Annotated in this window: 51 protein-coding genes (1 of these 51 running past the window's edge); 31 read left to right on the top strand and 20 right to left on the bottom strand. The window is 68.4% G+C overall.

From position 1 onward, the window contains the following. Positions 1-975 carry the start of a mechanosensitive ion channel family protein gene (locus DN412_RS16405; RefSeq protein WP_115212650.1) on the bottom strand. Its footprint begins 1,365 nt before the window's first position, so only the first 975 of its 2,340 coding nucleotides appear in the window; it begins with the start codon at positions 973-975; the stop codon falls past the left edge of the window. A 277-nt stretch (positions 976-1,252) separates the two neighbouring features. On the opposite strand from DN412_RS16405, the gene DN412_RS16400 reads away from it, so the two are divergent. Together DN412_RS16400 and DN412_RS16395 are read left to right on the top strand one after the other, a co-directional pair. After that, positions 1,253-2,035, top strand: coding sequence for an SDR family NAD(P)-dependent oxidoreductase (locus DN412_RS16400; protein ID WP_018311842.1), 783 nt, complete (start codon positions 1,253-1,255; stop codon positions 2,033-2,035). A 75-nt stretch (positions 2,036-2,110) separates the two neighbouring features. Continuing rightward, positions 2,111-3,694 (top strand): fatty acid--CoA ligase, encoded by a 1,584-nt coding sequence (locus DN412_RS16395; protein WP_115212593.1) that lies wholly within the window; start codon positions 2,111-2,113, stop codon positions 3,692-3,694. A 73-nt stretch (positions 3,695-3,767) separates the two neighbouring features. Here the strand turns inward: DN412_RS16395 and DN412_RS16390 are convergent, their stop codons facing one another. Both DN412_RS16390 and DN412_RS16385 read right to left on the bottom strand, forming a co-directional pair. Then, positions 3,768-4,760, bottom strand: a complete 993-nt coding sequence (locus DN412_RS16390; RefSeq protein ID WP_115212592.1) for a Bug family tripartite tricarboxylate transporter substrate binding protein — start codon at positions 4,758-4,760, stop codon at positions 3,768-3,770. 112 nt (positions 4,761-4,872) lie between these two features. Beyond that, positions 4,873-5,967: a porin gene (locus DN412_RS16385; protein ID WP_115212591.1), complete on the bottom strand. Its 1,095-nt coding sequence runs from the start codon at positions 5,965-5,967 to the stop codon at positions 4,873-4,875. Positions 5,968-6,280: 313 nt separating this feature from the next. Between DN412_RS16385 and DN412_RS16380 the strand changes: the two genes are divergently transcribed. From DN412_RS16380 to DN412_RS16320, 13 genes are all read left to right on the top strand, one after another. Further along, a complete protein-coding gene (locus tag DN412_RS16380) occupies positions 6,281-7,165 on the top strand; it encodes an alpha/beta fold hydrolase (protein WP_115212590.1) in 885 nt (294 codons plus the stop codon). Between the two features lie 250 nt (positions 7,166-7,415). After that, positions 7,416-7,721: a recombinase-like helix-turn-helix domain-containing protein gene (locus tag DN412_RS16375; RefSeq protein WP_425267423.1), complete on the top strand. Its 306-nt coding sequence runs from the start codon at positions 7,416-7,418 to the stop codon at positions 7,719-7,721. A gap of 40 nt (positions 7,722-7,761) precedes the next feature. Next, the gene (locus DN412_RS16370) at positions 7,762-8,823 is read left to right on the top strand and encodes an aromatic ring-hydroxylating dioxygenase subunit alpha (protein WP_115212588.1); all 1,062 of its coding nucleotides are present in this window, start codon (positions 7,762-7,764) and stop codon (positions 8,821-8,823) included. Beyond that, positions 8,816-9,589, top strand: a complete 774-nt coding sequence (locus DN412_RS16365; RefSeq protein WP_115212587.1) for an SDR family oxidoreductase — start codon at positions 8,816-8,818, stop codon at positions 9,587-9,589. The genes DN412_RS16370 and DN412_RS16365 overlap by 8 nt, the downstream gene beginning before the upstream one ends. A gap of 34 nt (positions 9,590-9,623) precedes the next feature. After that, positions 9,624-10,160 (top strand): cupin domain-containing protein, encoded by a 537-nt coding sequence (locus DN412_RS16360; protein WP_115212586.1) that lies wholly within the window; start codon positions 9,624-9,626, stop codon positions 10,158-10,160. Between the two features lie 38 nt (positions 10,161-10,198). After that, entirely contained in the window at positions 10,199-11,053 is an 855-nt protein-coding gene (locus DN412_RS16355; RefSeq protein ID WP_115212649.1) for an IclR family transcriptional regulator, read from the top strand. 5 nt (positions 11,054-11,058) lie between these two features. After that, on the top strand, positions 11,059-11,862 hold the full coding sequence (locus DN412_RS16350) for an SDR family oxidoreductase (RefSeq protein ID WP_115212585.1): 804 nt from the start codon (positions 11,059-11,061) through the stop codon (positions 11,860-11,862). After that, on the top strand, positions 11,855-13,570 hold the full coding sequence (locus DN412_RS16345) for a thiamine pyrophosphate-binding protein (RefSeq protein WP_115212584.1): 1,716 nt from the start codon (positions 11,855-11,857) through the stop codon (positions 13,568-13,570). The genes DN412_RS16350 and DN412_RS16345 overlap by 8 nt, the downstream gene beginning before the upstream one ends. 12 nt (positions 13,571-13,582) lie before the next feature. Continuing rightward, positions 13,583-14,383, top strand: coding sequence for an aspartate dehydrogenase (locus DN412_RS16340; protein ID WP_115212583.1), 801 nt, complete (start codon positions 13,583-13,585; stop codon positions 14,381-14,383). A gap of 40 nt (positions 14,384-14,423) precedes the next feature. Further along, positions 14,424-15,902, top strand: a complete 1,479-nt coding sequence (locus DN412_RS16335; RefSeq protein ID WP_115212582.1) for an aldehyde dehydrogenase — start codon at positions 14,424-14,426, stop codon at positions 15,900-15,902. A gap of 23 nt (positions 15,903-15,925) precedes the next feature. Next, positions 15,926-16,900, top strand: coding sequence for a VOC family protein (locus DN412_RS16330; RefSeq protein ID WP_115212581.1), 975 nt, complete (start codon positions 15,926-15,928; stop codon positions 16,898-16,900). A 33-nt stretch (positions 16,901-16,933) separates the two neighbouring features. Next, on the top strand, positions 16,934-17,890 hold the full coding sequence (locus DN412_RS16325; RefSeq protein ID WP_115212580.1) for a PDR/VanB family oxidoreductase: 957 nt from the start codon (positions 16,934-16,936) through the stop codon (positions 17,888-17,890). A gap of 123 nt (positions 17,891-18,013) precedes the next feature. Then, positions 18,014-19,429 (top strand): MFS transporter, encoded by a 1,416-nt coding sequence (locus DN412_RS16320; protein ID WP_244222676.1) that lies wholly within the window; start codon positions 18,014-18,016, stop codon positions 19,427-19,429. Positions 19,430-19,505: 76 nt separating this feature from the next. Here DN412_RS16320 and DN412_RS16315 read toward each other — a convergent pair whose 3' ends face one another. From DN412_RS16315 to DN412_RS16295, 5 genes are all read right to left on the bottom strand, one after another. Continuing rightward, on the bottom strand, positions 19,506-20,459 hold the full coding sequence (locus DN412_RS16315) for a tripartite tricarboxylate transporter substrate binding protein (protein ID WP_115212579.1): 954 nt from the start codon (positions 20,457-20,459) through the stop codon (positions 19,506-19,508). A 70-nt stretch (positions 20,460-20,529) separates the two neighbouring features. Next, positions 20,530-21,435: an amidohydrolase family protein gene (locus DN412_RS16310; RefSeq protein WP_115212578.1), complete on the bottom strand. Its 906-nt coding sequence runs from the start codon at positions 21,433-21,435 to the stop codon at positions 20,530-20,532. An 8-nt stretch (positions 21,436-21,443) separates the two neighbouring features. Beyond that, entirely contained in the window at positions 21,444-22,412 is a 969-nt protein-coding gene (locus DN412_RS16305) for a Bug family tripartite tricarboxylate transporter substrate binding protein (protein ID WP_115212577.1), read from the bottom strand. A gap of 62 nt (positions 22,413-22,474) precedes the next feature. Continuing rightward, entirely contained in the window at positions 22,475-23,362 is an 888-nt protein-coding gene (locus tag DN412_RS16300) for an isocitrate lyase/PEP mutase family protein (RefSeq protein ID WP_115212576.1), read from the bottom strand. Then, the gene (locus tag DN412_RS16295; protein ID WP_115212575.1) at positions 23,359-24,540 is read right to left on the bottom strand and encodes a TauD/TfdA family dioxygenase; all 1,182 of its coding nucleotides are present in this window, start codon (positions 24,538-24,540) and stop codon (positions 23,359-23,361) included. The genes DN412_RS16300 and DN412_RS16295 overlap by 4 nt, the downstream gene beginning before the upstream one ends. A 108-nt stretch (positions 24,541-24,648) precedes the next feature. Between DN412_RS16295 and DN412_RS16290 the strand changes: the two genes are divergently transcribed. Next, entirely contained in the window at positions 24,649-25,548 is a 900-nt protein-coding gene (locus tag DN412_RS16290) for a LysR family transcriptional regulator (protein WP_115212574.1), read from the top strand. A 56-nt stretch (positions 25,549-25,604) separates the two neighbouring features. Here the strand turns inward: DN412_RS16290 and DN412_RS16285 are convergent, their stop codons facing one another. Beyond that, entirely contained in the window at positions 25,605-26,120 is a 516-nt protein-coding gene (locus tag DN412_RS16285; protein WP_115212573.1) for a MarR family winged helix-turn-helix transcriptional regulator, read from the bottom strand. 320 nt (positions 26,121-26,440) lie between these two features. Here DN412_RS16285 and DN412_RS16280 point away from each other — a divergent pair, with 320 nt between their 5' ends. The 7 genes from DN412_RS16280 to DN412_RS16250 all read left to right on the top strand — a co-directional run bounded on the left by DN412_RS16280 (position 26,441) and on the right by DN412_RS16250 (position 33,880). After that, complete coding sequence (locus tag DN412_RS16280) at positions 26,441-27,433, top strand: Bug family tripartite tricarboxylate transporter substrate binding protein (protein WP_425267422.1); 993 nt, start codon at positions 26,441-26,443, stop codon at positions 27,431-27,433. A gap of 49 nt (positions 27,434-27,482) precedes the next feature. Further along, complete coding sequence (locus DN412_RS16275; protein WP_115212647.1) at positions 27,483-29,774, top strand: xanthine dehydrogenase family protein molybdopterin-binding subunit; 2,292 nt, start codon at positions 27,483-27,485, stop codon at positions 29,772-29,774. Continuing rightward, positions 29,767-30,633, top strand: a complete 867-nt coding sequence (locus tag DN412_RS16270) for an FAD binding domain-containing protein (RefSeq protein ID WP_115212571.1) — start codon at positions 29,767-29,769, stop codon at positions 30,631-30,633. The genes DN412_RS16275 and DN412_RS16270 overlap by 8 nt, the downstream gene beginning before the upstream one ends. A gap of 9 nt (positions 30,634-30,642) precedes the next feature. Next, positions 30,643-31,119 carry a (2Fe-2S)-binding protein gene (locus DN412_RS16265; RefSeq protein ID WP_115212570.1) on the top strand — a complete coding sequence of 159 codons (477 nt, stop codon included), beginning with the start codon at positions 30,643-30,645 and terminating at the stop codon, positions 31,117-31,119. Then, entirely contained in the window at positions 31,109-31,858 is a 750-nt protein-coding gene (locus DN412_RS16260; RefSeq protein ID WP_115212569.1) for an SRPBCC family protein, read from the top strand. The genes DN412_RS16265 and DN412_RS16260 overlap by 11 nt, the downstream gene beginning before the upstream one ends. 103 nt (positions 31,859-31,961) lie before the next feature. Beyond that, positions 31,962-32,825 (top strand): IclR family transcriptional regulator, encoded by an 864-nt coding sequence (locus DN412_RS16255; protein ID WP_115212568.1) that lies wholly within the window; start codon positions 31,962-31,964, stop codon positions 32,823-32,825. 38 nt (positions 32,826-32,863) lie between these two features. Then, positions 32,864-33,880, top strand: a complete 1,017-nt coding sequence (locus tag DN412_RS16250) for a tripartite tricarboxylate transporter substrate binding protein (RefSeq protein WP_115212567.1) — start codon at positions 32,864-32,866, stop codon at positions 33,878-33,880. On the opposite strand, the gene DN412_RS16245 is transcribed toward DN412_RS16250, so the two are convergent. From DN412_RS16245 to DN412_RS16230, 4 genes are all read right to left on the bottom strand, one after another. Further along, positions 33,867-34,712 (bottom strand): IclR family transcriptional regulator, encoded by an 846-nt coding sequence (locus DN412_RS16245; RefSeq protein ID WP_115212566.1) that lies wholly within the window; start codon positions 34,710-34,712, stop codon positions 33,867-33,869. The genes DN412_RS16250 and DN412_RS16245 overlap by 14 nt on opposite strands. 69 nt (positions 34,713-34,781) lie before the next feature. Further along, positions 34,782-35,918, bottom strand: coding sequence for an FAD-dependent monooxygenase (locus DN412_RS16240; protein WP_115212565.1), 1,137 nt, complete (start codon positions 35,916-35,918; stop codon positions 34,782-34,784). Positions 35,919-37,037: 1,119 nt separating this feature from the next. Beyond that, positions 37,038-38,273 carry an acyl-CoA dehydrogenase family protein gene (locus tag DN412_RS16235; protein WP_115212564.1) on the bottom strand — a complete coding sequence of 412 codons (1,236 nt, stop codon included), beginning with the start codon at positions 38,271-38,273 and terminating at the stop codon, positions 37,038-37,040. A gap of 45 nt (positions 38,274-38,318) precedes the next feature. Beyond that, positions 38,319-39,470 (bottom strand): acyl-CoA dehydrogenase family protein, encoded by a 1,152-nt coding sequence (locus tag DN412_RS16230; protein WP_115212563.1) that lies wholly within the window; start codon positions 39,468-39,470, stop codon positions 38,319-38,321. A 244-nt stretch (positions 39,471-39,714) separates the two neighbouring features. Between DN412_RS16230 and DN412_RS16225 the strand changes: the two genes are divergently transcribed. Continuing rightward, positions 39,715-41,262: an AMP-binding protein gene (locus DN412_RS16225; RefSeq protein ID WP_115212562.1), complete on the top strand. Its 1,548-nt coding sequence runs from the start codon at positions 39,715-39,717 to the stop codon at positions 41,260-41,262. 170 nt (positions 41,263-41,432) lie between these two features. Then, positions 41,433-44,192, top strand: coding sequence for a winged helix-turn-helix domain-containing protein (locus tag DN412_RS16220; protein WP_115212561.1), 2,760 nt, complete (start codon positions 41,433-41,435; stop codon positions 44,190-44,192). An 11-nt stretch (positions 44,193-44,203) separates the two neighbouring features. On the opposite strand, the gene DN412_RS16215 is transcribed toward DN412_RS16220, so the two are convergent. Together DN412_RS16215 and DN412_RS16210 are read right to left on the bottom strand one after the other, a co-directional pair. Continuing rightward, a complete protein-coding gene (locus tag DN412_RS16215) occupies positions 44,204-44,875 on the bottom strand; it encodes a nitroreductase (RefSeq protein WP_115212560.1) in 672 nt (223 codons plus the stop codon). Between the two features lie 35 nt (positions 44,876-44,910). Then, positions 44,911-45,786 (bottom strand): crotonase/enoyl-CoA hydratase family protein, encoded by an 876-nt coding sequence (locus DN412_RS16210; RefSeq protein ID WP_115212559.1) that lies wholly within the window; start codon positions 45,784-45,786, stop codon positions 44,911-44,913. Positions 45,787-45,997: 211 nt separating this feature from the next. Between DN412_RS16210 and DN412_RS16205 the strand changes: the two genes are divergently transcribed. The 3 genes from DN412_RS16205 (at position 45,998) to DN412_RS16195 (ending at position 48,768) form a co-directional block, all read left to right on the top strand. Then, positions 45,998-46,975, top strand: a complete 978-nt coding sequence (locus DN412_RS16205; RefSeq protein ID WP_279635201.1) for an NAD(P)H-dependent flavin oxidoreductase — start codon at positions 45,998-46,000, stop codon at positions 46,973-46,975. Positions 46,976-46,979: 4 nt separating this feature from the next. Then, positions 46,980-47,450, top strand: a complete 471-nt coding sequence (locus DN412_RS16200) for a PaaI family thioesterase (RefSeq protein ID WP_115212557.1) — start codon at positions 46,980-46,982, stop codon at positions 47,448-47,450. 142 nt (positions 47,451-47,592) lie between these two features. Further along, positions 47,593-48,768 (top strand): acetyl-CoA C-acetyltransferase, encoded by a 1,176-nt coding sequence (locus tag DN412_RS16195; RefSeq protein ID WP_115212556.1) that lies wholly within the window; start codon positions 47,593-47,595, stop codon positions 48,766-48,768. Positions 48,769-48,952: 184 nt separating this feature from the next. Here the strand turns inward: DN412_RS16195 and DN412_RS16190 are convergent, their stop codons facing one another. From DN412_RS16190 to DN412_RS16180, 3 genes are all read right to left on the bottom strand, one after another. Next, complete coding sequence (locus tag DN412_RS16190; protein ID WP_115212555.1) at positions 48,953-49,624, bottom strand: histidine phosphatase family protein; 672 nt, start codon at positions 49,622-49,624, stop codon at positions 48,953-48,955. A gap of 166 nt (positions 49,625-49,790) precedes the next feature. Further along, positions 49,791-50,477 (bottom strand): TetR/AcrR family transcriptional regulator, encoded by a 687-nt coding sequence (locus tag DN412_RS16185; RefSeq protein ID WP_115212554.1) that lies wholly within the window; start codon positions 50,475-50,477, stop codon positions 49,791-49,793. Between the two features lie 165 nt (positions 50,478-50,642). After that, positions 50,643-51,545 carry a LysR family transcriptional regulator gene (locus tag DN412_RS16180; RefSeq protein ID WP_115212553.1) on the bottom strand — a complete coding sequence of 301 codons (903 nt, stop codon included), beginning with the start codon at positions 51,543-51,545 and terminating at the stop codon, positions 50,643-50,645. 98 nt (positions 51,546-51,643) lie between these two features. Between DN412_RS16180 and DN412_RS16175 the strand changes: the two genes are divergently transcribed. From DN412_RS16175 to DN412_RS16165, 3 genes are all read left to right on the top strand, one after another. Continuing rightward, positions 51,644-52,285 (top strand): glutathione S-transferase family protein, encoded by a 642-nt coding sequence (locus tag DN412_RS16175; RefSeq protein WP_115212552.1) that lies wholly within the window; start codon positions 51,644-51,646, stop codon positions 52,283-52,285. A 56-nt stretch (positions 52,286-52,341) separates the two neighbouring features. Next, the gene (locus tag DN412_RS16170) at positions 52,342-53,316 is read left to right on the top strand and encodes a pyridoxamine 5'-phosphate oxidase family protein (RefSeq protein WP_115212551.1); all 975 of its coding nucleotides are present in this window, start codon (positions 52,342-52,344) and stop codon (positions 53,314-53,316) included. Positions 53,317-53,454: 138 nt separating this feature from the next. Further along, on the top strand, positions 53,455-54,462 hold the full coding sequence (locus DN412_RS16165) for a Bug family tripartite tricarboxylate transporter substrate binding protein (protein ID WP_115212550.1): 1,008 nt from the start codon (positions 53,455-53,457) through the stop codon (positions 54,460-54,462). Between the two features lie 24 nt (positions 54,463-54,486). Here DN412_RS16165 and DN412_RS16160 read toward each other — a convergent pair whose 3' ends face one another. Beyond that, positions 54,487-54,915, bottom strand: coding sequence for a hypothetical protein (locus tag DN412_RS16160; RefSeq protein ID WP_115212549.1), 429 nt, complete (start codon positions 54,913-54,915; stop codon positions 54,487-54,489). Positions 54,916-55,041: 126 nt separating this feature from the next. Beyond that, a complete protein-coding gene (locus DN412_RS16155) occupies positions 55,042-56,637 on the bottom strand; it encodes a 3'-5' exonuclease family protein (protein WP_115212548.1) in 1,596 nt (531 codons plus the stop codon). Positions 56,638-56,840: the final 203 nt, after the last annotated feature.

The raw sequence follows: 56,840 nt of genomic DNA, 5'->3' as shown, positions 1-56,840 counted from the left end.
CACGGCGATCACACGGGCGTCGGTGGCGCCGTCGCCCAGCGCCGCCAGCGCGCCGGTGCAGAACAGCAGCCACGGCGAGTGCTCCAGCAGTTGCCGTACTGCCAACTGCCGGTGCGCGGTGCGGAACAGCGCGAAGATGACCTGGCAGACCGCGGCAGCGATCGCCCCGGCCACGATCGCGTAGGCCACCAGCACGGCGGCGACGCTGGCCGGCGACTGCGCGAACAGGTGATGGGCCAGCAGCAGCGTCAGCCCGAACGCCACCACCCACGGCCCGATATGGCGCAGCATGAAGATGCCGACGTCGACCCACGAGGGCAGCTCGGGCAGCTTGCCGCGCTCGGCGCGCGGGGCCCTGGATGCGCGCCGGCGCCGGATGCGGTGGCCGATCTCCCACAGCACCCAGCCGCACACCGCCCAGGCCGCCAGCACCAGCGCGAATTCGCGCAGCGAGTCCAGTCTTGTGCGCGTGCCGCCATGTGTCAGCGCGGTGCGCCATTCCTCGCCGGCGAAACGCGTGCGCCAGCGCCAGTACTGCCATGGGCCGTGGTCTTCGCGCAGGTGCGAGTCGACCTCGTCCAGCACTTCGGCCATGGCGCCGATCAGGCCCGGCGCGGAAGCGCCGGCCGGGGCCGCCGCCCCGGAGGCAGCGGGCCCGGAGGCATCCAGTCCCCGCCGCAGGGTCTGCAACTGGCCCACCAGGGCGCGCCGCTCGCGATCGTCCTGCAGCGTGGCGATGACCTGGTCCAGCGACTGCGCCAGCGGCACGCTGGCGGCGGGTGCACTGGCCGGGGCGGCGGGCTTTTCGACCCGGGCCATCAGCGACGCTAGCGAGCCGGCCGGGGCGGCGCGCGCCGGGGTGGCATACAGCAGCATCAGCAGGGCTGCCAGCGTGGCCAGCGCCGCCAGTGCCGTCTCAAGGGCAGCATGCCGGCGGGATGCGGAGGTGGGGGCGTGGTATTCGGGTTTGCACATATGGCTGGTAATCGTCTGCCGGCGCCGGGCGGCGCCGGAATGGCCATCGATCGCGTCACTGTAGCGCATCGGTCGCGCGGGGTGCCGGAGTGCGCCGCTGGCCGCCCCTGAGCGCCCCCTGAGCGCATTCGTCGCTTCGGACGATGCGTCGCCGGCGCCGATCCACGAATCTCGAACCCACTCCGGTACAGGCGATTTTTGCGCCTGCCGGCTTCATCGAACCGCGGGGCTGCGCTGCGTCGGCCCCGCCAGAAACAAGAGACAAAGGAAAGACGGCATGGAACTCAATGCATCGGTATCGGCAGTGGTGACGGGTGGCGCTTCGGGCCTGGGCGCGGCAACGGCGCGCGCGCTGGCGGCGCAGGGCGTGCGCGTGGCGCTGTTCGACCTGAACGTGGAGAAGGGCGAAGCGCTGGCGCGTGAACTGGGCGGTGTGTTCTGCCAGGTCAACGTCACCTCCGAAGCCGAGGTCGAGGCCGGCTTTGCCAAGGCGCGCGCCGCCATCGGCCAGGAACGCATCCTGGTCAACTGCGCCGGCACTGGCAACGCCATCAAGACCGCTTCGCGATCCAAGGAAGCGCCGGATCAGATCAAGCATTTCCCGTCCGATGCCTTCGAGCGCATCATCCAGATCAACCTGATCGGCACCTTCCGCTGCATCGCCCGCTCGGCCGCTGGCATGCTGACGCTGGACACCGCCGGCGGCGAGCGCGGCGTGATCATCAACACCGCGTCGGTGGCGGCGCAGGACGGCCAGATGGGCCAGGCCGCGTACTCGGCATCGAAGGCCGGAGTGGTCGGCATGACGCTGCCGATCGCGCGCGACCTGGCGGGCGAAGGCATCCGCGTCAACACCATCCTGCCGGGCATCTTCAATACGCCGCTGCTGCAGGGCGCGGCAGAGAACGTCAAGGCCGCGCTGGCCGCCTCGGTGCCGTTCCCCAAGCGCCTGGGGCAGCCGGAAGAGTTTGCCTCGCTGGCCGTCGAGATGTGCCGCAACGGCTATTTCAACGGCGAGTCGGTGCGCCTGGACGGCGCCATCCGCATGGCACCGCGCTGAGCGTAGCGTCGGAACATCGTCGTGGCCGGACCCGCGCAGCGCCGGTCCGGTCATTATCAAATTCAGGAGACCCGGATGGACTTCAGCCATCTGACGACACTGCCCCACGCGGTGCGCCATTTCGCGCGCCTGCGGCCGGAGGCGGTGGCGTATTCGTTCGAAGGCCGGCAGACCACCTATGCCGGGTTCGAGCGCAACACCAATCGCGTGGCACAGGCATTGCTGGCCGAAGGCACCAGCGCCGGCGAGCGCATCGGCTATGTCGGCAAGAACAGCGACCACTATTTTGAATTGCTGCTTGGCGCGTCCAAGATCGGCGCGGTGATGACGCCGGCCAGCTGGCGCCTGGCGCCGCCCGAGGTGGAGTTCATCCTCGGCCATTGCGATGCCGTGGTGCTCTTCGTCGGGGCCGAGTCGGCGGCAATGGTCCGGAACCTGCTGCCCGCGCTGCCGATGGTGCGCAAGGTGGTGGTGATGGAGCCGTGCGCCGAACAAGGAGACTGGCAGTGCTACACCGACTGGCGCGATGCGCAGCCGGACACGCCGCCCGCGCACCAGCCCGCCGCGCATGACGTGCTGCTCCAGCTGTACACGTCCGGCACCACTGGCCGGCCCAAGGGCGCGATGCTCACGCACCGCAACCTCACCATCGGCACCGAAGTCAGCGAGCGCGAGAACTTGCTCTGGTCGCACTGGGTGGCCGACGATATTTCGCTGGTGGCGATGCCGGTGGCGCATATCGGCGGCTCCGGCTGGGGCCTGCGCAACCTGCTGTCGGGCGCCAAGGGCGTGGTCGCGCGCGAGTTCGATCCGCGCGCGGTGCTCGATTTCATCGAGAAGGAGCGCATCAGCAAGCTGTTCCTGGTGCCGGCCGCGATGCAGATCGTGCTGCGCGACCCGCGCGCGCGCCAGGTGGACTACTCGCGCCTGAAGTACCTGCTGTACGGCGCCGCGCCGATTCCCGCGGCGCTGCTGCGCGAAGGCATCGAAGTATTCGGCTGCGGCTTCGTGCAGCAATACGGCATGACCGAGACCACCGGCACCATCGTCGCGCTGCCGCCCGAGGACCACACCACCGACGAAGTGCCGCGCATGCGCGCGGCGGGCAAGCCGCTGCCGGGCGTGGAGCTCAAGGTGGTCGACTATGAAGGCCGCCAGCTCGCGCCGGGCGAGGTCGGCGAGATCGTGGTGCGCTCGCAGCACAACATGGCCGGCTACTGGAAGCGGCCCGAAGAGACCGCGCGCACCATCGACGCTGAGGGCTGGCTGCGCACCGGCGACGCGGGCTACATGGATGCCGAGGGCTACCTGTACATCCATGACCGCGTCAAGGACATGATCATCAGCGGCGGCGAGAACGTCTATCCGGCCGAGGTCGAAAGCGCGATCTACGGCCACCCGCAGGTGGCCGACGTGGCGGTGATCGGCGTGCCGGACGAGAAGTGGGGCGAGGCGGTCAAGGCCATCGTCGTGCTCAAGCCGGGGCAGGAGCCGGACCAGGCTGGCATCATCGCGTGGACGCGCCAGCGGCTGGCGGGCTTCAAGGTGCCCAAGAGCATCGAGTTCGTCGAGGCGCTGCCGCGCAACCCGTCGGGCAAGCTGCTGCGGCGCAAGCTGCGCGAGCCGTTCTGGGAGGGGATGAACCGGCGCGTGAACTGACGCCGGCAAGCAACAGGCAAAAGCCCGCCGTCACTGGCGGGCTTTTGCTTTGCTGGTTGGCGTAGGCAAGGCCTCAGTCGGCCTGGATGCCGAACTCCTTGACGACCTTGGTGTAGCGAGCCGTGTCGGCGGCGAGCAGCCTGGACAGCACCGCGGGCTCGCCGCCCGAAGGCGTGACCGCGATGCTGGCCATGCGCGCCACCACGTCGGGCATCTTCAGGATGTCATTGACGTGCGCATTGAGCGTGCGCACCAGGTCGGCCGGCATGCCCTTGGGCCCGAGCAGGGCCTGCCAGGCGCCGATCTCCACGTCCTTGTAGCCGAGCTCGGCCAGCGTCGGCACGTTGGGCGCGAATGGCGAGCGCTTCTGGTCCGCCACCGCCAGCGGCACCAGGCTGCCGTTGCCGACGTACTGCGAGATCGCACCGTAGGTGATGTAGGTCACCGGCACCTGTCCGCCGATCACGTCGACGATGGCGGGCGCCAGGCCGCGGTAGGGCACCTGGCTGATCTTGACGCCGGCGGACTTGTTGAACAGCTCACCCATGATGTGCATCGGCGAGCCATTGCCCGGCGTGGCATAGGTTTCCACCTTGCCGGCCTTGGCGCGCGCCACCAGGTCGCTGACCTTGGTGATGCCGGTGCCTTTGTTGACCACCACGAACAGCGACTGCGTGCCGATCTGGCTGATGGGCGTGAAGTCGTTCTGCACGTCATAGCTGGCGCCGGTCCCGACCCTGAGCACCAGTGGGGCGATGGCGACGGTGTTGGGGGCCAGCAGCAGGGTGTAGCCGTCCGGGTTGGCGCGCGCCACGTAGGCACTGCCGATGGTGCCGGCGGCGCCGGTGCGGTTTTCCACTACCACCGACTGCTTCAGGCGCGGCGCGAGCTTTTCCGCGAACAGGCGCGCCAGCACGTCGACGTCGCCGCCGGCCGGGTAGGCGACGACGATGGTGATCGGCTTGTTCGGGTACGCGCCCTGGGCCAGGGCGGTGCCGCCGGTGCCGGCGACCAGGGCGGTCGCGGCGGCCAGCGTGGCGAGTACTTTGCGGCGTACGGATTTCATGATGTTCAGACCTCTGTAAGACTTGGCGCCCGGTCGGGCCGGGGCCGATGGCTGCGTTGGCGTCCGGCGCGCGGTATGCGCCGGACGGTACCGCCGGGGGACGCGGACGAAATCAGAAAACGTGCTTGATGCCGATCATCGAGCCCCACTGGTTCTCGCCCGGACGCGGGTTCGAGCCGGGCGAGCCGCCGCTGACCGACATGGCCAGCTGGCCGCCGTTGTTGATGAAGCCGGCGGTGGCGTACACCGAGGTGCGCTTGCTGAAGCTGTACATCGCGCGCAGCGTGTACAGCGTGGCCTGGTTGCTGCTGCCGTGGTAGTTCAGGAAGTAGACCTGGCCCGCCAGGTTGACCGCGGGGGTGATGTCGTAGGACGCGCCGGCGTAGTACAGGTCGCTGATTGGCGTGGGGCTGCCTTCGTTGTCACGGCGGATCCAGCCGGCGCCGATCTTGGTGCGCTGGAACAGCATGTAGCCGCCCAGCGACAGGCGGTCGTCGGTCAGGCCGCTGTTGGTCAGGCCGCCAAAGGCGCCCGGGCCGCCGCGCTGCGAATCGTACGCGGCAGTGATGCCCCAGGTCTTGCTGTCATAGCCAAGCATGGCCGACCACTCTCGGCACGCCTTCTTGTCGGCGGGGTTCTCGCCGGCGCAGTTGGTGCCCGAGGGGCTGGGGCCGGCGTTGACCGCGTCGCGCCCGAAGCTGTACGTCGCACCCACCACGAAGCCATTGAAGTTGGCCTTGTAGGACACCGCGTTGTCGGCGCGCGTGTTGGGCAGGTAGCTGTCGAGCGAGCCCGATCCGTACACGTTGGGTCCCAGGATGTCGCTGTCCAGCGTGGCCCAGAACAGCATCGTGTACTGGCGGCCGAACGACAGCTGCCCGTACTGGTTGGTCAGCCCTACCAGCGCCTGGCGCCCGAACAGGCGGCCGCCCTGGTTGGAGGTGCCCGAATCCGGCGAGAAGCCAGACTCCAGCACGAAGATGCTCTTCAGGCCGCCGCCCAGGTCTTCGGTGCCGCGGATGCCCCAGCGCGAGGGCACGGTCGCGGTCAGGTTGGGCATGCGCACCAGGCCACTGCCGTTGGCGCCGACATTGCTCACGTACTCGACGCCCGTGTCGATGACCCCGTAGAGGGTGACCGAGGATTGTGCCGAGGCCAGCAGGGGGAAAGCCGCGGCCAGGCCTGCGGCATATCGTGCAAGTTTCATCTACCAGTTTCCTTCCGTTTTCCGTTTTGTCGTCTTGTCGTCCGCTGCCACTGCGGATGGCGGCCGCGAATGCTGTTTCGGTCTCTTTTGCGTTTTATATATGAAACATCAAACAACATAAGAAACGTCAGGCAAAATATAGCCGCGAGTTTCCACAAGATGTGAGGAGGGTTATCCCTAGTGAGGTGGCGCCACGACGGCTAATGCCGGCTCTGCGCGTAGGTTTTCGACCTTTTATCGTTAACCCTCATCCCAGCTGCACCGCGACACGCCTATGCTTTAAAGGTTTTATTATCAAACCTAAGTTTTATATATGGAACAAACTCAGCCCCACATACCAGCGCAGCCGGCCCGGCACCTGCTGGAAGCTCTCGACAGCGGGTTTGCCCAGCGCGTGGTGCAAGTGGGCGCCGGCGGCGAGCGCGTGGCCTACCGCTGCGGCGGGGGCACAGGCCCGGTGGTCGTGCTGCTGCACGGCATCAGTTCCGGGGCGGCGTCGTGGCTGCCCTGCGCGAGCCTGCTGGCCGCGCACGCGCGGGTGATCGCCTGGGATGCGCCGGGCTATGGCGACTCGTCGCCGCTGGCGCCGGCACGGCCGCTGGCATCGGACTATGCGCAGCGGCTGGACGGACTGCTGCAGGCGCTGGGCGTGCAGCCGGCGCTGATCGTCGGGCATTCGCTGGGCGCGCTGATGGCGGCGGCCTATGTCGCCAACGCCCGCCAGTTGCCGGCGCGGCTGCTGTTGCTGAGCGTGGCGCAGGGCTACGGCGGTCCCGGCAAGGAAGCGCAGGCGCAGGCAGTGGCGCGCCAGCGGCTGGAGGCGCTGGAGTCCTTGGGCGTGGATGGCCTGGCGCAGCGCGGGCCAGCCCGGCTGCTGAGCGAGGAGGCCGATCCCGGCGCCCAGGCATGGGTGCGCTGGAACATGCAGCGGCTGAACCCGGACGGCTACCGGCAGGCGGTGGCGATGCTGTGCGGCGACGACATCCACGCCTACCTGGCGCGGCGCCCCGACACCTTGCCTACGCAGATAGCCTGCGGCAGCCGCGACGTCGTCACCACGCCGCCCGCCTGCGGCACGCTGGCCGAACGCTTCGGCCTGCCGTTCTCGCTGATCCCCGATGCCGGCCATGCCTGCTATATCGACCAGGCCGCCGCCACCGCGCGGCTGATCCGCTCGGTGCTGCCCGCCGGCACCTGAACCTGCAGCGGCGGCGCCTGCCGCCGCCTCCCACGCAGTGGCGCGCACCTTGCGCCACCCTTCCAGATATCGCAGTGCTGATCGCGGGTTAACCCCAGTCAATTTTTACGGCCGCGTTGTCTATAGTCGTACCTGTGTTCAATATCTAAACCAGTGTTTCATTAGTAAAACGTAGCCAGGCGATCGCAAGAGCGGTCGGCAAGGCGCGCGGAACACGGTCCCCCCGCTGCAAGACATGGAGCAAAGCGCAATGGAAAGCCTCTCGTACAACCCGAACCTGGTGCCCTGGGAGCGTCCGGCGCCGAACAACGTCGCGGGCAAGGGCCATATCGAGCAACCCGGCAAGGTCGCCAACATCGTCTGGCAGACCCGCGCCGCCGCAGCGACCGCCTATGAGAACGCGCTCGGCGATGCCGTCGAAGCCGCGTTCGAAGGCGGCGCGCAGAACCCGCAGGACATCGTGCGCGCCTTCAACGACGCCGGCTTCCTGGGCGCGGACGGCCAGCCCTGGACCGAAGAGCGCTTCCTGTCCGAAATGCGCCGGCTGGGTGCCTGAGCCCGCCCCAGTCCAAGTCCAGCCTCGAAGCGAGAAAACCATGGAATCGAACAAGCAAGCCCGCACCGAAGCCCGCCTGAACACCGGCCTGCGCAACTACTGGTACCCGGTCGCGGCCTCGTGGGCGGTGTCCCATGCCCCGATCGGCATCACCCGCCTGAGCCAGAACATCGTGCTGTGGCGCGACGGCGCCGGCCAGGTCCACGCCCTGGAAGACCGCTGCCCGCACCGCGGCGCGCGCCTGTCGATGGGCTGGAACCTGGGCGACCGCGTCGCCTGCTGGTACCACGGCGTTGAGGTCGGCGGCGACGGCCAGGTCAAGAGCGTGCCGGCAGTGGAAAGCTGCCCGCTCGAAGGCCGCACCTGCGTGCGCAGCTACCCGGTGCAGGAGAAGGCCGGCGCCATCTTCCTGTGGTTCGGCGACCAGGCCCCGCAAGGCGAGGGCAGCCCCGACGAACTGCGGCTGCCGGAAGAACTGGTCAGCGAAGAACACAGCCACTTCCTGTGCGTGGCGCACTGGGACTGCAACTACCGCTACGCCATCGACAACGTGATGGACCCGATGCATGGCGCCTACCTGCACGCGGTGTCGCACTCGATGGCCGCCGGCGAAAAATCGGCCGTGATGCAGGTGCGCGAGACCGAGCACGGCCTGGTGTTCGAGAAGACCGGCCAGCGCGGCGTCAACTTCGACTGGGTCGAATTCGGCGAGACCGGCACGCTGTGGCTGCGCCTGGCGATCCCGTATCGCGCCAAGGTCGGCCCGGGCGGCCCGTTCGGCATCGTCGGCATGGCCACGCCGGTGGATGAAGACCACTGCATGGTGTTCTTCTGGCGCACGCGCCACGTGCAGGGCTGGGAGCGCGACGTGTGGCGCTTCCTGTACCGCAACCGCCTGGAGCAGCTGCACTGGGACGTGCTGGAGCAGGACCGCGTGGTGCTGGAAATGATGGCCCCGAACGCGCGCGATCACGAGATGCTCTACCAGCACGACGCCGGCATCACCCGCGTGCGCCGCCTGCTCAAGCGCCGCGCCGAGCAGGAAGTGGCCGACGAGCCAGTCGCCATGCTGCAACCCGCCGGAGCCGCCAGCCATGCCTGAGGCCATTACCAACAACACGCTGCTGGCCGGCCGCAAGGTGCTGGTCACCGGCGCCGCGCGCGGCCTGGGCCTGGCCTTCGTCAAGTCGCTGGCCGAAGCCGGCGCCGCCGTGGCGATAGCCGACATCCTGGCCGAGCGCCTGCAGCAGGAAGCCGACGCCCTGCGCGCCCGCGGCCTGAAGGTGGTGCCGGTCCCGCTGGACCTGTCGGATCCGGCCTCGGTGCAGGCTTGCGCCGAGGCCGCGGTCAAGGCGCTGGGCGGGCTCGACGGCCTGGTCAACAACGCCGCCGTGACCGACTCCGGCGGCCGCGAGGCTGCCGCGATCGACATTGCCACCTGGGACCGCGTGATGAACGTCAACGTGCGCGGCACCTGGCTGATGACCACCGCCTGCCTGCCGGCGCTGCGCGCCAGCGGCCGCGGCGCCATCGTCAACCTGGCTTCGGACACGCCGCTGTGGGGCGCGCCCAACCTGCTGGCCTACGTGGCGAGCAAGAGCGCCATCATCGGCATGACCCGTTCGCTGGCGCGCGAGCTGGGCCGCGACCAGATCACGGTGAACGCCGTGGCCCCGGGCCTGACGCTGGTGGAAGCCACCGAATACGTGCCGCAGCACCGGCACGACCTGTACCGCGAGCAGCGCGCGATCTCGCGCGAGCAACTGCCCGACGACGTTTGCGGCGCGGTGCTGTTTGCACTGTCCGACCTCGCCCGATTCGTGACCGGCCAGACGCTGGCGGTCAACGGCGGCTTTGTCATGCACTGATCCAACCGATCCACTGAAATCAGAAGGAATCCAAATGAGCGATCTTTCTCAACAACAAAACATCAAGCGTTCCTGGGACCAGCCGGAGGACGCCTCGTTCGACCAGTGGATGGAAAGCCGCGTCGCGCGCTTCTCCACGCGCAAGTACGACTGGGACGCGCTGAAGTTCCAGGCCGACTACGACCCTAAGTACCGCCGCGCGCAGATGCGTTACCTGGGCACCGGCGGCACCGGCGTGGCCGCCGACACCAATACCGTGCCGTCCGAGAACTTCACGTTCTCCACGATGATCATCCCGGCCGGCCATGAAGGCCCGTCGCATATCCACACCGACGTGGAAGAAGTGTTCTTCATCCTGCGCGGCAAGGTCAAGCTGATCCTGGAAAAGGACGGCGAGCGCTTCGAGACCATCCTGACCTACCGCGACCTGGTCTCGGTGCCGCCGGGCGTCTACCGCGAGGAAATCAACATTGGCGAGGAAGACGCGCTGATGTGCGTGATGCTGGGCGCCAAGAAGCCGATCACGCCGACCTACCCGCCCGAGCATCCGCTGACGAAGATCAAGCGCTGATGCCTGCGAACGTCCGTCAGCGCACCTCCACCGAAGCCATGAGCACCAACCCCATCCCGGCCACGCCCGCCGCCAACGAGACCCCGGACAAGTACATCGTCCCGGGCCTGGAGCGCGGCCTGCGCCTGCTGAGCGAGTTCAGCAGCAAGGACCGCACCATGTCGGCCGCGGAACTGGCGCGCCGCCTGAAGGTGCCGCGCTCGACCGTGTTCCGCCTGCTGGCCACGCTGGAAATGCTGGGCTTTGTCGAGCGTGCCGATGGCGGCCGGGATTTCCGGCTGGGCATGGCCGTGCTGCGCCTGGGGTTTGAGTACCTGGCATCGCTGGAGCTGACCGAGCTGGGCCGCCCGCTGCTGGAGCGGCTGCGCGACGAGATCGGCTACCCCAGCAACCTGGTGGTGCGCGACGGGCGTTCGATCGTCTATGTGGCCAAGGCGGTGTCGCCGCGGCCGTTTGCGAGCTCGGTCAATGTGGGCACGCGCCTGCCGGCCCATGCCACGGTGCTGGGGCGCGTGCTGCTGGAAGACCTGTCGCTGGACGAACTGCGCAGCCTGTATCCGGAGGCGCATCTGGAGGTGTTCTCCGAGAGCACGCCGCGCACGGTCGAAGCGCTGCACGAGATCGTCCAGCGCGACCGCGAGCGCGGCTACGTGCTGCAGGAAGGCTTCTTCGAGGCCAGCATTTCGACCATTGCCGCGCCGGTGCGCGACCGTACCGGCAAGGTGGTGGCGGCGCTGGGCGCCACCATCCCGGCCGCGCATATAGATCCGGCGCAACTGGACGCGATGGTGGAGAGGGTCAGGGATACCGCGGGCGAGTTGTCGCGCCTGCTCGACTACCGCCCGTCGCTGCAACGCAGCGGCGCCAGGGTGGTGAATCTGTATCGGGAGTGAGGACAATGTCCATGATTGAACTCGACGGCAAGGTTGCCGTCGTCACCGGCGGGTCCTCCGGCATCGGGCTGGCGACCGTCGAGCTGTTGCTCGAAGCGGGTGCCGCCGTCGCCATGTGCGGCCGCGACGAGACCCGGCTGCGCAGCGCCGAAGCGCAGCTGCGCGAGACGTTCCCCGGGTGCCGGCTGCATGCCGCCACCTGCGACGTGCTCAAGCCGGAACAGGTCGCCGCCTTTGCCGCCAGCGTGCAGGCCACGCTGGGCAACGCCGACATGCTGGTCAACAACGCCGGCCAGGGGCGCGTCTCCACCTTCGCCAACACCGAAGACGCCGCCTGGATGGAAGAGCTGCAGCTCAAGTTCTTTTCCGTGATCCACCCGACGCGCGCATTCCTGCCGCAGCTGGAGCGCTCGGGCCAGGGCGCCGTGGTCTGCGTCAACTCGCTGCTGGCGCAGCAGCCGGAGCCGCATATGGTGGCCACCTCGGCCGCGCGCGCCGGCGTGCTCAACCTGGTGCGCTCCATGGCCACCGAGTTCGCGCCCAAGGGTGTCCGCGTCAACGGCATCCTGATCGGGCTGGTCGAATCGGGCCAGTGGCGCCGCCGCTTCGAGGCGCGCCCCGAAGAAGACCGCCACCTGGACTGGGCCGCATGGACCGCGCGCCTGGCCCAGCAGAAACATATCCCCCTTGGCCGCCTGGGCCTGCCCGTCGAGGCAGCCCGCGCCATCCTGTTCCTTGCCTCGCCGTTGTCTTCGTACACCACAGGCAGCCATATCGATATCTCCGGAGGACACTCCCGTCATGCCTAATCAACACCAGTACGAACAACAGCAGGTCACCGTGGGCTGCGCCATCACGGCGTTTCTCGAGCAGTGCGGCGTCAAGGCCGCCTTCGGCGTGATCTCGATCCACAACATGCCGATCCTCGACGCCATGGGCGAGCGCGGCAAGATCCGCTTCGTGCCGGCACGCGGCGAAGCGGGCGGCACCAATATGGCCGATGCCTATGCCCGCACCACGGGCGGCCTGGGCGTGTGCCTGACCAGCACCGGCACCGCCGCGGGCAATGCCGCCGGCGCGATGGTGGAAGCGCTGACCGCCGGTACGCCGATGCTGCACATCACCGGCCAGATCGAGACGCCGTACCTGGACCAGAGCCTCGCCTACATCCACGAAGCCCCGGACCAGCTCACCATGCTGAAGGCCGTGTCCAAGGCCGCCTTCCGTATCCGCAGCGCCGACACCGCCATCAGCACTATCAAGCTGGCGGTGCAGACCGCGCTGACGGCGCCGACCGGGCCGGTCAGCGTGGAGATCCCCATCGACATCCAGGCCGCGCTGATCGACATGCCGGCCGACCTGCAGCCGCTGCCGGTGCCGCAGCACGTGCCGTCCGTGCACGCGCTGGACGCGCTGGCCGAGCGCCTGGTCAAGGCGAAGCGCCCGCTGCTGTGGCTGGGCGGCGGTGCGCGCCACGCCAGCAAGCAGGTGCAGCGCCTGCTGGACCTGGGCTTCGGCGTGGTCACCAGCACGCAAGGCCGTGGCATCGTGCCGGAGGATGATCCGCGTTCGCTGGGCGCCTTCAACCTGCACAAGCCGGTCGAGAGCTTCTACCAGACCTGCGATGCAATGCTGGTGGTGGGCTCGCGCCTGCGCGGCAATGAGACCCTGAAGTACGAACTGAAGCTGCCGCGTCCGCTGCTGCGCATCGACGCCGACCCGGCCGCCGAAGGCCGCTGCTACCTGAGCGACTACTTTGTCAGCGGCGACGCCGCGCTGGCGCTGGACGCGCTGGCGGACCGGCTCGAAAAGCGCATGCAGATCGATCCGGCCTTCGCCGCCGACCTGCGCCGCGCGCACGACACCGCCGTCAATGGCCTGGTCGACGGCCTTGGCCCGTACTCGGCGCTGGTGCAGGCGCTGCAAAATGCAGTCGGCCGCAGCTTCAACTGGGTGCGCGACGTGACCGTGTCGAACAGCACCTGGGGCAACCGCCATCTGCGCATCTTCGATTCACGCGCCGGCGTGCACGCGCTGGGCGGCGGCATCGGCCAGGGCCTGGCGATGGGTATCGGCGCTGCGATCGGCGCCGCGGCGACGGCTTCGGGCAAGAAGACCTTCACGCTGGCCGGCGACGGCGGCTTCATCCTGAACCTGGGCGAGCTGGCCACCGCGGTGCAGGAACGCGCCGACATGGTGATCGTGCTGATGAACGACAAGGGCTATGGCGTGATCAAGAATATCCAGGACGCGCAGTACGGCGGCCGCCGCCACTATGTGGACCTGCATACGCCGGACTACGCCACGCTGGCCAAGTCGCTGTCGCTGCGTCACGCCCGCGTGAGCAACCTGGCCGAGGTCGGCGCCGCGCTGGAAGCGGCCACGGCCGAGTCGGGCCCGTTCCTGCTGGAGATCGACATGCTGTCGATCGGTTCCTTCAAGACTGCGTTTGCCGGCCCCCCGGTGAACAAGGACAACGAAGAGCCGGCGCGCGAACGAACCACTGTCACCGCCTGAGGGAGACCGGAGATGCTGCATGTGTCCATGGTTGGCTGCGGCGCGATTGGCCGCGGCGTGATGGAATTGCTCAAGAGCGATCCTGACGTGGTGTTCGACGTGGTGATCGTGCCGGAGCACACGATGGACGAGGCCCGCGACGCGGTCTCGGCGCTGGCGCCGAGCGCCCGCGTGGCGACGCACCTGGACGAGCGCCGCCCCGACCTGCTGGTCGAGTGCGCCGGCCACCATGCGCTGGAAGAACACATCGTGCCGGCGCTGGAGCGCGGCATCCCCTGCATGGTGGTGTCCGTGGGTGCGTTGTCCGAGCCCGGCATGGCCGAGCGGCTGGAAGCTGCAGCGCGCCGCGGCGGCACGCAGGTGCAGCTGCTCTCCGGTGCGATCGGCGCCATCGACGCGCTGGCCGCGGCGCGTGTCGGCGGCCTGGACGAAGTCATCTACACCGGCCGCAAGCCGGCGCGCGCCTGGATCGGCACGCCGGCGGAGCAGCTGTTCGACCTGGATGCGCTGACCGAAGCCACCGTGATCTTCGAAGGGACGGCACGCGACGCCGCGCGCCTGTACCCGAAGAACGCCAACGTTGCCGCCACGGTGTCGCTGGCCGGTCTCGGCCTGGATCGCACGTCGGTGAAGCTGCTGGCCGATCCGCACGCCGTGGAAAACGTGCACCACGTGGAAGCGCGCGGTGCCTTCGGCGGCTTCGAGCTGACCATGCGCGGCAAGCCGCTCGCGGCCAACCCCAAGACTTCCGCGCTGACGGTGTTCAGCGTGGTGCGCGCGCTGGGCAACCGGGCGCACGCGGTATCGATCTAGCCCCGGCAGCCACGCCCCACAGACTTAGCAGGCAACGACAATGAAGACGCAAGAAGTACTTCCCATCTGCATCGCAGGCGAATGGCGCCTGGGGACCGGCGACCGCTACGGCACGCGCTACCCGGCTACCGGCGAAGTAGTAGCCGAACTCAACGCCGCCAGCCTGGCGGACGTCGAAGAAGCCGTGCAGGGCGCCCACCAGGCCTTCCTCACCAGCGGCTGGGCTCAGCGCAAGCCGCATGAGCGCGCCGCCGTGCTGTACCGCGTGGCCGAGCTGATCCGCGCCCAGGGCGAGCAACTGGCCCAGCGCCAGCGCCTGGACAACGGCAAGCCGATCAGCGAGACCCGCGCGCTGGTGGCCAGCGCCGCCGGCACCTTCCAGTTCTTTGCCGCCGCCTGTGAAACGCTGGAAGAAACCATCACGCCGCAGCGTGGCGACTGCCTGACCATGAGCGTGTACGAGCCGATGGGCGTGGTCGCCGCCATCACGCCGTGGAATTCGCCGATCGCCAGCGAGGCGCAGAAGATGGCGCCGGCGCTCGCGGCCGGCAACGCCGTGGTGGTCAAGCCCGCCGAGGTCACGCCGCTGATGGCGCTGGAGCTGGCGCGCATCTGCGAAGAGGCCGGCGTGCCCAAGGGCCTGGTCAGCGTGCTGCCGGGCAAGGGCTCAGTGATCGGCGACGCCATCACCAAGCATCCGCTGGTGCGCCGCGTATCGTTCACCGGCGGCACCACCACCGGCAAGCACATCGCCCATATCGCCGCCGACAAGATGATGCCGGTGTCGCTGGAACTGGGCGGCAAGTCACCGACCATGGTGTTTGACGATGCTGACCTCGACCATGCGGTCAACGGTGTGCTGTACGGCATCTTCAGCTCGTCGGGAGAGTCATGCATCGCGGGTTCGCGCCTGTTCGTGGCGCGTTCGCAGTACGAGGCCTTCATGGACCGCCTTGCTGCCGGCGCCGCGCACCTGCGCGTGGGCGACCCCGCCGACGAACACACCCAGATGGGCCCGCTGATCACCGACCGCCACCGCGACAGCATCGAGTCGTACGTGGCGGCCGGCGTGGACGAGGGCGGCCAGCTGCGCACCGGCGGCCTGCGCCCCGACGTGGCGGGCCTGCCCAATGGCTACTTCTACACGCCGACCATCATCGAAGGGCTGGATAACAACGCCCGCATCTGCCAGGAAGAGATCTTCGGACCGGTGCTGGTGGCGATCCCGTTCGATGACGAGGACGACCTGATCGCGCAGGCCAACGACAGCGTCTATGCGCTCGCCGCCGGCATCTGGACGCGCGACTACAAGCGCGCCTGGCGCGTGGCACGGGCCGTGCAAGCGGGCAATGTGTGGATCAACACCTACAAGCAATTCTCGATCGCCACGCCGTTCGGCGGCTGGCGCGACAGCGGCCTGGGCCGCGAGAAGGGACGGCTTGGCATCCTGCAGTACATGGAGCAGAAGAGCGTGTACTGGGGCCTGAACGAACAACCGCTGCCGTGGGCCAACCACTGAACCCGGCAGGCTGGAGAGAGACAATGATCAAGGTATTGGGAATAGACGAGATCGTCTACGGCGCGGATGACTTTGACGCCTGCCGTGGCTTTTTCACCGACTGGGGCCTGGCCATCAGGCGCGACGACGCGCAGGGCCTGGATTTCGAAACGCTGAACGGCTGCCGCGTGCTGGTGCGCCGCATCGACGACGCCACGCTGCCGCCGGCGATCGAAGCTGGCCCGACGCTGCGCGAAGTGGTGTGGGGCGTGGCATCGCAGGCGTCGCTGGACCACATCGCCAAGGCGATCGCCGACGCACCGGGCTTCGTGCGCCAGGGCGAGGGTGACACGCTGCGCATCGGCTGCACCGACCCGAACGGGCTGGCGGTGCGCTTCCAGGTCACGCGCAAGCATGATGTGCACGTTGACTGCGCGCTGATGAACACGTGGAACGACAAGCCGCGCCTGAACCAGCGCAGCCCGATCTACGATCACGCCACCCCGATCGAGGTGGGCCACGTGGTGTTCTTCGTCAAGGACGTCAAGGCCACGGAGCGCTTCTATGTCGAGAAGTTCGGCTTCGTGCCGTCGGACCGCTATCCGGACCGTGGCGCCTTCCTGCGCTGCACGCCGGAGGGCGGGCACCACGACCTGTTCCTGCTGCAGCTGCCGGAACCGAAGAGCGGCCTGAACCACGTCGCCTTCACCGTGCGCGATATTCATGAAGTCTTCGGCGGCGGCATGCATGTCTCGCGCAAGGGCTGGGACACCCAGCTCGGCCCGGGCCGGCACCCGATCTCGTCGGCCTACTTCTGGTACTTCAAGAACCCGGCCGGCGGCCTGATCGAGTACTACGCCGACGAAGACCAGCTGGACGAGCACTGGGAGCCGCGTGCCTTCGAGCCGGGCCCGACCATGTTCGCCGAATGGGCGATCGAGGGCGGGATCGACGGCAATACCCGCCGCCAGAAGAATGCGGGCGGACCGGCAGGCAAGTTCCTGACCGAGAAGCGGTAAGTCAGCAGCGCAGCGCAATCGAAGGAAGCAGCAATGAGTGCCCACCAGTCCCTGACCCTGCGCGTCCAGGCCATGCGTTTTGAAGCGCGCGGCGTGGTCAGCATCGAACTGCAAGATCCCGAAGGGAAGACCCTGCCCGAGTTCAGCCCGGGCGCCCATATCGACCTGCACCTGGGCAATGGCCTGGTGCGCAGCTACTCGCTGTGCGGCGCGCCCGAAGTGCGCCAGCGCTATACCGTGGGCGTGCTGCTGGACCGCGGCAGCCGCGGCGGTTCGCGCTACGTGCATGAGCAGCTGCGCGTGGGTGCCACGCTGACCGTGGGCGCGCCGCGCAACAACTTCGAACTGGACGAGAGCGCCGCGCACACCGTGCTGGTCGCCGGCGGCATCGGCGTCACGCCGATCGTCTGCATGGCGCGCCGGCTGGCCGAGCTGGGCAAGTCGTTCACGCTGATTTACTGCGCCCGTTCGCGTGCCGAGGCCGCGTTCGTCGAGCAGCTGTCGGCCCATGGCGATGCCGTGCGCTTCCACTTCGACGACGAGGCCGGTGTGCCGCCGGACCTGAACGCGATGCTGGCCGGCCAGGATGCGCAGACGCACCTCTACTGCTGCGGCCCCGGCCCGATGCTGAAGGCGTTCGAGGCTGCCTGCGAGGCGCACGGCTACCCGAACGTGCATATCGAGCGCTTTGCCGCCGACCCCTCGACCGAGGCGGTGCAGGAGGGCGAGTACACCGTGTCGCTGTCGCGCACCGGCACCATCGTCAAGGTGCCGTCCGGCAAGTCGCTGCTGGACGCGCTGCTCGATGCCGGCGTGCAGATGGACTACAGCTGCCGCGAAGGCGTGTGCGGCTCGTGCGAGACGGCTGTGCTGGAAGGCTGCCCCGACCACCGCGACAGCGTGCTCAGCAGCAGCGAGCGCGCCAGCAACAAGACCATGATGGTTTGCGTATCCGGCTGCAAGGGCAATCGCCTGGTGCTGGACCTTTAATTTCGCGATTCGGGGCGCTCCGCTCTCTCGCTTGCGCGAGAGCGGGGCAGGCCTGCCGCGAAGAACCAGACGAGAAGTCCCGTGCTGACTCAGAGACAAGACGCAGCGTCCCGCTGCGCACCGGTGGCCGCCACCGCAAGTATCGTGACCACGGCCGACAGCGCCGGCCGGGGCGCAGCGGCCCGCGGCGGCCCGCTCACGCGCGGCAATATCGTCGCCCGCATCGAGCGCATGCCGGGCAACGCCATGCATATTCGCGCCCGGCTGCTGATCGGCCTGGCCACCTTCTTCGACGGCTTCGACGTCATCGCCATTGCCGCCACGCTGCCGCTGCTGATCGCGCAGTGGTCGCTCACGCCGGGCCAGATCGGCTTCCTGATCGCGGCGCCGTCGGTCGGCCAGCTGGTTGGTGCACTGTTGTTCCCAGGGCTGGCCGAGCGCTTCGGCCGGCTGCGCTCGATCGGCTGGAGCGCGGGCATCATCGGCCTGATGAGCCTGGCCTGCGGCTTCGCCCCGTCGTTCGAGGTCTTCGCGCTGCTGCGCATCGTGCAGGGCCTGGGCCTGGGCGGCGAGCTGCCGGTGGCGGCCACCTATATCAACGAGGTCACGCGCGCCCATGGGCGCGGGCGCTTCGTGCTGCTGTACGAGGTGGTGTTCCCGATCGGCCTGATGGTGTCCAACGGCATCGGCGCCTGGCTGGTGCCGCACTACGGCTGGCAGGTGATGTACTTCCTCGGCGGCGTGCCGCTGGTGCTGTTCTTCATCCTGCGCCGCGTGATTCCCGAGTCGCCGCGCTGGCTGGCCGAGAAAGGCCGCCTGGAAGAGGCCGACGCCGCACTGCGGGCATTCGAAGCGCGCGCCAAAACGCCCCTGCCGCCCCTGGGCGACACCAGCGCCTACGAACGCATGGCCCAGCATCCGCGCCGCCGCGTGCGCGACCTGGTCAGCAAGCCTTATATCGGCCGCACGCTGGCGGTGTGGATGCTGTGGGCGACCTGCGGCTTTATCCAGTACGGGCTGTCGACGTGGCTGCCCACGGTCTACAAGACCGTCTACCACGCGCCGCTGCAGCTGGCGCTGAACCTCGCCGCCGGTGCCTCGGTGCTGGGTGTGGTCGGTTCGCTGGTGTGCGCGATGATCGTCGACAAGGTCGGGCGCAAGCCGGTGATCAATGTGTCGTTCCTGCTGTGCGCACTGTCGCTGGTGCTGGCGGGGGTATTCCACGCGTCGAACGTGTACGTGGTCGCAACACTGTGCGCGCTGGCGATGGGGTTCCTCGCCAGCGGCTTTATCACCGCCTACGTCTATACGCCGGAGCTGTATCCGACCAGCGTGCGGGCGATGGGGTGCGGGCTGGGTGGGGCGTGGCTCAAGCTGGCAGCGATCTTCGCGCCGGGCCTGATCGCCAGCACCATCGGCAGCGGCGACCTCAGCATCGCCTTCTTCGCGCTGTCCGTGGTGCCCGCGCTGGCGGCTGTCACCGTGCATTTCCTTGGCATTGAGACCAAGGGGCGGGTGCTGGAAGAACTGGAGGTCTGAACGGGCGCGTGCTCGTCCCGTTCCCTTGGGGGCCGCACTGTAATCCGGTGCGGCCCTTTTTCTTTGCGTCGGGCGCTCAGTTCATGCGCGCGCCCGTGACCGCCACCACCTTGGCCCAGCGCGCAATCTCGCCCTGCAGGAACTGCGTGAACTGCGCCGCATCATTGCCCACTGGCACCAGCCCTTCGCCGGCCAGGCGCTTGCGCATTGTCGGCGACGCGACCGCGGCGCGCACGGCCTTCTCCAACTGTGCGACCACGTCAGCCGGCATGCCGGCCGGTCCGAGCAGGCCATACCATGAGCTGTAGTCGAAATTGGGTACGACGTCGGCGATCGGCGCGATCTGCGGGAACGCGGGCAGGCGCTTCAGGCTGCTGACGCCCAGCCCCTTGACCTTGCCGGCCTGCAACAGCGGCTGCACCGTGGCGACATTGCCCAGCAGCAAGTCGGCCTGGCCGGCGACCACGTCGGCGACCGCCGGTGCTGCCCCCTTATAGGGCACGCTGACCAGGTCAATGCCTGCTTCGTGCTTGAACATTTCGCCGGCCAGGTGGTTGGCGCTGCCAAGGCCGGCCACGGCAATGCTGAGCTTTCCGGGCCGGGACTTGGCCAGCGCGATCAGTTCGCGTACGTTGTTCGCGCCCAGGTCGGGACGCGACACCAGCAGCAGCGGCGAGGTGGCGATCAGCGAGATCGGCGTGAAGTCCTTGATCGGGTCGAACGGCTTCTTGTCGAACAGCGCGGGATTGATGGCGTGACTGGTGTAGCTGAGCAGCAGCGTGCCGCCGTCCGGATCGGCTTTGGCCACCGCGCTCGCCGCGATATTGCCGGCCGCGCCGCCGCGGTTCTCCACGATATAGGGGTGCTTCAGGCGTTGCTCCAGTTCAACGGCCAGCGCGCGTGCCACCAGATCAGTGCCGCCGCCGGGCGTGGCGCCGACCAGCACCTTGGTCACGGCCGGGGCGGCCTGCAGGGTGGCGGGCAGCATCGTGCTGGCCGCGAGCAGCGCCAGGAATTCGCGTCGTTGCATGGGGTGTCTCCGTTTCTCTCTTTATGTATCTGGGCGATGGGGGCATCGTTGCGGGGGCTGCCGATCCGCCTCAGGTGGGCGGAAAGCCGTACAGGAGCGCCGGGTTGTCGACCAGGATACGGCGGCGCACCGCCGCATCCGGGACCCAGCGGATGAACTCGTCGACCAGCGCGCCGTCGTCGGGCACCTGCTGCGGCGGGTTCAGCGCCGGGTGCGGCCAGTTGGTGCCGAACAGCAGGCGATCGGGACGGGCTTCGACCAGCGCGCCGACAATCGGCGCCATGTCGGCGTGGCCAGGGCCGGCATCGGAGCGGCGGTACCAGCTCGAGATCTTGGTCCAGCAGTCCTCGCGCTCGCGCAACAGCCGCAGCATGGCCTGGAAGCCGCGGTTGCCCGGGCCTTCGGCGCCGCGCACGCAGCCCATATGGTCGAACACCAGCGGCACCGGCAGCCGCATCAGCTGCGGCTCCAGCTCGGCGAGTTCGTCGGCGTGCAGTACATGCACCTGAACATGCCAGCCGAAAGGGCGGATGCGCTCGGCGAAGTGCGCGATGGCCTGGGTACCGCCATAGCCCTTCACGTGCGTGGAAATGCGGACGCCCCGCATGCCGCCGGCATGCAGGGCCTGGATTTCGGCGGCGGTGATGTCAGGATGCAACCCGGCCACGCCGCGCGCCTGGTCCTGGCCGAGCGCGGCGATCACGTCCAGCGTGAGCCGGTTGTCGGCGCCGTAGACGCTGGCGCTGACCTGCACCGTGCGCGTCAGCCCCACCTGCCGGCACATCGACAGGTATTGCGCCAGGGTGGCGGGCGCGGGCGTATACGAGCGTTGCGCCACCAGCGGATAGCGGCGGGGATCGTCGTAGACGTGGCAGTGGCAGTCGGTCGACCCGGGCGGCAGGGGCCGGGCCGGACGCGATACCTGCGCGCGGGGCGGCAGGCACGCCGCCGGCTGCGCAACGGTTGGCTGCGTCATGCTCCCTCCTAGTTCGAAGCGGTGATGTGGGCGTCGCGGATGACCTGGCCCCACTTGGCGGTCTCGCGCTGCAGCGTCTTGTCGAAGTCGGCGGCCGGCCCGGCCTGCACGTCGGCGCCAAGCTCGCGGAACTGCCTGGCCGTGTTGTCGCGCGACAGCGTCGCCTGCAGCGCCGCGTTGACGCGTGCCAGCACGGCTGGCGGCGTGCCCCTGGGGAACATCAGGCCAGTAGTGGTGGCCGCCTCGAAGCCCGGCAGGCCGGCTTCGGCCAGCGTGGGCAGGTCGGGCATCAGCGAAGAGCGCTGCGCGGTGGTCACGCCCAGCGCCTTGAGCTTGCCGGCGCGGATCTGCGTCAGCGTGGAAGCGAGCTGGTCGAAGGTCAGGTCGACATGGCCGCCCAGCAGGTCGGCCACGGCCAGGCTGCTACCCTTGTACGGCACGTGCAGCAGCCTGGTGCCGCTCTGCTTCTGGAAGTACTCGCCGGTCAGGTGCGCTGCGGTTCCCACGCCCGAGGTGGCCAGCGTCAGCTTGCCGGGATGCGCACGCGCATAGGCAATGAATTCGGCCAGCGTGGTGGCTGGCACCTTGGGGCTTACCACCAGCACCAGCGGCGCGCGCGAGATCGGCCCGGCCGAAACCAGGTCGCGCTCGGGCGTCAGCGTGGCGGCGGGGTTCAGCGCCTTCAGCGGCGCCAGCGCGCCGGTCGAGGCCAGCAGGGCGGTGTAGCCATCGGGAGCGGCACGGGCCACCGATTCGGCCCCGACCAGGCCGGCGGCGCCGGCGCGGTTTTCCACCACCACGGTCTGGCCGAGCGACTCGGACAGGCCCGCGGCGACGATGCGCGCGGTGGCGTCGATGTTGCCGCCGGGCGGGAACGGCACGACCAGCCTGATCGGCTTATAGGGATAGGCGGCGGCCGCGGTGGTGGCGGCGGCGCAGAGCAAGGCGCCGACTATCGCGCGCAGGCGGTGGATCATGGTTGTCTCCCCGAAGGTCGGTCTTTGTAATCGTGGTCGCGGTAGCGTGGCGGCGCGTGCCGTCAGTCGTCTTCCGCGTAGCGGCGGCCGGCTTCGAGCAGTTGGGGCGTGCCGATCAGCTGGTTCAGTGCGTCGAAGTCGTTCATTTCCTCCATGAAGGCACGTGTGCTGCCGTCGGCCTTGAGGCCGGCGAAGTAGCGCTGCAGCTGGCGTGAGGCGAAGCGCACGGTGCCGCCCGGGTAGATCACGATGCGGTAGCCGCGCGCACCCAGTTCGGCCGCGCTCTGGATCGGCGTCTTGCCGCCCTCGACCATATTGGCCAGCAGCGGCACGCTTGCGGCGAAGCGGCCACAGACACGGTCCATGTCGGCGGCGGACACCACCGCCTCGATAAACAGCGCGTCGACGCCACAGGCCAGGTAGGCTTCGGCGCGCTCGATGGCGGGGTCCAGGCCTTCCACGGCGACCGCGTCGGTGCGCGCCAGGATCAGCGTGTCGGCGCTATGGCGCGCGTCGAGCGCGGCACGCAGCTTGCCGCACATCTCGCGCACCGTGACCAGCGACTTGCCGGCGAGGTGGCCGCAACGCTTGGGAAAGCCCTGGTCCTCCAGCTGGATCATCGCCGCGCCGGCGCGCTCGAAGGCGCGCACCGTGCGCTGCGTATTGAGCGCGTTGCCGTAGCCGGTATCGCCGTCGACGATCACCGGCAGCGACACGCGGTCGGTGATGCGCGCCAGCACGTCGACGGTCTCGGTGGCCGTGGTCAGGCCCACGTCGGAGCGGCCCAGCAGCGTGTAGGCGACCGCGCCGCCCGACAGGTACAACGCCTCGAAGCCGGCCTGCTCGGCCAGCAGTGCGCTGAGGGCATCGTAGACGCCGGGCGCCAGCACCGGCTCGGGCCGGCGCAGGCGTTCCTTCAACGAAGGGGCGTGCGTGCGATCGCCGCTCATGCCGTGGCTCCGGTGGTTCCCGCGGCGGCCTCGGTCTCATGCCTGGCGAGGATGCGCGCCATGTCTTCCTGGCGCAGTTGCGGGCGCCAGGTCTCAAACAGCATGCCGAGCGCTGCCGCCTGGCGCTTCTCATAGTCAAGGAATGCCTGCGTGATCTCACTGCCGCGCACGCCGCCACGCACCGATCCGGCACGCACGTCGCCGTAGTACTCCTTCCAGTCTTCGGGCAGCGGCTGCGAACCCGGCACGGAAAGCCACAGGCGGAACAGGTGGCGCTTGCGGTCCGGCTCCTCATAGTCCTCGAACGGCGTGCGCGAATGCAGCGTGACGTAGTTGTTCAGTAGCTGCATGTCGCCTTGCTCCAGTTCCATCGTGAAGCACAGCAGCTCGCTCGGCATCAGCTCGTCGAGCAGGTCCAGCGCCTCGACCTGCGCCGGCGTCAGGCGCGGCAGCTCGGCAAAGTCGCGCTGGGCGGCGTCGGTGTTCTTGCGGTTGGTGCGCGCCGAGAAATACTCGGGGTGACTGCCGAAGATCGGGCAGCGGTAGTAGGGCGGCTGGCTGGGATCCTGCGTGCCCTGGTAGCTGTGGAAGAACGTACCTTTCAGCACCGGGATCAGGTCGGGGCGGCGGCGCTGCACTTCCTCGTACAGCGCGATCGAGCTGATCACCTTGCTGGTGCCGCCCGCACGGGCGGTGCGGCGGCACAGCAGGCCGACCACGTCGCACGAGTCCTGGTGGAAATCCAGCCCGGCATTGGTGTTGTAGCCGCGGCCGCCCTTGACCTTGTACTCGCCGCCTTCGTTGCGCACATCGTTCATGAACTGGCTGGCGCGGTTCTGCGTGCGGCCCACGCCCATGTACAGGCTCAGGCCCCAGTAGGCCAGGCGCGATTCCTCCTCGGTCCATTCGTCGACCGGGAAGCCCTTGACCAGGCACATGCCCCAGCCGCCCTGGGTGATGTTGATGGCGCGCGTGAGCACGGCGCGCGCGGCATCGTTGAGCGGGAAGTCGGCCTGCTCCATTTGCAGCAGCGGCCTGTTCAGGGTCTTGGCGTGATTGAGCGCATCGCGCATGCCCTGGACTTCGGCCTCGTTCATGCGCAGTACCCAGGAGCGGTCCTCGCGGGCTTGCCGGGCGGTCCAGGCGACGGGGCGTTGCGATGCGGCGATGGGTGACATGTTCGGGGGCTCCTTCGGGTGTTGTGCGTTTACGTTGGAAGCAAGTCTAGCGACGTCGCCTATCATTAGAAAAGCGAACTTATTTGAGTTACTTCATAAGAGTTTTTGATGAAGCTTGAGACCTTCCATACGCTCGAGGGCGTGCTTCAGACCGGCACCTTCGCCGGCGCCGCGCGCCAGGCCAACGTCACGCCCAGCGCTGTCAGCATGCAGATGAAGCAGCTTGAGCAGTACCTGGGCAAGCCGCTGTTCGACCGCTCCGGGCTGCAGGCGCGGCCCAACCAGCTCGCGCACGAGGTGGCCGACACCATGCGCCAGGCGCTGCAGAACCTGGAGGCGCTGCGCGCCGGCAGCGGGCTGGCGGTGGAGGGGGTGGTGCGGCTGGGGGTGATCGAGTCGCTGCAGCCGGTCGTGCTGCCCGGCATCGTGCGCTATGTGCGCGAGCGTCATCCCAGGCTGGAACTGCGCCTGGTGCGCGGGCGCAGCAGCACGCTGACGGCATCGGTCAAGGCAGGCGATATCGATGCGGCGCTGGTGGCGCAGCCGGCAGGCGGCGGCTCGGCGCGGCTGCGCTGGACGCCGATGATGCGGCGCGAACTGGTGCTGATCGCGCCGCCCGGCGCGACCGAGGCCAACGCTGCCTCGCTGTTCCGGCTGTACGACTGGATCCGCTACGACCGCAATACCGTGTCAGGGGCGATGGCGGCGCAGTATGTGCATACGCACGTGTCCGAAATCCGCGGCACGCTGGAATTCGACAGTGCGCCGGCGATCGTGGCGATGGTCAGCGCCGGGCTGGGGGTGTCGATCCTGCAGGGGCCTGATCCGGCGCTGGTGCAGAACTACCCGGTGCGGCTGGTGCGGCTGGGCCGCTCGGCACCGGTGCTCACCCTGTCGCTGGTGACCCGCAAGGGCGATGACGACAACCGCTCGGTGGCGGCCGTGCGTGACGCCATGCGGCTGACCCTGGCTTCTTACCAGCGCCAGAGCGTGGCAGCGCGCCACTGAGGCGTGACGAAGGCGGTTTTCCGGGCGAGCAAGTCGTCCGGACCTCGCTTCCGGCGTCAGGCCTGCGTGCGCAACAGCTTGCGCAGCCCCTGATAAACCGCTTCCCGCTCCTCCGGCGACAACTGCCGGATCACCTGCGCCTGCCCGCGCCGCGCCAGCGGCATCACCTGGTCGTGCAGCGCGGCGCCGGCTTCGCTGATCGCGCAGATCAGCTTCTTCCGGGGCGTGTTGCCGGCTGAGGCCAGCCGCACCAGTCCCCGATCTTCCAGCAGCCGCAGCGTGCGGCTCACCAGCGCCTTGTCCGAGGTCGACTGCGTCACCAGCTCGGCAAACGGCAATTCGCGCGCGTGCGCGAGCAGCGCCAGGATGCGCCACTCCGGCACGGTCAGGCCGAACTGTTCCGCATAAGGCTTGGTCACCGTGCTGCGCAGCGCGGTGACCAGCTGGCTCAGCATCGTCGTCAGGAAATTGTCGACGGTCAGTCCGCTGCCGGCCTCGTCGAGGTCGGCCCAGGGGCTGGTGTCGGTGTCTGTCGCGGGCTTGCCGTTGGCGGGCGCGGCGTCACGGGGCATGCGTTCCTCTTGATCGGGTCTGCCGGCCGCCATGCGGGGCCGGTTGGCGGGCCAGATTGTCTCACGCCGCTAGCCAATTCCGCCATCGTGTGTCGCTTTCATGGCAGTGAAAAAGAAATATAAAAAACAACTATGTCAATTGGTGTTTAACGTAAGTTGAGTTGTCAATATTGGCGGCCTAGGATGACTTATGTTCCTGATGTGAACATGCGTCTTACTAATAAAACAACCGAAAGTGTTGTAACCAGAACCAACCCTGTTTTCGCGGTGCGCACAACAGCCCACTCCAACCGCGAATGCGCCCCCCACAGGAGCTGTTGATGAGACACGAACGCCCCCGCCGCCTTTTCCTTGCCGTCACTGCTATGGCCACGCTCGCGCTTGCCGCGGGCAGCGCGCTGGCCACTGCCGCGTATCCGGCCAAGACCGTGACCATGGTCGTGGCCTATCCGCCCGGCGGCGACACCGACGCCATGGCCCGGCTCTATGCCGACAAGCTGTCGGCACGCCTGAAGCAGCCGGTCATTGTCGAGAACCGCCCCGGCGCCGGCGGCGTGGTCGGCGCCAGCTTTGTCAGCCGCGCACCGGCGGACGGCTACACGCTGCTGTACACGCCCAACCCGTTCACGCTGGCCCCGATGGTGCTCAAGCTGGCGCCGTCGGCCAGCTATGACCCGCTGCACGGCTTCACGCCGGTGATCCAGACCGCGGTGCAGGCGGTGCTGCTGGTGGCCAACCCGCAGGCGGGCATCAAGACCGTCGGCGAGATGATTGCCGCGGCCAAGGGCGGCAAGGCGCTGACGTACGGCAGCCCGGGCGCGGGCTCGCCGATGCATATCGCCGGCGAGATGCTGAACCGCGCCGCGGGCGTGAAGATCCAGCACGTGCCGTACAAGGGCGTGGCGCCGGCGGTCAACGACGTGGTGGCGGGGCATGTGAACTTTGCCTACGTCACGCTGGGCCCGGTGGCGCAGTACATCAACACCGGCCGGCTGATCGCGCTGGCGATCACCGACGCGAAGCGCTCGCCGCTGCTGCCCAATGTGCCGACGCTGGCCGAGCTTGGCTACAAGGACGTGGTGGTCGGCGCGTGGCACGGCGTGATGGCGCCCAAGGGAACGCCGTCCGAGGTGGTCAAGGTACTGAACCAGCAGCTCAACGACGTGCTGCACCTGCCCGACGTGACCGAGAAGATGGCGACCTTCGGCGCCAGCCCCGTGGGCGGCGCGCCGTCCGCGCTGGAGAAGGTCAACGCGGCCGACTACGAGCGGCTGGGCAAAGTGATCCGCGACCTGGCCATCACTGCGGAATGACGTAGGGCATCGCATCGCATTCATGCAACAAGACAAGCAGGAGGCCGGCATGAGCAAGGCCATCGTGGGAAGCGCCACGCCGCAGGTGACCGCGCGGGAAAAGGTCATGGGGCGCGCGCAGTATGCTGGCGACATCAAGTTGCCAGGCATGCTGCACGCCAAGGTGCTGCGCAGCCCGCACCCGCACGCGCGCATCGTGCGCATTGACACTTCCGCGGCGCGTGCGCTGCCCGGCGTGAAGCTGGTGGTGACCGGGCAGGATGTGCCCACCCGCAACTGGGGCCCGCACCGCAAGGAGCAGCGCATCCTGGCCTGCGGCGTGGTGCGCCATGTCGGCGAGGAAGTGGCTGCGGTGGTGGCGGTCAGCGAGGAGATCGCGCGCGATGCGCTGGACCTGATCCGCATCGAGTACGAGGCGCTGCCCGCGCTGCTGACGCCGGCTGCGGCGCTGGCCGAGGGCGCGCCGGAGATCCACGCCGGCACGCGCAATATCGGCCACGAGATGCACATCGTGCGCGGCGATGTGGATGCCGCCTTTGAAGCCTGCGCCGCGGTGTACGAGGCCACCTACGACATGCACTCGCAGTACCCGGGCTACCTGGAGCCGATGGCTTCGGTCGCGGCGCAGGACGGCAACGGGCGGCTCACGCTGTGGGCATCGACCCAGTCGGTGTTCCTGGCGCGCACGCGGCTGGCCGAGGCACTGGACCGGCCGGTTTCGACCATCCGCGTGGTGCAGGCCACCACCGGCGGCGGCTTTGGCGCCAAGATCGTCGAGGAGAACAACAGCCTGATCTGCGCCTTCCTGGCGAGCTGGCTGGAGCGCCCGGTGCGGCTGGTCAACAACCGGCTGGAAGACTTCCAGGGCGCGCGCGCCAGCGTGCCGATGCAGGTCTGGCTGCGCATGGGGCTGTCGGCCGATGGCGTGATCCTGGCCAAGGACGTGCGCATCACGGCCGAATGCGGTGCCTATTCCGGGCTTGCCGGCGACGTGATGCACGTCACCGCCATGCGCAGCGACAACATGCACCGCGTGCAGAACGTGCGCTCGCATGCGGTGATGGCCTATACCAACAACCCGCCGCGCGGCGCCTTCCGTGGTTTTGGCGGGCAGCAGATGCAGTTTCCGCTGAACTGCCACCTGACCGTGCTGGCCGGCATGCTCGGCATCGATCCGATCGAAGTGCACAAGCGCAATGCGATCGGCGCGGGCGAGACCAGCGTGCATGGCTGGAAGATCAGCAGCACCGGCATGGTCGAATGCCTGGACATGACGCGCCGGGCCATCGATTGGGACGCCAGGCGCGCGGCGCCGCGCGGCACCGCCACGCGGCGGCGCGGCGTGGGCATTGCCGCGGCCATGCATGTCAGCGGCAACCGCACGCTGGGCAACTGGGACGGCTCGACCATCCTGCTCAAGGTCAATGAGGACGGTCGCGTGATGCTGCAGACCAGCGAGTGCGACATGGGGCAGGGCGCCAACACCATGCTCAGCCAGATCTGCGCGCAGGAGCTGGACATTCCGCTGTCGCACGTCACGGTGATGGCGCCGGATACCGATACCGCACCGTTCTGCCTGGGGTCGCTGGCGTCGCGCGTGACCATCATCTCCGGCAATGCGGTGCTGCGTGCGGCGCGCGAGGCGCGCCAGAAGCTGCTGGCACTCGCAGCGGAAAAGCTTGGCGTGGACGCGGAACAATTGCTGATTGCCGATGGCCGCATCGCCGCGCCGGGCCAGCCCGACAAGTCCGCCACGCTGGCTGAGATCGCACGTCTTCATATCTTCCGCCACGGCGGCGAGGGCATCCACGTGCGCGCCACCTATGACGCGCCCACCGTGATGCACGATGGCAACTACTACGGCAACGTCGCGCCCGCGCATTCCTTCGCGGCACAGGCGGTCGAGGTGGAGGTCGACACCAGCACCGGCCAGGTCACCGTGGTCGACAGCTTTGTCGCCGACGACTGCGGCAAGGCCATCAACCCGCTCGCCGTGCACGGCCAGACCCACGGCGCGACCGTGCAGGCGATCGGCTGGACCCTGTACGAGAACCTGCAATACGAGGATGGCCGCCTGATGAACGGCAACTTTGCCGACTACACCATGCCCACTGCCGACGCGGTGCCGATGCTCCGTACCGACGTGGTGGAATCGAACGACCCCAACGGGCCCTACGGCGCCAAGGGCGCCAGCGAAACCGCGATCCTGCCGGGCGCGGCGGCCATCGCCAATGCCGTGTTCGACGCCGTCGGCGTGCACATCCAGTCGCTGCCGATCACGCCCGAGAAGGTGCTGGCCGGCCTGCGCGAACTGAAGGAGAAGGAGGGCGCCCATGCGTGACTTTGCATTCCTTGAGCCGGGCACCGTGGCCGAGGCCAGTCACATGCTGGCCGACCTGGGCGACAGTTGCCGCATCTTCGCCGGCGGCACCGCGCTGATGCTGGGCATGCGCCAGCGCATGCTGACGCCGAGCCACCTGGTCTCGCTGGGCCGGCTAGAAGCGCTGCGCGGCATCACCTTCGATGCGCGCGAGGGCCTGCGCATCGGCGCGCTGACATTGCATGCCGAAGTGGCGCGCTCGCCGCTGGTGCAGGCGCATTATCCGATGCTGGCCAGCATGGCTGCGCGCGTGGCCAACCCGCAGGTGCGCAACCAGGGCACCATCGGCGGCAACCTCTGCTATGCCGACCCTGCCACCGATCCGCCGGGCTGCCTGATGGCGTTGGGTGCGCGGATCGTGGTCAGCGGCCGCGGCGGCGAGCGGGTGGTCGATATCGAAGATTTCCTGGTCGACTACTACGTTACGGCGCTGGCGCAGGATGAAATCGTCACGCAGGTCCGCCTGCCGGCGCCGGGGGCCGGTGCCGACGGCCGCTATTCGCGCTTCCTGCGCACTGCCGCCGAACACCGGCCGCTGGCCAGCGTGGCAGTGGCGGTACGGCGCGAAGGCGCGTTCTGTGTCGAGGCCCGCCTGGCGGTGGGCGCTTCCACGCCGATACCGTCCCGGCTGCGCCGCGCCGAAGCCTTGCTGGCCGGCAAGAACGTGACGGCGGAGCTGGCCGAGGAAGCCGCTGCCATCGTCGCCGCGGACATCAACGCGGTTTCGGACATGCGCGGGTCCGAGTCGTACCGGCGCGAGATGGTGCGGGTGGTCGCGCGCCGCACCATTGCCGAGCTGTTTGGCGTGGCATCTGAGTAAGGAATCCCCATGAACAAAGTCAGCATCGAACTCACCGTCAACGGTGAAGAACGCCAGGTGGAGGTGCCGGCACGGCGCCTGCTGTCCGACCTGCTGCGCGACGACCTGGACCTGACCGGCACCAAGCGCGGCTGCGAGACCGGCATCTGCGGCGCCTGCTCGGTGCTGGTCGACGGCGAGGTGGCCAAGTCCTGCCTGATGCTCGCCGTGCAGGCGCGCGGGCGCCATGTGATGACCGTGGAAGGGCTGGCCGCCGATGGCCAGCTGCATCCGCTGCAGCAATGCTTCATGGACAACGGCGGGTTGCAGTGCGGCTATTGCACGCCCGGCTTCCTGATGGCCTCGTGCGCGCTGCTTGCCAACAATCCCAACCCGACCGAAGACGAAGTCCGCCACGGCCTGAACGGCAACCTGTGCCGCTGCACCGGCTATGTCGGCATCGTCGAATCTGTCCTGTCCGCCGCGGAGAAAATGCGTGGAAATTGAAAAGACCCTGGTCACCGCGGCGCCGCCGGCGCGCGTGTGGGAGCTGCTGCTCGACCCCAACGTGATGGGCGCGTGCGTGCCCGGCATGGAATCGATCGAAGTGCTGAGCGAGGTCGAGTACGTCGCGCGCATGGCGGTCAAGATCGCCTTCATCAACGCCCGCTTCCGGCTGCATACGAAGATCGTCGAGACGCGCGCGCCGCATTACCTGCGCACCGAGGGCACCGGCGAAGACGCTTCGGTGGCAAGCTCGCTGCGGCAGTCGAGCGAACTGTTCCTGACCGCGCTGGACGATGGCGGCACGCAGCTGCGCATCAGGGTGCAGGTGGACGTGCTGGGCCGGCTGGGTACCTTCGGCCTGAGCGTGATGAAGACCAAGGCCGACCGCATGTGGGACGAGTTCGGCGCCAACCTGCTGGCGCGGCTGTCGCCGGGCGAGGCGCAGGCGGTGCCCGAACCGGTAGCAAAGGCCGCACCTGGGGCACCGGCGGCGGCAGTCGTATCCGCTGCGGCGGTCAATGGCCATGCGGTGCTGCCGACGCAGTCCGCGCCGCCGGCACCGGCCGCGGGCGGGCTGTTCTCGCGGCTGTTCGGGCGCGGCGATACCGCGCGCGGGCCGCTGTCGGACATATGCGTCGAGCTGCGCCGCCGCGACGAGACCATCGTGGTGCGCTGGCCCGCGGCCCAGGGCGAACAGTGCGCGGCCTGGCTGCGGGATTACCTGCGCCTGGAGGCCTGAGCGGCGGCAGGGCGGAGGTCTGGCGGCAATACGGGTACCCTACGGGGTGCAGGCGTGATATATGAGAGCGTTACGCCAAGACCGAATATTGCAGAGACAGACCATGACGATCGATTCGCCGCAGGAAGACACGCAGGAAAGCGGCCAGGAGAGTACGCAGGAGAGCGCCCAGGAGAGCGCCCAGGACAAGTACATCGTGCCGGGGCTGGAACGCGGCCTGCGGCTGCTGGCCGAGTTCAGCAGCCGCGAGCGCACCTTGTCGGCGGCCGAGCTGGCGCGCCGGCTCAAGGTGCCGCGTTCGACGGTGTTCCGGCTGCTGGCCACGCTGGAAATGATGGGTTTTGTCGAGCGCACCGACGGCGGGCGCGAGTTCCGTCTGGGCATGGCGGTGTTGCGCCTGGGCTTTGACTACCTGGCCTCGCTGGAGCTGACCGAGCTGGGCCGCCCGCTGCTGGACCGCCTGCGCGACGAGATCCACTATCCGTGCAATCTGGTGGTGCGCGACGGGCGCTCCATCGTCTATGTGGCCAAGTCGGTGGCCTCGCGCCCGTTTGCCAGCACGGTCAATGTCGGCACCCGGCTGCCGGCGCACGCCACGGTGCTGGGCCGCGTGCTGCTGGAAGACCTGTCGCTGGCGGAACTGCGCGCGCTGTATCCGGAGGAGCGCCTGGAGGTGTACTCCGAAAGCACGCCGCGCACCGTCGAAGAACTGTACGAGATGGTCCAGCGCGACCGCCAGCGCGGCTACGTGCTGCACGAAGGGTTTTTCGAGGCCAGCATCTCCACCATCGCGGCACCGGTGCGCGACCGCAGCGGCAAGGTGGTGGCGGCGCTGGGCGCGACCATCCCGGCCTCGCGCATCGACCCGGACCAGCTCGACAATGTGGTGGAACAGGTCAGGCGGGCGGCGGCGGAGCTGTCGCGCCTGCTCGACTACCGGCCGGAGGTGCCCAAGCCGTTTGTCTGATGGCGATGCGCGCCGCCTGCCATCGGAGGGGAATCAATATGCAGGAACGCAAGATATACAACGAGTCGCCACGCCGGCGGCAATGGCTGGTCGGCGCGGCACTGTCCGCCGCGCTGGCCGCAAGCCTGCCATGGCAGGTCGCGCAGGCCGCGGGTTGCGCCAGCGTGCGCATCGTGGTGCCGTTCCCGGCCGGCGGGCCGGCAGACCAGCTCGCGCGCACGCTGGCGCACGGGCTGCAGCAGCGGCGCGGCACGGCCTTCGTGGTCGACAACAAGCCTGGCGCCAACGGCAATATCGGCATCGACACGGTGCGGCGCGCACCGGGCGACGGCTGCACGCTGCTGGTGGCGCCCGCCGGCAACCTGACCATCAACCCGACGCTGATGCCCGCGCTGACCTACAACGTCGAGCGCGATTTCCGGCCGGTGTCGTTGCTGGCGGGCTCGCCCAACGTGCTGGCGGTGCATCCGTCGGTGAAGGCGAATTCCGTGCAGGACCTGGTCAGGCTGGCAAAAGAGGCCGAGAAGTCCGGCAAGCCGCTGGGTTACGCCAGCCCGGGCGTCGGCAGCGGCCTGCACCTGGCCGGCGAACTGTTTCGCAACAAGGCCGGCATCACGCTGCTGCACGTGCCTTACAAGGGCACCACGCAGGCGCTCAACGACGTGGTGGGCGGGCAGGTGCCGATGCTGTTCGGCACGTGGTCGACGCTGGCGCCATTCGTCCAGTCCGGCGCGCTGCGCGCGCTGGCGGTGACGCAGCAGAAGCGCTCGCCGGCCGCACCGAATGTGCCGTCGCTGGCCGAACAGGGCGTGCCCGGCATCGACGTCAGTTCCTGGTATGCGCTCCTGGTGCCCAAGGCCACGCCGCAGCCGGCGGCCGATGCGCTCGGCGCCGACGTGCGCGCGCTGCTGGCCACGCCCGCGGTGCGGGCCGACCTGCAGCGCCAGGGCATGGAGCCGGCAGGCAGCACGCCGCAGGCGCTCGATGCCCGCATCCGTGAGGAAACCGCGGCGTGGGCGAAGCTGATCGAGGAATACGGGATTACCGCGGAGTAGCGGCGGAGCGGTATCCCATCAGGCCCGACAGATCGCGTGCGGCCTGCCGGACTTCCTTCTCCACGCGCTCGCGCAGCGTGCCATCCGCTTCAAAGCGCTGCTGCGGCCCCGCCACGCTGATGGCGGCGATCACGTCGCCGTCGGCGCCGCGCACCGGTGCCGCGCACGAGTCGATGCCCGGCTCATAGGCCGAAAAACTCCACGCGCAGCCGCGTTCGCGGTCGGCGGCAAGAATATCGGCCAGCCGCGCGTGGGTGGCCGGGCTCTGGCCGGTGACAGTCGGCAGGGGATCAGGCCCCAGCAGCTCGCGCAGCGTCTCCGGCGGCAGCTCGGCAATCAGCATCCGGCCAGGCGTGGTCAGGTGCGCGGCCACGCGGCTACCTACCTGGATATTGCTGACCAGCGAGGCTGCGGGCATCTGCCGCAGCAGGTAGAGCGCATGGCCGCCATCGCGCACGGCCAGGTAGGCCGACAACTGCAGCGACGCGCTCAGCCGGGCCAGCACGCGCCCGGCAAAGCTGGTCAGGTCATTCGTGGCCAGCACGCGCGAGGCCAGCTTCAGGAAGTTGAAGCCGACCTGGTGCCCGCCTTGCGGCAGGCGTTCCACCATGCCCTCATGTTCCAGCGTGTCCAGCAGCCGCATCACGGTGACGCGGTTCACGTCGATACGCCGGCCCACTTCGCTCAGGTTGGCGGTGGCACCGCCCTCGGCAATAAAGCGCAGCAGGCGCAGGCCGCGGATCACGGGAGAGACCAATTGGGCTTCGCGGGCGTCGTCGGGGTCTGCGCTGTCGTCGAGGTCAGGTTCGGTCGGCGGGCGGGACTTGGGCATCTTGGCGTAGGCTGTCAATCGAAAACGGCCGCGCAGGCGGCCGTGCTGGGGTGGACGTTGCCCGCGGCTTCAGCCGAGCGCGACGTTCCAGGCGTCGTAATCGTACACCCAGTCGGCATTGCCGCCTTCCTTCAGCCAGGCATTGCTGCGCGAGCCGATCTGGATGCGGCTGGTGCGCGCGTGGCGCGCGGCCTGGTAGCGGGCCAGCGCGGCGGGCACGCCTGTGGCGCCGTCGGCCGCGGCATCGGCAAGGCAGCGGGCCAGCACCACGCCGTCCTCGATCGCCATGCCTGCACCTTGCGCCATGAACGGCATCATCGGATGGCAGGCGTCGCCCATCAGCGTGACCGGACCGGCCGACCATGCGGGCAGGGGATCGCGCACGTACAGCGCGGAGATCAGCACGTCGTCGCAGGCATCGAGCAGCGCGCGCGCGTCGGGGTGGAAGCCGGCATAGGCGTTGCGCAGGTCTTCCACGCGGCCCGGCGTGGTCCAGGATTCATTGCGCCAGGCCTCCTGCGCGACGGTGGCGAAGACAAAGATGTCGCGGCCGCGGTTGAGGGGGAAGGTGACGATCTGCGTGGCTGCGTCGGGGCCCCACCATTTGGTGAAGGCGCCCAGGTTGGGCACGCCGGCAAGGCGCCCGGCCGGCACCACGGCGCGGTAGGCCACGAGGCCGGTGAAGATGGGGCTTTCCTGCCCGAACAGCGCGGTGCGCACGGTGGAGTGGATGCCGTCGGCGCCGACCAGCACGTCGACCCGTTCCTCCGCGCCGTTGGCAAAGCGCAGCGTGGCGCCATCGGCATCCGGATCGATCGCCACGGCCTTGTGGCCCAGGCGCACGCATGCGGCCGGCACCGCGGCTTCCAGTGCGGTCATCAGGTCGGCGCGGTGCATGGTCAGCTGCGGCGCGCCGTAGCGGCGCTCGGCTTCCTCCTGCATTGGCAGGCGCGAGGTTTCTTCGCCGCTGTCCCACATGCGGCTGATGCGGTGGCTGGGGCGGGCGGCGGTTTCACGCAGGGCGTCGCCTACGCCCAGGCCGTCGAGGGCGCGCACGGCGTTGGGGGTCAGGTTGATGTCGGCGCCCACGCGGGCGAAGCGGGGGGCTTGTTCATAGACCACAGCTTCCATGCCGAGCTTGCGCAGGGCGATGGCTGCGGCCAGGCCGCCGATGCCGGCGCCGTTGATTCCGATTTTGAGGGGCATTTTGTCTACCTGCTGGGAGTTGGGCTGGCAGGTGGGTGGCTGCTAGCGCTTCTGATTGTGTTCATAAATGAACGTAGTGTTCATAACATATTATTGGGGTGAGAGGGGGGCGTCAACTAAGGGGGAACCCTAGGAGGGGAAAATGGGAGGGTGTTTTGCACTTGGCGGGCGTGGGCTGTTTCGCCGGCGTAGGCGGCGGGGCTTCTGCTCGTTGGCTTGCTTGGGTAGGTAGGTCGGGTTCGATGTTGTCGTAGGTTTGAGCGCCTTGTTCCGCCCTGCTGGGCGGGTCACTTTTTGTCCGAGCGACAAAAAGTAACCAAAAAGCGCGTCGCCTGGGCGGCTGGCCATCCATTCCACGGCATCGGTGGTTCAAACGGCGGTGATTTCCGTTATGCGTGGTTGCCCGTTCGACCCAGCTACGCTCCCTGTCCGGTGCCTACGTCAACGGACTATTGGACGAACCCGACTTTAGGCTATTGGCAGCCTGCTAACACGTTATCGGCGGGACGCCTACGGCTGCGCTGCGCGCCCTCAGTATCGTAGGTCGAAGGCACTGGCACGGAGTGCGTCGCTGCGCTCGCACGGGGCTGTCGTGATGCCGGGCCCCCCCAAAAAAAAAAGCGCAAATCGGGACGTGGCCGTCCGCCTGCCACGTTAGGGCCCGCGCGAAGCGCAGCCGAAGGCGTCCCACCGACGAGGTGGTTAGCAGGCTGCCAACCGCCTAAAGTCGGGTTCGTCCAATAGTCCGTCGATGTGGGCACAGACAGGGTGCGTAGCAGGCTCGAACGGCCAACCACGCCCAAACGGCAAGCACCGCCCGCCCGAACCACCAACACCACCAAATTGATGGCCAGCCGCCTGAGGCGACGCGTTTTTTGGTTACTTTTTGTCGCTCGGACAAAAAGTGACCCGCCCAGCAGGGCGGAACCAGGCGGCTAAACCTACGACAACAGGAAACCCGACCTACATCCCCAAGCCAACGAGCAAGAAGCCAAGCCGGCGACACCGGCGAAACAGCCCACGCCCGCCAAGCACGACAACCAACCGCGTAGCAATAAGCCCCCAAAAAAACAGCCACCCATGGTGGCTGCCCTAGAAACATCACCGGAGCCGATTCACTCAAAGCCCCAACACAAGCTTGGCAATAATATTGCGCTGGATCTCGTTAGACCCCCCATAAATCGACGCCTTGCGATAATTGAAATAACGCGGCGCCAGCACGGCAGCATAATCCGGCCCGACCCGCGGAGCCGCCTCACGCCCCTGCAACGCAGCCCACGTATCCTGCACGAACGGCAACGCAGCCGGCCCCGCGGCCTCCACCGCGAGTTCGCTTGCCGCCTGCAGAGTCTCAGTGCCCGTGAGCTTCAGCATGCTCGACGCAGCGCCGATCGAGGTCCCCGATTCCACGCCTGAGAACACGCGCAACTCAACGGCTTCGAGCGCCGCAGCACGCAGGTGCAGCGCCGCCAGCTTGCGCCGGAACAGCGGATCGTCCAGCAGGCGCCCACCGTCGTCGGCGGGCTGCTCCGCTGCAATATCCGCGATCTTCGACAACTGCTTGCGCAGCATCGGGCTATACGTGCCGCCGCGCTCGAACTCCAGCAGGTACTTGGCATAGGTCCAGCCCTTGCCTTCCTCCCCGATGCGGTTTGCCACCGGCACGCGCACGTTCTCGAAGAAGACCTGGTTCACTTCCTGCTGGCCGGTCATGGGGCCGTCCAGCGTCGGCAACGCCGACACCGTGATGCCAGGGGTATGCATGTCGAGCAGCAGGAACGAGATCCCCTCCTGGCGCTTAGATTCGCGGCTGGTGCGCACCAGGCAGAACATCCAGTCGGCCCACTGCGCATGCGTGGTCCAGATCTTGGAGCCGTTCAGGATGTAGTGCTCGCCCTCGCTGTCGGTGCCATGATCGGCACGCATCTGCAGCGAGGCCAGGTCGGAGCCGGAGTTGGGCTCGGAATAGCCCTGGCACCACCATACGTCGGAACTGAGGATGGGCGGCAGGAAACGCTGCTTCTGCTCCGGCGTGCCGTACTTCATGATCACCGGCGCCACCATCTTCAGGCCCATCGGCGACACTGGCGGGCAGCCGGCGGCGGCCAGTTCCGACTGGAAGATAAAGCGCTCGGTCGAAGTCCAGCCCGGGCCGCCATATTCCTTCGGCCAGTTCGGCGCGGCCCAGCCGCGCGCGTGCAGCGCCTTCTGCCAGCGCACCTGGCCGGCCTTGTCGAGGTAGCCGTTCTTGGACTGCGCCATCATCGCGCGCAGATCGGCGTCGTAGGCCTGGGCGATCCAGGCGCGCACTTCTTCGCGGAACTGCTGGTCTTGCGGGGAGAAATCGAGATTCATCGACGGGCCTCGCTGGGTAATCGTCTGGGTTCGGGGATGCCGGCTTCAGGCCGCGGCCTGGGCGGGGTAGAGCAGGTCGGCGTAGCGACGCAGGTGGTGCTCGGCCGAGCCCATCTGCAGGTCGATCGCGGTGACGCGCTTGAAGTAGTGGCCCACCGCCAGCTCTTCGGTCACGCCCATGCCGCCGTGGATCTGCACTGCCGCCTGGCCGACGAAGGCACCGGCCTGACCGGCCTGGATCTTCGCCGCGCAGGCCGCCTGGGCGCGCACCGCTGGCGCGCTGGCGGCCTGCATCGCCGCCACCTGGGTCAGCGCTACGGATTGCTCGAGTTGCATGTACATGTCGGCCATGCGGTGCTGCAGCACCTGGAACGTGCCGATCGCCACGCCGAACTGCTTGCGCTGGCGCGCATAGTCGATGGTGTCGGCCAGCATGCGCGCCATCGCGCCATTGGCTTCGGCAGCGAGCGCGACCATGGCTTCGTCGCACAGCTGTTCGATCAGGGCAAAGGCTTCGCCTTCCGCGCCGATGCGCTGGCTGTCCGGCACCTGCACGTTGTCGAGCAGCACTTCGGCGGCGCGCTGGCCGTCGAAGGTCGGATACTCGCGCAGCGTCACGCCCGGCGTGTCGCGCGCGATCCAGAACAGGCTGATGCCCTTCCGGTCGCGGCGCGCGCCGGACGTGCGGGCGCTTACCACCAGGTGCGTGGCGAACGGCGCGCCGACCACGGCCTGCTTGTGCCCGCTCAGCTTGTAGCCATTGCCCTGGCGCGTGGCGCTGGCCTGCACGTCGTGGCGGCAATAGCGGCTGGCCGGTTCGGCATGGGCCCAGGCGGCGGTGGCTTCGCCGCCGATGATGGCCGGCAGCCACTGCGCGGCCAGCTCGGGGCTGCCGTGCATCAGTGCGCCGCCGCCCAGCACCACGGTGCCGAGGTAAGGCTCCAGCACCAGATGGCGGCCCAGTTGTTCCATCACGATCATGTGCTCGGCGGCGGCGCCGCCGAGGCCGCCAAGCGGCTCGGGGAAGGCTGCGCCCAGGATGCCGAGCTCGCGGGCAAACGCGCTCCAGCAATCCTGGCGCCAGCCAGCGGCGGACTGCACCGCCGCGCGGCGGGCTTCGAAATCATAGTGGTCGGCCAGGTAACGCGCGAGCGTGTCACGCAGCATTGACTGTTCTTCGCTGAACTGGAAATCCACCTTGGCTCCTTCGGAATTGGGGGAGGCGTGATTGCGGTAGTCTGGGCGGGATCATCCGGCCAAGCCGCCCCGCGGCGCATCGTCGCATCGGACGAAGCTGCCTGCGGCCCGTTTTTGCGGCACTGCGGCAAAACGGCGGCAGTGCCGCTTCGTCGCTTCCGACGATTGTTGAACCGGCCAGGATTCCGAGAATGCGGGATCAGCTTCCGCCAACAAACCAACACCCGTCGAGGAGTTCCACGCCATGCATCCGCACATCCACGCGCAGCGCACGCCCGACAAACCAGCCGTCATCATGGGCAGCAGCGGCGCGGTCGTCACCTATCGCGAACTGGACGAGCGCTCGAACCAGGTGGCACACCTGTTCCGCAGCCTGGGGCTGCAGCCCGGTGATCGCGTGGCCTTCATGGTGGAGAATCATCCGCGCCTGTTCGAACTGTGCTGGGGCGCGCAGCGCAGCGGCATTGTCTATATCTGCCTGAGCACACGGCTGAACGCGGCCGATGCCGCCTATATCGTCAATGACAGCGGCGCCCAACTGCTGGTCACCACGCACGCGCAGGCGGAGATTGCCGGGGCGCTGACGGGCCAGACCCCGGCTTTGCGCGCAAGGCTGATGCTGGACGGCACGGTGCCGGGCTATGACGCTTATGAGGCCGCGCTGGCGCGCTGCCCGGCAACGCGCATCCATGACGAAGTGACCGGCGGCGACATGCTGTATTCGTCCGGCACCACCGGCCGGCCCAAGGGCGTGTACGCGTCGCCGTCGAGTCCGAACATCGAGGCTCCCACGAGCCTGACGAGCCTGTGCCAGCGGCTCTATGGCTTCGACGCCGGGACGCGCTACCTGTCGCCCGCGCCGCTGTATCACGCGGCGCCGCTGCGCTACAACATGACGGTGCAGGCGCTGGGCGGCACCGCGGTGGTGATGGAGCATTTCGATGCCGAGCACTACCTGCGGCTGGTGCAGGAACACCGCATCACGCATACGCAACTGGTGCCGACGATGTTCTCGCGCATGCTCAAGCTGCCCGAAGCACAGCGGCAGGCCTGTGACGTGTCGTCGCTGCGCGTGGCGATCCACGCGGCCGCGCCGTGCCCGGTGCAGGTCAAGGAAGCCATGATCGCGTGGTGGGGACCGGTGATCTGGGAGTACTACGCCGGGACGGAGGGCAATGGCGTGACCGTGGTCAGCACGCCGGAGTGGCTGGAGCGCAAGGGCACGGTGGGGCGGGCCATGATCGGCAAGCTGCGCATCTGCGGGCCGGACGGCGCGCTGCTGCCGCCGGGCGAGTCGGGCACGATCTACTTTGCCGAAGGTCGCGCCTTTGCGTACCACAACGACGAGCCCAAGACCGCGGAGTCGCGCCACCCGCAGCAGCCGGACTGGAGCACCATCGGCGATGTCGGCTACGTGGATGCGGACGGCTACCTGTACCTGACCGACCGCAAGGCCAACATGATCATCTCCGGTGGTGTCAACATCTACCCGCAGGAAGCCGAGAACCTACTGATGACGCACCCGAAGGTGATGGATGTGGCCGTGATCGGGGTGCCCAACGAAGATTTCGGCGAAGAGGTCAAGGCCGTGGTGCAACTGGCCGATATGGGCCTGGCCGGGCCCGAGCTCGCCGCGGAACTGATCGCGTTCTGCCGCGCCAACCTGTCGGCCATCAAGTGCCCGCGCTCGGTCGACTTCGAAGCCGAGTTGCCGCGCCTGCCGACCGGCAAGCTGCTCAAGCGGCTGCTGCGCGACCGCTACTGGGCCGGCCATGGCAACAGGCTGGTGTAGGTCCAAGGCCCGGGGCACATCGCCGCTGCCCGCGTTTTCGCGAGTGCAGCGGTTTACGTCATAATCCTCCGTTACATCACAGCCACGGGCGCCCGCCTGTATCCGCAGCGCCGGGCGGGCGCATTGTGCTGCCTGCAACGGCAGCGATGTGCGGGAGACGACAACAGCCAATGGCAAGTATCGAGGAGACCGGACGGCGCACGCCGCCACCGGCGGGCGCCGCATCGCTGGCGGCCAAACTGCGTCCGCCGCTGCTGACCCCGTTCCAGGTCGAGCGCGCGGCGATCTGCGATGCCGTGTGCGCGGCGGGCTTCGTCAAGCTTGTCCTGGTGCGCGCGCCGGCGGGCTTTGGCAAGACCACGGCCATGCTCCAGTGCCGCGCGCGCCTGGAGGCCGCGGGCGGGCGCACCGCCTGGCTGACGCTGGACCGTTCGGACAATGATGCCTCGCGCTTTCTCGGCTCGGTCGAGGCCGCCATCGCGCAGGGCCTGGGCGGCGGCCCCGGCCGGTCCGCGCACGGGCTGCTGGCGCAAGATGCCGGCGAGCAGGCGCTCGCGCTGATCGACCGCCTGGCCAGCCATCACGGCGACTTCACGCTGTTCCTTGATGACTTCGAAGCGATCCAGAACGATGCCGTGGCCGGACTGGTCTGGCAACTGGTGGAAAGCCTGCCGCCCGGCTGCCGCGTGGTGATCGGCACGCGCTGGGTGCCGGAAACCGGCCTGGGCCGACTGCGCGCGCGGGGGGAACTGCTTGAGATCGAACCCGCGCAGCTGCGCTTTTCCGCCGGCGAAACCGCATCCTTCCTGCGCCAGGCGCGTGGGCTGAAGCTGGAGCAGGCGGCCATCAGCGTGCTGCACCGGCGCACCGAAGGCTGGGCCACGGCCTTGTGGCTGGCGTCGGTGGCGCTGGAGCGGCGCAGCCAGCCAGAGGGCTTTATCGCCGGCTTCTCCGGCTCCAACGCGGCGATCGCCGACTACCTGGTCGAAGACGTATTCCTGCACCTGCCCGAGGCGGTGCGCGACTTCCTGTTGCGCACCTCGATCCTGGACCAGCTGTGCGGGCCGCTGTGCGATGCGGTGTGCCAGTCCGCCGTGGCCGGCAGCAGCGACGAGATCCTGGTCTGGCTGGAGCGCGCTAACCTGTTCCTGCTGCCGCTGGAGAGCGAACGCTATGGCGAGCGCGGCTCGGGTGCCGCGCCCGAACAGTGGTATCGCTATCACAGCCTCTTTTCCGGCTTTCTGCGCGGCCAGTTGGCGCAAGCCATGCCCGAGGCCGTGCCGCAACTGCACCTGTCGGCCTCGCGCTGGTATGAGTCGCAGGGGCGCCCGGTGCCCGCCATCGAGCATGCTTTCGCGGCCGGTGCGCTGGCGCACGCGCTGCCGTTGCTGGATGGCGCCGCGGACGACCTGCTGGCGCAGGGCCGCATGCGGCTGTTGACACGCTGGCTGGAAGCGATGCCTGCCGACGAGCTGGCGCGCTGGCCCAAGCTGCAGATCGCGCGCGTCTGGGCGGTGTCATTCACGCGCGGACCGGCCGAAGCCATCGCCCTGCTGCAGGAGATCCCCACCGAGGGCGCGGCCGGCGATCTGCTGGCGCATATCCGCGCGCTGCGCCATATGCTGCTGAACATGATGGACCGCTTCGACGACGCCCGCGCCTTCGCCCGCAATGAGCTGCCGCCGTTGCCGATGGGCTATGCCTTCCCCGATGCGATCCTGGCCACCTCGATGGCGCGCCTGGCCGCGGTGGCCGGCGACTACCCCGAGGCGCGCCGGCTGCTGCAGGTGGCGCGGCATGCGGTGCGCGGTTCAGACAGCAATTTCAACAAGATCTTCTCGGAATCGGTCGAAGGGCTGATCGACCTGCGGCAAGGGCGCTTGCAGCAGGCACTGGCACGGTTTCGCATCGCCGCCAGCACGATGCTGCCGAACCGCTTCGGGCCCACCAACGGCAACGCCATGGCCGGCATCCTGCTGGCCGAAGGCCTGTACGAGAGCGGCGATTCCGAGCGCGCCAGCCGATTGCTCAACGTCTACCTGCCGCTGTCGCGCGACCTCGGGCTGCCCGACCAGATCATCACCGGGCACACGGTGCTGGCCCGCATTGCCTTCGAGCGCGGCGAGGCCGACCAGGCGCACGAATGGCTGGCGCAACTGGAGGCGCTGGGCCACCACCGCGGGCTGACGCGGCTGGTGATGGCGGCGATGCTGGAACGCGCCCGCCTGGCGCTACGCCAGGGCAATGTCCACGCTGCGCAGGAGGCGATCGAACGCGCCGCCGATCCGGCGCTGTGGCGCACGCGCCCCGGGGTCAGTTCGTTTGCCAGCGATGTCGAGGACATCACCCTTGGCCGGCTGCGGCTGGACCTGCATGCGCGCCCCGGCACGCCGGTGCGCGAGGCGATCGAGCGCGAACTGGCGGCGGCCGCCGGCAACCAGCTGATGCGCCGCGCGCTCAAGCTGCGCATCCTGCTGGCGCAGGCGTGCCAGCGCACCGGCGATGGCGCGCACGCGCTGGTGGTGATGGGCGAAGGGCTGCGCTTCGGCGCCGCCGAAGGCTTTGTCCGCATCTTTGCCGACGAGGGCGACGATGTGCGCCGGCTGGTGGCCGACGCTTGCTCGCGCCAGTCAGCCAACCTGCCTGCCCCCTACGTGGAAAAGCTGCTGCTTGCCTGCGGCCAGGCCGCCGGTGAGCAGCCCCCCGGCGCGGGCCGGCCTGCACCGGCGGCGCTGGTGGAGCCGCTCACGCCCAAGGAGCAGAAGGTGCTGCACCTGCTGGCCGAGGGCTACTCCAACGTGGCCATGGCCGAGCGCCTGTTCGTGTCCGAGACCACGGTGCGCACGCACCTGCGCAATATCAGCGCCAAGCTGCACGCCAGCAACCGCACCCAGGCGGTAGCCATTGCGCGCCAGCTCGGGCTGCTCTGAGCCGGCGCGGCTCAGATGCCCATGAACTCCGTGAATTCATCCAGCGGCGCGCGCTCGGCGCGCAGCTGGTTGGCGGGCGACTCGGGGTCTTCATAGCCGATTGCCATGCCGGTGAACAGCATCCGTTCGGCCGGCAGCGACAGGAACTCGCCGATAGTCTGCGGGTACATCGCCCAGCATTCCTGCGCGCAGCTGTCCAGCCCTTCTTCACGCAGCAGCAGCATCACCGTCTGCAGGTACATGCCCAGGTCCGACCATTGCGGCGGCCCCATGCGCCGGTCCACCGTGCAGAACAGCGCCAGCGGCGCGCCGAAGAAGGTGAAGTTGTTGGCAAACTGCGCCAGCCGCCGCGCCTTGTCCTCGCGCGGGATGCCCAGGTAGTGGTAGAGCGCCTCGCCCACCTGGAAGCGGCGGTCGCGGTAGGGCGAGACCAGCTCGCGCGGGTAGATGTCGTACTCGCGCGCTTCGCCGGTGGGCGCCGCGGCGATGCGCTCGCGCATGATGCCGCGCAGGCGCTCCAGCGCCTCGCCGCCGACGACATGGATATGCCAGGGCTGCAGGTTGCCCCCGGAGGGGGCGCGCGCGGCGGCGTCGAGCACGCGCCGGATGGTGTCGGGCGCAACGGCCCGGGGCAGGAAGCCGCGGACGGACTTGCGGCTGGCGATGGCTTGGCTGACTTTCATGCGGATTCCGGAAAAGTTGCTCGACGGGGCGCGCTTCAGATGAAGGGCGGCTCGCCGGTCCAGTCGAAGAAGTCCGGCATGTCGTGCGACACGGTCTCCGGGAATGCGGCGGGGCGCTTTTCCAGGAAGGCGCTGACGCCTTCCTTCACGTCGGCGGAGCGGCCGCGCGACTGGATCGCGCGGCTGTCGAGCTTGTGCGCTTCCATCGGGTGGCTCGCGCCGGCCATGCGCCAGATCAGCTGCCGCGAGATCGCCACCGAAACCGGCGCGGCATTGGCGGCGATCTCGCGGGCAATGGCCTGGGCGGCCGGCAGCAGGTCTTCGGGCGCGTGCAGCGAACGCACCAGGCCGCGCTCATGCGCCTCCTGGGCGGAGAACACGCGGCCGGTATAGCACCATTCCAGCGCGGTCGAGATGCCGACCACGCGCGACAGGAACCACGACGACGCCGCTTCGGGCGTGATGCCGCGACGGGCGAAGACAAAGCCGAACTTGGCGTCGGTCGACGCCAGCCGGATATCCATCGGCAGCTGCATGGTCACGCCCACGCCCACTGCGGCGCCGTTGACCGCGGCGATCACCGGCTTGAGGCTGCGAAAGATGCGCAGCGACACGCGCCCGCCGCCGTCGCGGTGCGCGGTGTCGGGGCTGGCGCCGTAGCGCTTCTCGAAATCGAAGGTGGAACTGCCGCCGGACAGGTCGGCGCCGGCGCAGAAGGCGCGGCCCGAGCCGGTGACGATCACGGCGCGCACGTTGTCGTCTGCATCGGTGGCGTCGAACGCGGCGATCAGCTCATGCATCATCTGCGCGGTGAAGGCATTGAACTGGTCGGGGCGGTGCAGGGTGATGGTGGCGACACCGTCTTCAACGGCGTAGCGCAGGGTTTCGAACGAAGGCGTGGCTTGCGTCATGGGGGCTCCTGCTGAAAGTACAGAGAAGGGGGAAGGAGGAATACGCGCAAAGGGGTTCGGCCAACACTAGTGCAGAATGCGTCGCCCGCAATCGTCGCTTCCGACGAGGCCGGGAATTGGCGCCTGGCCGTAGACTGACGTGGATCAATCGGCAGGACCGGCACACCCACACCGTATCACCGCGCGCCCTGCCGGCACAGACAGCAAAGGGATAACCATGAAGACACGAATCACCGAACTGCTTGGCATCCGCTACCCGATCATCCAGGGCGGCATGCAATGGGTTGGCTACGCCGAAATGGCCGCCGCCGTTTCCAACGCCGGCGGGCTGGGCATCCTCACGGCGCTGACGCAGCCCACGCCCGAGGACCTGGCCAACGAGATCCGCCGCTGCCGCGAGATGACCGACAAGCCGTTCGGCGTGAACCTGACCCTGCTGCCGTCGATCAACCCGCCGCCGTACGCACGCTACCTCGACGTCATTATCGAGGGCGGCGTCAAGGTGCTGGAAACCGCCGGCAACAACCCCAAGGAACATATCGCCCGCGCCAAGGCCGCTGGCATCACGGTGATCCACAAGTGCGTGGCGGTGCGCCATGCGCTGTCGGCCGAGCGCCTGGGCGTGGATGCCGTGTCGATCGACGGCTTCGAATGCGCCGGCCATCCGGGCGAGGACGACGTGCCCGGCATGGTGCTGATCCCGCAGGCCGTGCGCAAGCTGTCGATCCCCGTGATCGCCTCGGGCGGCATCGCCGACGGGCGCGGCATGGCGGCGGCGCTGGTGCTGGGCGCCGAGGGCGTCAACATGGGCACGCGCTTCTGCGCCACGCGCGAGGCGCCGATCCACGATAACGTCAAGCAGGCGCTGGTGCAGGCCAGCGAGCGCGACACCAACCTGATCTTCCGCACGCTGCACAACACCGCGCGCGTGCTCAAGAACGCCGTGTCGGACGAGGTGGTGAGCATCGAACGCCGCCCGGGCGGCGCGCAGTTCGAGGACGTCAAGCACCTGGTCGCCGGCGTGCGCGGCAGGGCCGCGCTCAAGGCGGGCGAGACCGACGGCGGCATCATCAGCGCCGGCCAGTGCGTGGGCCTGATCGACGACGTGCCCAGCTGCGAAGAACTGATCACGCGCATGGTGGCCGATTGCCGCGAGCATCTCAGCGTGGCTTCGCGCTGCTTCGCCTGACGCCATGGCCGAAGCCGAGATCGAGGCGGCGATGACCCGGGCCATCGCCGCGCCGGGAGAAGCCGCCGACGCGGACGTGCCGGAGGGCTTCGTCCCGCTGCGCCAGATGAGCGGCTACATGGCCGGTTTCGGCCAGCTCTACCTGCACGCCGGACGCCGCACGCTGGCGGTGCGTATCGACGAGAGCCACCTGAACAACCTGGGCATTCCGCACGGCGGCATGCTGGCGACGCTGGCCGATACCGCCATCGGCATGATGATGTCGCTGGAAACCGGGCGCGCCAAGAGCGCGGTGACAGTCAATCTGAGCCTGGACTACCTCGATTCCGCCCGACTGGGCGACTGGGTGGAAGCGCGCGTGGAGTTCGACAAGCTCGGCTCCCGCCTGCGCTATGGCACCTGCCGGCTGGTCAGCGGCGAGCGCTGCCTGCTGCGCGCGACCGCGATCTTCGCGGTGCTGGCGCCGCGCGCCTGAGGCGCGGCAACATCGTCGCTTCCGACGACGCTTGCCGCCACCCGCGGCGCAACAATACCCATCGACGCTGCCGGCACCCACGCCGGCATTCCGCACAACTCAACGGCTGCTCCGGCGGCCCGCACCGAACCAAGGAGAACACATGGCAGAGGCATATATCGTCGCGGCGGTCCGTACCGCCGGCGGCCGCAAGGGCGGCAAGCTGTCGGGCTGGCATCCGGCCGACCTGGCCGCGCAGGTGCTCAACGCGCTGGTGGAGCGCACTGGCGCCGACCCGGCGCTGGTCGACGACGTCATCATGGGCTGCGTGAGCCAGGTCGGCGAGCAGGCCGGCAACGTGGCGCGCAATGCCATCCTGGCCTCGCGCCTGCCTGAAAGCGTGCCGGGCACCTCGGTGGACCGCCAGTGCGGTTCGTCGCAGCAGGCATTGCACTTTGCCGCACAGGCGGTGATGTCGGGCGCGATGGACATCGTCATCGCCGCCGGCGTGGAAAGCATGACGCGCGTGCCGATGGGCCTGTCGTCGCAACTGCCGGCCAAGAACGGCTTCGGCGTGCCCAAGAGCCCGGGTATCGAGACGCGCTACCCCGGTGTGCAGTTCAGCCAGTTCACCGGTGCCGAAATGATCGCACGCAAGTACGACCTGTCGCGCGAACAGCTCGATGCCTACGCGCTGCAGAGCCACCACCGCGCCATCGCCGCCACCAAGGCGGGCCGCTTCACTGCCGAAATTCTGCCGGTTGAAGTGCGCACGGCCGACGGCGCCAACGGCGAAATGCACACCACCGACGAAGGCATCCGTTATGACGCCACGCTGGAAAGCATCGGCAGCGTCAAGCTGATCGCCGAAGGCGGCCGCGTGACCGCTGCTTCCGCCAGCCAGATCTGTGACGGCGCCGCGGGCCTGATGGTGGTCAACGAAGCCGGCCTGAAGAAGCTGGGCGTCAAGCCGCTGGCGCGCGTGCACAGCATGACCGTGATCGGCCATGACCCGGTCGTGATGCTGGAAGCACCGCTGCCGGCCACGGAAGTCGCGCTCAAGCGGGCCGGCCTGCGCATCAGCGATATCGACCTGTTCGAAGTCAACGAAGCCTTCGCCCCGGTGCCGCTGGCCTGGCTGAAGGCCACTGGCGCCGATCCGGAACGCCTGAACGTGCATGGCGGCGCAATCGCGCTGGGCCATCCGCTGGGCGGCTCGGGCGCCAAGCTGATGACCACGCTGGTGCATGCGCTGCATACGCATGGCAAGCGCTACGGCCTGCAGACGATGTGCGAAGGCGGCGGGCTGGCCAACGTGACCATCATCGAGCGTCTGTAAAGCTGTCAGATCCGTGGCGTGCCGCGCAGGCACGCCACGCAGGAATTGCCGCAGTAACGAGTAGTGAAGGGAGAAGGACCGGCGGCGCGGGCATGTCAAAGTGCCCGCGCCAGCAGCCGGAACAGCAAGGCCGCGATCGTGCGGCCTTTTTGTTTGCGTGTGGCTCGGTGTGGCGCGGCGCGTGTCAGGCGAAGGTCACTGCGCTGCGCCGGTCGGCGCGTTCCAGGTGCGGCACGTTGTTGAAGCTCAGCAGCCGCTGCACGCCGCGGCCGACGATGATCTCGCAGAACGCCGTATTGCGGAACTGCAGGTTCATTTCGATGGCGGCCTGGGCCGGTGCGCCCAGCAGGTCGGCGGTGGCGCGGCCGATGGCGCCGCCGGAACTCACCACCAGAATGGCATCTTCGCGCGTGGTGCCTTCGCTCGCATGTGCCAGGGCGCCGGCAATGCGGGCGCCGAAGTCCGCCCAGCTTTCGGGCATGTCGGCCAGTCCGTCCTGGGTCCACGCGGCATAGGCCGCGCGGAATGTGCGCCAGTAATCGTTGTAATCGCCGTTCTGGTGCGCGCGATGGTCAGCACCACCGGTATGGCAACGATACAGCGCCTCGCCGTCGTATTCGTTCAGGCCAGGGTGCGAAATGATCGCTGCCTGCTGCCCCATGCCGGCCAGGATTTCTGTAGCGGTGTCCTGCTGGCGCACCAGCGTGCCGGCCACTACCCGGCTGAAGCTGACACCGCGCTCACGGAAATACTCGCCCAGCCAGCGCGCTTGCTGGCGGCCGGTCGGTGACAGGCAATCGTAGTTGGTGGCGCCAAACGAGGCTTGTCCGTGCCGGACGAGGAAAAGCGTGGCCATGAGCGGTCCCGGTGAACGTTGAGGCGGATAGGGCTGGGCCGGGCACAGGGCCCGGCGTGGGCACATTCTAGGGAGTGCAGGCCCGCCAGCCAAGCAAGCATTGCGCAATTCATAGCAGCCATGGCCTGGCTGCATTACCGCGCGGTGGCGCTTGCCAGCGGTGTGCTCAGGCCGGCTCGGCGAAGGTGACGCCGAGATAGCCAGCCATCAGGCGGTTGAGTTCCGTGATCAGCCGCTCGTCGTCAAGGTGCAGCGGGCCGGATTGGTTGAGCACGGCATTGACCAGCACGCTGAACACCGCCTGCATGGCAAAGCGCACGCGCAGTTCTGCTGTGTCGGCCGGCAGTTCCAGGCGCGGCACCAGCAACTGCACCATGCGCTCCACGATGGCTTCGCCGTTCTGGCGGTGCGGCAGCCATTCCTCGGGCCGCGTGGACGCATGCCGCAGCGATGCCCGCATCACGCCGCGGTTGGCCAGCGTGCCGAGCACCATGAAGCGCGCAGCCTTCTCCAGCAGCACCGGCGTCGGCACGTCCTCCCAGCGTTCCCGCGCCAGGTAGCGGTCGATCGACACTGTGGTTTCTTCCATCACCAGCGTGCGCAGCGCCTCGAAATAGGCCATCTTGTCGCGAAAGCGGCCGTAGAAGGCGCCCACCGACACCTGGCATGCCGCGGCGATCTGCGCCACCGACACGGCGGCAAAGTCACGCGAGGCAAGCAGTTCGCGGCCCGCGCCAAGCAAGGCCTGCTCGGTCTCGCGCGCGCGGCGCTGGCGCGGCGGCTGCAGGATCGAGGGCGTATCGATACGGGGAAAGGAGGCGTTGGCGGGGAAGCCGGATTGGGTCGCTGACATTGGCATATTCCGTAATCGAATTCGGATTCGGTTTTTGAAAATACCGGTACGCGCCGCGACGCGTCAAGGGCTTTGTCGGGTGGGGCCGGGCGCGGCGGGTGGGTGGGTCGCGCGGGAGGTGGCGATGCGGCGCGCAAGCCGCGCCGCTGGCCGCCGCGTACCTTGCTAGCTGAAACGCGGGCCCAGGTCATCCCGCATCCATTCGATAAAGGCGCGCGTGCGTGCCGGCAACAGCCGCGCATGAGGATAGATCAGAGACAGCGGCCATGCCGGTTGCTCGAATTCTTCCAGCACGATGCGCAGCTTGCGCTCCTGTACTAGTTGCGCGACCTGGTACGACAGGAAGTGGCCAAAGCCCGCGCCTTCGGCGCAGGCGGCCACGGCGGGTGCGGTCTGGTTGAACTCCAGGTTGCCCGACACCGGCACATGGAACTCCCGTTCGCCTTCGCGAAAGGTCCACCAGTGCGCCTGGCTGCCGGTGAAGCGCACGCAGTTGGCGCTGGCCAGTTCCTCGGGGTGGCGCGGCACGCCGTGCTTGCGCAGGTAGGCGGGCGTGGCCACCACCACACGGCGGATGCGGCCGACGGTCTGCGCCACCAGTGTGGAGTCGGCCAGCGGGCCGATGCGCACACCCACATCCAGGTCTTCCTCAAGCAGGTTCACCACGCGGTCGGTGAACTCCATGCGGCAGCGCACGCGCGGATAGCGTTGAACGAAACGCGTGACGGCAGGCGCCACGTACATCTGCCCGAACAGCACCGAGGCGGTCAGCGTGAGCTGGCCGCTGGGCTCGACATGGCTGGCGGTCAGGCCCGCCTCGACCTCGTCGATGGTGGCCAGGATGCGCCGGCAGCTGTCCAGGTAGCTGCGCCCCTCGGCGGTCAGCGACAGCCGCCGCGTGGTGCGGTTGAGCAGCCGCACCTGCAGTTCGGATTCCAGCGCCGCGAGCGTGCGTACCACCGCCGGCAACGAGGTATGCAGCGTCGTCGCGGCCGCCGTCAGGCTGCCCTCGTCGACGATCCGCACAAAGGTCTGCATCGCGCGTAGCTTGTCCATGGTGCCACACATTACTCCATTTTTTGGAGTAGTTAAATATCAATGGCCCTATTTATTGCAGCGGCGTCGGCGCCCAGAATCTGCCTGTTCCAACCGTTGAGGAGAGTGCCATGCAAGAGACGAATTGCCCCGCCAAGCCGCTGGTGCTGTACCGCTCGCCGGTGTCCGGCCACGCGCACCGCGCCGAACTGTTCCTGGGGCTGCTGGGCCTGCCGTATCGACTGGTCGACGTCGACCTGCGCGGCGGCGAGCAGCACAGCAAGGCTTTCCTGCGCCTGAACCCGTTCGGCCAGGTGCCGGTGCTGGACGATGACGGCGTGGTCATTGGCGATTCCAATGCGATCCTGGTCTACCTGGCCACGCGCTATGACGACGGCCGCTGGCTGCCGCGCGACCCGGTGGGCGCGGCGCGTGTGCAGCGCTGGCTGTCGGTCGCCGCCGGCGAGATCGCCTTCGGCCCGGCGGCGGCGCGTCTGGGCGTGCTGTTCGGCCGGCCGGTGCCGATGGAAGATGCCGTCGCCCGCGCGCAGCGGCTGTTCACGCTGATGGAATCCCTGCTCGCCGGGCAGCCGTTCCTGGCGGCCGATCACGCCACCATTGCCGACGTGGCCGCCTACAGCTATATCGCCCGCGCCGGGGAAGGCAACGTGTCGCTGGCGCCGTACCCGGCGCTGAATGCCTGGCTGCGCCGCATCGAAGCCTTGCCCGGCTTCGTGCTGATGGTGGTATCGAAAGTCGGCGTGGCGGCGTAATGCCTGCTGGTCTCGCGTAGCGTTTCTATCCATCCGACAAGGAGAGGGAGCCCATCATGGACCTGCCCACCTGGCCGCACGCCGGCCTGCCATTCCACGCCGGCGAACTGGCTGCGCAGGCGCGCGCCGGCAAGCGCGAACGCATGGCCGCGTCCGGCCCGCGGGTGATCCGTGGCGAGATGCCGGAGCAGCACCGTACCTTCTTTGCGCAGCTGCCGTTCCTGCTGGTTGGTGCGGTCGATGCCGACGGGCTGCCCTGGGCCACGATGCTGGCCGGGACGCCGGGATTTGCGCATACGCCTGACGCCAAGCACCTGCGCATCGACGCCGTGCTGTTGCCCGCCGACCCGGCGGCATCGGCCCTGGCGCAGGGTGCGCGCATCGGCCTGCTCGGGATCGAGCTGCCTACGCGCCGGCGCAACCGCATCAACGGGATCATCGTGGCGCGCGACGAGGGCGGGCTGACGGTCGAGGTCGAGCAGAGCTTCGGCAACTGCCCGCGCTATATCCAGTTGCGCGACGTGACCGTTGCCAGGCCGGCGGCCACGCACCCGGCCTGGCACAGCGACGCGCTCGACGAGCAGGCCATCGCCTGGCTGCGCGGCGCCGATACGCTGTTCATCGCCACCAGCCACACCGCGTCGCCGCAGGACGAAGGCGAGCACACCGGCGGCGCCGATGTCTCGCACCGCGGCGGCAAGCCGGGCTTTATCCGCGTGGACGATGCCCGTACGCTGACGTTCCCGGACTTCAACGGCAACAACTTCTTCAACACCATCGGCAACCTGCTGGCCAATCCGCGTGCCGGGATCGTGGTGCCGGATTTTGCCGAGGGCTCGCTGCTGCATGTGGGCGGGCGTGCCGAGGTGATCTGGGAGGGCGAGGAGCTGACCTCATACGCCGGCGCCGAGCGGCTGGTGCGGCTGCACGTCGAGCGCGTCGTACGGCGGCCGGCCGTGTTGCCGCTGCGGTTCGGCTTTCGGGAATATTCTCCGGTGCTGGCGGGCACGGGTGCGTGGCCGGCGCGCTGAGCCGGTGGTCGACTCCCTCTGGCTGTCATAAAAATGAAATCAATAAGTAACAAAAGCGTCACAATATCGGATGGCAACTGTCCGTAGCACGCCGACCAGGGCGCTGGCGGGCAGCCCTGTATCAAGGAGAAAACAACCGTGGATAAGACGAAGAACAAGCCGCAAGCCCGCCGGGAGATCCTGAAGCACGCACTGCTGGCCCTGGCCGCCGCGCCGCTGGCGCTGGCGGCGGGGGCCGCGCAGGCGGCCTGGCCGGAAAAGCCGATCCGGCTGGTGGTGGCATTTCCGCCCGGCGGTCCGGTCGACACCCATGCGCGCCTGTTGGCCGAAAAGCTGCAGCCGATCCTGGGCCAGACCATCGTGATCGACTACAAGGCCGGCGCCGCCGGCAATATCGGCTCGGACAACGTCGCCAAGTCCGCGCCGGACGGCTACTCGCTGCTGCTGGCCAATACCGGGCAGATGGCCATCAACAACTCGCTTTATCCCAAGCTGCCCTACAGCATGCCGAAGGATTTCACGCCGGTGGCGCGCACCGCGCTGATCCCGCTGGTGATGGTGATCAACAACAACGTGCCCGCGCGCGACCTGAAGACCTTTATCAGCTATGCCAAGGCCCATCCGGGCAAGCTGAACTTCGCCTCGGGCGGCAACGGCGGTATCTCGCACCTGATGCCGGAAATGTTCAAGCAGGCTTCGGGCACCTTCATCGTCCATATCCCGTACAAGGGCAGCGCGCCGGCACTGACCGACGTGATGGGCGGCCAGGCGCAGATGATGGCCGACTCGATTCCGCTGTTCACGCAGTACATCAAGGCGGGCAAGGTGCGCGCGCTGGCGGTGACCTCGCCGCAGCGCTCGCCGGCGCTGCCCGATGTGCCGACGATGCAGGAGGCCGGGCTGAAAGGCTTCGAGGTGGTGGGCTTCTACGGCATGCTGGCGCCGGCCGGCACGCCCAAGGAAGTGGTCGCGCGGCTGTCCGGCGCGCTGCGCACGGTGCTGGCCGATCCCGACACCAAGGCCAGGCTCGAGCAGCAGGGCGCCGAGCCGGCATGGCAGTCGCCGGAGGCGTTTGCCGCCACCATCGCCACCGAGCAGAAACGCTGGGGGCAGGCGATCAAGGCGTCGGGCGCCAGTATCGACTGAGCGGGGGCGGCCTGATGGCCGCGATCAGCCGCGCGCCCGGTACCTGAGCCGGGCGCAGCGGCCGACCAGCGTGGTGACGCAGCAGGCGTCGCCGCGCCACTCTCCACCGGTCACGATGCCGTCCGGACCGGCCACCAGCTTGCGCTGGCATTGGCCAGGCACCGGCGTGCGCTCCACGCCGGCATCGCGCGGGCCGCTGCCCGGCGGCCGCGCGGCCGGCACCGTGTCGGTCCAGACGTAGGCCGTGCCATTGGGCAGGGCCTGCACCCCCTCAGGCGGACCCCACTGGCGCTTCGCTTCGTCGACGGGGACGTTCTTCCAGGAATCGACGATGTCCTGCATGGCGCTGGTCCCGATCCCGGCACAAGCGCCGGCAAGGACTGCCGCCCACAGGATGGCCAGGCGCGCCCGCTTGCTGGCGGCATGGACAAGTCGGGCTGGATTGGCAGGCATGGTGACTCCGCGTCGGCGCAGCCGGTGGCAAGGGCCGGTCTGTGGAGACTAGCGGAGGCGCAACACCCGTTGCAAGCGCGTTTTGGGCGATGCCACACAGACTGCGGTGACCGCGCCGAACGGGCGTTAGTCGGCGAACAGGCCCAGGGTTTGCTGGTCGGCTGCGGCAGGAGCCTTGCGCGCAGACTGCGCCGGTACAGTGCGTGCCGGACATGGGGCTTCGGCTGGCCCTTCGGGTGCTGTCAGTGTAAAAGCTCGTTGCACGGACAGCGGCACCGCCTCCGCTGTCCATTGCGCCAGCCGTGGCGCCAGGATCTGGTACGTGTCCAGGTCGAAATGCGCCGGCGCGGCGGCCAGTGCGTGGGCTTCTTCCAGCGTGGCCGCGCAGCCCAGGTAGCACCATTCGTCGGTAACATGCCACCAGGCGCGCGCGCCGTGTTGCTCGCGCCAGGCAACCGGGCCCGCGAAGGGCCATGGCACCAGCGCGATCGGCGCCAGCGCGGCGGCAAGCCGGGCGCGGTGTTCGCGCGGCGATTCCGCGCCGACACAGGCCCCGGCGCAGCGGTGCACCTGCCGCGCAAAGCAAGGGCTGCCACGGCGCGTGGTCTTCTCCAGTGACAGCGTTGCCATGCACAGGTCGTGCTCCTGCGCCAGCGCGCGCAAGCGTGCCTCGGCCGCGCCACGGCTACCGAATACGCCGAACAGGTCGCGCTGCCGGCAGAAGTCGGTGTCGCGATCGGAGCGCAGGCGCGGCACCGGCAACTGCTGCGGCAACTCCCAGGCATAGAGCCGGGTATTGCGGCGCAGCTGCTGGTTGTGCACCGGTTGCATGGCTTTTACCAGTTGCGCCTCCAGCAGCAGCGCTCCGGTCTCGCCGCCGGTTTCCCGCCATTCGACACGACGTACCAGCCGGGCCAGCCGCATGTCCTTGCCATAGCGGTAGTCGCCAGAGAAATGGGCGCCGATGCGCTGGCGCAGGTGCACGCTCTTGCCGATATAGAGCGGCACGTCCTGGTCGCCGTAGAAGATATAGACACCCGGCGTGGCCGGCACGTCTTCCAGCGCGGTCTCCTCCAGGCCGGCGGGCAGGCTCGCGCGCCGCACCAGCGTGCGCACGGCCGATTCCACCAGCTCGACGGAATAGGTGGCGTGGATCTTCTGCCAGAACTGCCACAGCAGCTCGGCATCGGCCAGCGCGCGGTGCCTGCCCTTGGGCGTCAGGCCAAAGCGCGCGATCAGCGCATCCAGGCCATGACGCTCGACAGAAGGGAAGAGCGAGCGCGACAGCCTTACCGTACACAGCACATCGGCGCGGAAGGTCACGCCGGCGCGCCGGAACGCGTTCTTCAGGAAGCCGTAGTCGAAGCGCGCGTTGTGGGCCACGAACAGGCGGCCCTGCAGACGCTCGGCGAGCGACTCGGCCAGGGAATCGAAGGTCGGCTGCCCGCGCACCATGTCGTCGCTGATGCCGGTCATGCGCTGGATAAACGGCGGGATCGACATGCCGGGGTCGAGCAGGGTATCCCATTCGACGATACCGTCCGGGCCAACCTCGACCACGCCGATCTCGGTGATGCGGTCGCGCTGGGCATCCGCGCCGGTGGTCTCCAGGTCGACAAAGACGATAGGGCGCGACAGCGCGGCGGCGAGAGACTGGGCGTCGAGCAAGCGGGCGCCGTCCGCTGGCAGGCGCGATGGCTGGTAAGTTGTCAGGTCAGGCATCTGCCGATTTTAAGGGTCGCTGATGGCGGCACGAAGAAGTTTTCAGAAACCCCCTTGCCAACCCCGCCGTGCTCGCATATTATTCGCCCCCTCGCAACACAACGCAGCGCTGCAAAGCAGACGGGGCGCGGGTTACGGGGTCGACCGGGAAGGTTGGCGCAGCGAAGTCAGCGCGCCGGCCGCAGCAAAAAAAGATTGCTGAA

Source organism: Cupriavidus lacunae (assembly GCF_003353055.1).
In the GTDB taxonomy this organism is placed as follows: domain Bacteria; phylum Pseudomonadota; class Gammaproteobacteria; order Burkholderiales; family Burkholderiaceae; genus Cupriavidus; species Cupriavidus lacunae.
This window is presented reverse-complemented; position numbering and strand designations above follow the sequence as displayed.

Bases quoted from the DNA above. Each gene is read 5' to 3' on its own strand.
- DN412_RS16250 (WP_115212567.1), top strand. From the start codon at position 32,864: ATGCAGGAACGCAAGATATACAACGAGTCGCCACGCCGGCGGCAATGG.
- DN412_RS16270 (WP_115212571.1), top strand. From the start codon at position 29,767: ATGCGTGACTTTGCATTCCTTGAGCCGGGCACCGTGGCCGAGGCCAGT.
- DN412_RS16370 (WP_115212588.1), top strand. From the start codon at position 7,762: ATGGAATCGAACAAGCAAGCCCGCACCGAAGCCCGCCTGAACACCGGC.
- DN412_RS16300 (WP_115212576.1), bottom strand. From the start codon at position 23,362: ATGAGCGGCGATCGCACGCACGCCCCTTCGTTGAAGGAACGCCTGCGC.
- DN412_RS16190 (WP_115212555.1), bottom strand. From the start codon at position 49,624: ATGGCCACGCTTTTCCTCGTCCGGCACGGACAAGCCTCGTTTGGCGCC.
- DN412_RS16385 (WP_115212591.1), bottom strand. From the start codon at position 5,967: ATGAAACTTGCACGATATGCCGCAGGCCTGGCCGCGGCTTTCCCCCTG.
- DN412_RS16395 (WP_115212593.1), top strand. From the start codon at position 2,111: ATGGACTTCAGCCATCTGACGACACTGCCCCACGCGGTGCGCCATTTC.
- DN412_RS16275 (WP_115212647.1), top strand. From the start codon at position 27,483: ATGAGCAAGGCCATCGTGGGAAGCGCCACGCCGCAGGTGACCGCGCGG.
- DN412_RS16360 (WP_115212586.1), top strand. From the start codon at position 9,624: ATGAGCGATCTTTCTCAACAACAAAACATCAAGCGTTCCTGGGACCAG.
- DN412_RS16345 (WP_115212584.1), top strand. From the start codon at position 11,855: ATGCCTAATCAACACCAGTACGAACAACAGCAGGTCACCGTGGGCTGC.
- DN412_RS16245 (WP_115212566.1), bottom strand. From the start codon at position 34,712: ATGCCCAAGTCCCGCCCGCCGACCGAACCTGACCTCGACGACAGCGCA.
- DN412_RS16195 (WP_115212556.1), top strand. From the start codon at position 47,593: ATGGCAGAGGCATATATCGTCGCGGCGGTCCGTACCGCCGGCGGCCGC.
- DN412_RS16210 (WP_115212559.1), bottom strand. From the start codon at position 45,786: ATGACGCAAGCCACGCCTTCGTTCGAAACCCTGCGCTACGCCGTTGAA.
- DN412_RS16255 (WP_115212568.1), top strand. From the start codon at position 31,962: ATGACGATCGATTCGCCGCAGGAAGACACGCAGGAAAGCGGCCAGGAG.
- DN412_RS16380 (WP_115212590.1), top strand. From the start codon at position 6,281: ATGGAACAAACTCAGCCCCACATACCAGCGCAGCCGGCCCGGCACCTG.
- DN412_RS16240 (WP_115212565.1), bottom strand. From the start codon at position 35,918: ATGCCCCTCAAAATCGGAATCAACGGCGCCGGCATCGGCGGCCTGGCC.
- DN412_RS16295 (WP_115212575.1), bottom strand. From the start codon at position 24,540: ATGTCACCCATCGCCGCATCGCAACGCCCCGTCGCCTGGACCGCCCGG.
- DN412_RS16365 (WP_115212587.1), top strand. From the start codon at position 8,816: ATGCCTGAGGCCATTACCAACAACACGCTGCTGGCCGGCCGCAAGGTG.
- DN412_RS16330 (WP_115212581.1), top strand. From the start codon at position 15,926: ATGATCAAGGTATTGGGAATAGACGAGATCGTCTACGGCGCGGATGAC.
- DN412_RS16235 (WP_115212564.1), bottom strand. From the start codon at position 38,273: ATGAATCTCGATTTCTCCCCGCAAGACCAGCAGTTCCGCGAAGAAGTG.
- DN412_RS16180 (WP_115212553.1), bottom strand. From the start codon at position 51,545: ATGTGTGGCACCATGGACAAGCTACGCGCGATGCAGACCTTTGTGCGG.
- DN412_RS16285 (WP_115212573.1), bottom strand. From the start codon at position 26,120: ATGCCCCGTGACGCCGCGCCCGCCAACGGCAAGCCCGCGACAGACACC.
- DN412_RS16335 (WP_115212582.1), top strand. From the start codon at position 14,424: ATGAAGACGCAAGAAGTACTTCCCATCTGCATCGCAGGCGAATGGCGC.
- DN412_RS16310 (WP_115212578.1), bottom strand. From the start codon at position 21,435: ATGACGCAGCCAACCGTTGCGCAGCCGGCGGCGTGCCTGCCGCCCCGC.
- DN412_RS16290 (WP_115212574.1), top strand. From the start codon at position 24,649: ATGAAGCTTGAGACCTTCCATACGCTCGAGGGCGTGCTTCAGACCGGC.
- DN412_RS16400 (WP_018311842.1), top strand. From the start codon at position 1,253: ATGGAACTCAATGCATCGGTATCGGCAGTGGTGACGGGTGGCGCTTCG.
- DN412_RS16280 (WP_425267422.1), top strand. From the start codon at position 26,441: ATGAGACACGAACGCCCCCGCCGCCTTTTCCTTGCCGTCACTGCTATG.
- DN412_RS16315 (WP_115212579.1), bottom strand. From the start codon at position 20,459: ATGCAACGACGCGAATTCCTGGCGCTGCTCGCGGCCAGCACGATGCTG.
- DN412_RS16265 (WP_115212570.1), top strand. From the start codon at position 30,643: ATGAACAAAGTCAGCATCGAACTCACCGTCAACGGTGAAGAACGCCAG.
- DN412_RS16305 (WP_115212577.1), bottom strand. From the start codon at position 22,412: ATGATCCACCGCCTGCGCGCGATAGTCGGCGCCTTGCTCTGCGCCGCC.
- DN412_RS16220 (WP_115212561.1), top strand. From the start codon at position 41,433: ATGGCAAGTATCGAGGAGACCGGACGGCGCACGCCGCCACCGGCGGGC.
- DN412_RS16155 (WP_115212548.1), bottom strand. From the start codon at position 56,637: ATGCCTGACCTGACAACTTACCAGCCATCGCGCCTGCCAGCGGACGGC.
- DN412_RS16355 (WP_115212649.1), top strand. From the start codon at position 10,199: ATGAGCACCAACCCCATCCCGGCCACGCCCGCCGCCAACGAGACCCCG.
- DN412_RS16175 (WP_115212552.1), top strand. From the start codon at position 51,644: ATGCAAGAGACGAATTGCCCCGCCAAGCCGCTGGTGCTGTACCGCTCG.
- DN412_RS16225 (WP_115212562.1), top strand. From the start codon at position 39,715: ATGCATCCGCACATCCACGCGCAGCGCACGCCCGACAAACCAGCCGTC.
- DN412_RS16375 (WP_425267423.1), top strand. From the start codon at position 7,416: ATGGAAAGCCTCTCGTACAACCCGAACCTGGTGCCCTGGGAGCGTCCG.
- DN412_RS16350 (WP_115212585.1), top strand. From the start codon at position 11,059: ATGTCCATGATTGAACTCGACGGCAAGGTTGCCGTCGTCACCGGCGGG.
- DN412_RS16215 (WP_115212560.1), bottom strand. From the start codon at position 44,875: ATGAAAGTCAGCCAAGCCATCGCCAGCCGCAAGTCCGTCCGCGGCTTC.
- DN412_RS16340 (WP_115212583.1), top strand. From the start codon at position 13,583: ATGCTGCATGTGTCCATGGTTGGCTGCGGCGCGATTGGCCGCGGCGTG.
- DN412_RS16170 (WP_115212551.1), top strand. From the start codon at position 52,342: ATGGACCTGCCCACCTGGCCGCACGCCGGCCTGCCATTCCACGCCGGC.
- DN412_RS16185 (WP_115212554.1), bottom strand. From the start codon at position 50,477: ATGTCAGCGACCCAATCCGGCTTCCCCGCCAACGCCTCCTTTCCCCGT.
- DN412_RS16325 (WP_115212580.1), top strand. From the start codon at position 16,934: ATGAGTGCCCACCAGTCCCTGACCCTGCGCGTCCAGGCCATGCGTTTT.
- DN412_RS16200 (WP_115212557.1), top strand. From the start codon at position 46,980: ATGGCCGAAGCCGAGATCGAGGCGGCGATGACCCGGGCCATCGCCGCG.
- DN412_RS16390 (WP_115212592.1), bottom strand. From the start codon at position 4,760: ATGAAATCCGTACGCCGCAAAGTACTCGCCACGCTGGCCGCCGCGACC.
- DN412_RS16160 (WP_115212549.1), bottom strand. From the start codon at position 54,915: ATGCCTGCCAATCCAGCCCGACTTGTCCATGCCGCCAGCAAGCGGGCG.